Origin of the sequence: Nocardia sp. bgisy134, from assembly GCF_965341865.1 — a bacterium.
Lineage (GTDB): Bacteria > Actinomycetota > Actinomycetes > Mycobacteriales > Mycobacteriaceae > Nocardia.
The window spans coordinates 1-56217 of the sequence record NZ_CBDQZP010000030.1 but is presented as its reverse complement, the minus strand read 5'-3'; the positions used below and the strand labels follow the sequence as shown (position 1 = coordinate 56217).

The window sequence follows — 56217 nt, the reverse complement described above, 5'->3', positions numbered from 1 at the left end:
CAGCAGCCGCCGCTGATCCTCACCCGTGCTCTGCCGGGCCGAGGAGTCCGCGACGTGCGCCTGTGTGATCGCCATCGGCAGCACCAGGCTGGGGCTGCTGGTGCGGCCGAGGCGCTTCGTCTCCTCGAACAGAGCGGCCAGGCCGGGCAGCGTGTCGGCGGAGGCGGCGGCGGGCTGCGGCAGCTCGGTCACGGCGGGCGCGCCGGCTTCACCGATCTCGAATGTCCCGGAGCCATCGGAATACAGGCGCAGGTTCCATTGCGTGTGCCCGTATTCGCGTGCGTCGGGGCCGGGCCCGGTGTCGCTCTCCGGCCGGGTGTCCGCCGGAGCCATCGCGTGCAGTTCGCCACCGGCGGACAGGACCGCGTCGCACTTGCGCGACAGTTGCGCGGAAGGCGACTTGTGCCCGTTCTCGACCTTGCTCAGATGGCTGCGACTGTAGTGCACCAGCTCGGCGAGCTCGCCGAGGGTCAACCCCTGCCGGGTTCGACGTCGTCGCAGCTCTCGGCCGAATTCAGCTCGTGTCATCACTTTCCCCAGAACCACCGTCTCCGGTCGCAGAACTTCTTGCACGACAGCGTCGTTCGTCGCGCCCGCGCCGCCGCGGGCGTGCCGAAGGCGCCACCAGCAACCCTTCGGTTTCCGCGAGTGTACCGCCGGAAACCGTGCGGCATATCGAGAAAGGGCGGATGGCCGCCGCGCCGGCGTGTGGACGAATCACCCTGTGTCAGAAAGAGATCGGCCCCATATGAATACCGACTACCGAGTCAAGCATCTCGAGATATTGCAGACGATCATCGCGCGATTGAGTCAGCAGTCGTTCACTGTGCGCGGGTGGTCGGTGACCCTCGTCTCGGTGATCTTCGCGCTGCTCACCGCGCAGGCCCAGTATCGATCGGAGCTGATCCTGCCCGCGCTGGCGCCCGCGTGGATCTTCTGGGGCCTGGACGGGTACTACCTGAGCCTGGAACGCCGCTACCGGCGCCTCTTCGCCTCCGTAGCGCAGCAGTTACAGACCCCGTCGCCATCCGGCCCGCACCCGTTCGACATGATCTCCGACTCCGGCCGACCGATCCGCGACCTCGCCCGCGCGGCTGTCACCCCCAGCGTGGCGGCCATCCCGGCGGTGTTGACCGCGCTGATCATCGGGTACTGGGTATTCGTCGTCACGCGGTGAGCGAGGTTCTCCGGACTCCTGTCGTCGCGAGGCCTTCCGCAGGACGGTCGCGCGCCATAGCGTTGAAGTATGAGAGCGAAGCCGCGGTGCTTTGTCACGGCCGATGCCATCGCCCGGCTGTGGTCGGTGCGGGCGGCGGACTGGGCTGGGCCGTCGCCGGGTCGGCGCGGCCTGATGGTGGCCGCCGACCGGGAGGCGACGCGGTGTCGTATGCGTGATTTGGTCCGTGGCGGCGGTCGTCTCGTTGGGCGGAGCGTCCGATGAGCGCGCCGCGCGAGCCCGCGATCGCGGTGATCGGCGCGGGGATGTCGGGAATCTGCATGGCGATCACGTTGCTGCGCGCGGGTTTTCGCGATGTCACGATCTTCGAGAAGTCGGACCGGTTCGGCGGCACCTGGCGCGAGAACACCTATCCCGGGTTGACCTGCGATGTGCCGTCGCGGTTCTATCAGTTCCGCTTCGCGAAGAACCCCGACTGGTCGCAGTTCTTCGCGCCGGGGGCCGAGATCGAGGAGTACTTCACGCGGGTGGCGCACGAGTACGGGCTGCCGAGCATCACTCGGTTCGGCGCGGAGGTGTGCGGCGCGGAGTTCGCGAACGGGCGGTGGACGGTGACGACCGCCGAGGGCGCGCGCGAGCGCTACGACTTCGTGTTGTGCGCCACCGGCATCCTGCACCACCCCAGGACGCCGGACCTGCCCGGCCTGGACGACTTCGCGGGCGCGGCTTTCCATTCGGCGCGCTGGGATCACGGCATCGAGCTGACCGGCAAGCGCGTCGGTGTGCTCGGCACCGGCTCGACCGGTGTGCAGATCGTGACCGATCTGGCCGGAAAAGCGGGGCGGCTGACGCTGTTCCAGCGCACGGCGCAGTGGGTCGCGCCGCTGCCGAACGGCCGCTACTCCCGGCTCACTCGCGCCGCGCATCGGCGTTTCCCGGTGCTCGACGAACTCGGCTACGCGGTCACCCACCGGATCTTCGAGTTCCTCATGGGCGCGCTCATCGAGCCGGGGCCGAGGCGCGAGATGGTCGCCGGGTTCTGCCGGGCCAACCTGCGCACGGTGCGCGATCCGGCCCTGCGCGCCGCGCTGACGCCGGAGTACGAGCCGATGTGCAAGCGGCTGGTGATCTCGGGCGGCTTCTACCGCGCCGTCCAGCGTCCCGACGTGGCCGTGGTGACCAGCGCCGTTGACCACCTCGTGCCGCGCGGCGTCGTCACGGCCGACGGCCGTGTGCACGAACTGGACGTGCTGGTGCTGGCGACCGGCTTCGACGCGCACGCCTTCATGCGGCCGATGGGCATCGTCGGCGCGGACGGCCGCACCCTGGACCAGGCATGGGCGGACGGGCCGCAGGCCTTCGAAACCGTTGCGCTGCCCGGCTTTCCGAACATGTTTCTGCTCATCGGACCGCACAGCCCGGTGGGCAACTACCCGCTCACGCTGATCGCCGAGACGCAGGCCGAGCACATCCTCGGCTGGATCCGCCGCTGGTGCGCGGGCGAATTCGACACCGTCGAACCGACCGAGGCCGCTACCGAGCGCTATTACGCGCGACTGCGCGCCGCCCTGCCCAAGACGGTGTGGGCCACCGGCTGCCAGAGCTGGTATCTCGGCAAGGACGGCAAGCCGGAACTGTGGCCGTGGACCCCCGCCCGGCATCGCGCGCTGATGCAGCGCACGCCCGACCCGGCCAACTATCGGTTCGCGACCGCGCCCGGCGGGCCCCCGGCTACTGCTGGCCGGGCTTCAGCACGATGAACAGGCCGTTGGCTTCGGCGCAGAGCCGATCGCCGTCGTGCAGGGTGGCCCGGACGTAGACCTTGCGGCCGTCCCTGCGCTCGGCCCACGCGCGCAGCCGCAGCTCGGTGTTCAACGGGGTGATCGAGCGATAGTCGATGGTGAGCGAGGCGGTACGGGTCACCCCGCCCGCGTGCACGGCGGCCGCCATGCCGAGCAGGTCGTCGAAGCCGACCGCGATCTGACCGCCGTGCGCGGCCTTGTTGCCGCCGAGGTGGTACGTGCGGAAGGTGATGCGGGCCTCGACGCCGTCCCGGTCCGCCCGGTCCACCACGAAGGGCGGCAGCGTGACGTTGCCGCGGGCGGGCAGGTCGACCCGGGTCCAGGCGGGCGCCGACCACTCGTCGACGACCGCGGCGTCGAGCTTGTCGTTGAGCTCCTTGAGCACGGCGATGGTCTCCAGCGCCAGCTCGTCGGACGGCGACGAGAGCCGGGCCCGGTCCATCAGGCCGCGCACCTGTTCGATGAAGGCGCCGTAGTGCGGCCCGCCGCGGGAGATGTCGACCTCGTTGGCCGCGGCGTCGATCAACTCGGTCATCGGCCGGAACCCGCCCTCGTGGTGCTCCTGGTTCGGCAGCGGGGCGCCGGCCTGCTCTTCGTTCATGAGAACAAGTTATCGGTAGCCCGTGGGATGCTCGCGCGGCGGGGGAGGCGCCTACCGGCGGCCCCGGGCCGCGCGGGGAATCGGACACCCCTACGCTGGGTACCCGTTCACCCATCAGGTCTACCGATACACCACGCGAGCTCGGCGCGGCCGGTCCGTGACGGCCCGGCGGGCGTGCCCTCGTGAACGGCGAAAGGCGTTGCACCGATGCGTATTACGGCAGTCGTGTTCGACATGGACGGCGTGCTGATCGACTCCGAACCGGTCTGGGAGCAGGTGCGGCGCGAGTACGTCGCCGAGAAGGGCGGCCGCTGGCTACCGGATACGCAGAAGCGACTGATGGGCATGAGCACGGGGGAGTGGTCGGAATATCTCAGCGGTGAGCTCGGGGTCGGCGAGCCGCCGGAACGGGTGGCCGACGACGTCATCGAGCGGATGGCCGCGCACTACGACCGGACGGTGCCGCTGCTGCCCGGCGCCGTGTCCGCGGTGCAGCGGATGAGCGAGAACTGGCCGCTCGGGGTGGCCAGCTCCTCGCCCAGGACGCTGATCGACACCGTCCTCGGCCGCACCGGGCTGATCGAGTTCTTCGACGTGACGTTCTCCACCGAGGAGGTCGATCGCGGCAAGCCCGCGCCGGATGTGTACGTGGCGGTCGCGGGCTTCCTGCGCAAGAAGTCGACCGACTGCGCGGCCGTGGAGGACTCGAGCAACGGGCTGCGCGCCGCGCACGCCGCGGGCATGCGCGTGATCGCCGCGCCGCGTCCGGAGTATCCGCTCGACCCCGATGCCGTCGCGCTCGCCGCTCAGGTCATCGGCGGGCTCGACGAACTCACCCCCGCGCTGGTCGCGGGCGACTGAACACGCTGCTCAGCGGCGGTACGACTCGAGCAGGGCTCGGGTGGCGGCGGCCAGGTCGGCGTCCAGCCAGTCCGGCAGCGCCGGGGCGTGCGCGTGCCTGCGCAGGGCGGCGTAGGGCAGGTCGACCACCGCGCGGCTGACCGCGTCGATCTCCCGGTGCCCTTCTGTCCCGAACAGGTCGCGGGTGACGCGGCGCAGGTGGTCGATCAGCGGCGCGTTCATCCGGTCCAGCCGGGCGCGGAATTCCGCGTCGGGGCCGCCGTCGAGCAGGTCGCGCGGGCGCAGCTCGAGCAGCAGCCTGGCGTCCTCGGGCAGCTCACGGCCGAAACGGATGGCCGCGCCCGCCATGGCGACCCCGGCCTCGACGGGGTCGGGGTGGTCCGCGGCCGCCAAGGTCCGCTGCTGGAAGCGATCCAGCGCGCGAATCCACGCGGCGGTGAGCACGCCGTTGCGATTGCCGAAGCGGTGGTACAGCGTGCCGACCGGCGCGCCGCTGGCTTTGGCGATGGCCGCCACGCTGGCCGCGCGCGGTCCGTCGGCGAGCACGAGGGCGCGCGCTGCGTCGAGGATCACATCGGTGTCGTGCTTGCGGGGTGGCGCCATCTACTAGTACGTTCCTTCTATATGGAGCGATTGTCTTATATCGACGAGCATGCCAGAGAAGTCGACGCGAATCGCGACCGGACCTGGAAAGCGCTGCTTCGAGTCGTCTGCAAGGACCCGCACGACCCAGCCACCGTTCCCTCCGGATTCGTCCTGGACACCGCCGAGGAACCGGCCCGGTTCGCGATGCACGGGCAGCACTGGTTCTCCCGTTACGAGCTGATCTTCGAACTCGATGACGAGGGGCCGAGCCGGACCAGGGTGCGGGCCGTGAGCAGAGGGGATTTTCCCGGTCTGCACGGCAGGATCTATCGCGCGCTGGTGGTCGGCAGCGGCGGTCACGCGTTCGTGGTGCGGCGCATGCTCGGCCGAATCGCGGCCGCGGCATGATCAGCGGAACGGTCTGGGGCGCCACCGAAGCCGAGCGCGACGCTCCGTTGCCGTGCGACGAGCTGGAACCCCGTGGGCTGCAAGCCGATCGGGCCATCAGCATCGCCGCGTCGCCGTGCTTGGTCTACAGCTGGCTGTGTCAATTGCGGGTCGCGCCATACAGTTACGATCTGCTGGACAACTGGGGCAAGCGCAGCCCGCGTGAGCGCGACCCGCATCTCACCGAACTCGAGGTCGGTCAGCGATTCATGTCGGCCTTCGACCTGAAGTCGTTCGTCCTCGGTCGACACATCACGCTGGTCGCCGGACGGATCGCCGTGACCTACGCCGTGCGCCCGGAGGGGGCGGGCACTCGGCTCGTGGTTCGAGCGCGCTTCGGTACACCGCGAATCGTCGCCCGGCCGCTCGCCTTCGGTGACGTTTTCATGACCCGCAAGCAGTTGCTCACACTGCGTGAGCTGGCCGAGGCCGAAGCTCGCCTCGACGCCGCACGCCGCGACGGGGACTGAGCGCTCCGTGGTCTGGTGTCCGCGTCACTGGGCGAAGGTGCGAAGCGGATCGACCTTCGCGCGCGCGGTCCAGCGTCCGCGGTTGTACGCGACCTCGACGGGATGGTCGAAGGCCGCGGAGACGGTGCCGGTGGTGAGGGTGTCGCGGGCCGGGCCCGCGGCGACGGTGCGGCCCTCCGCGATGAGCAGGGCGTGCGTCGTGCTGGTCGGCAGTTCCTCGAGATGGTGGGTCACCAGGACCGACGCGACCTCGGGATGGGTGCGGTCGAGGCCGTCGATGGTCTCCAGCAGCTGTTCGCGGGCGGCCACGTCGAGACCGGTGGTCGGCTCGTCGAACAGCAGCAGCCGTGGTTCGGCGACGAGCGCGCGGGCGATCAGCGTGCGCCCGCGCTCACCCTGCGAGAGGGTCGGCCAGGTGTTGTCCCCCTTGCCTTTCAGGCCGACGGACTCGATCATGGCGTCGGCCCTGCGCAACTGCTCCGCGGTGGGTGTCCAGCGCATCGGGGTGTCGATGGTGGCGGTGAGGCCGGTGAGCACGACCTCGCGAACGGTGAGCGAATAGCGCAGCGGATGGCGCGGATTGACGTGGCCGATCGCGTGGCGCAGCGCCGCGAGTTCGACGCGCCCCATTCGCTCGCCGAAGATGCGCACCGTGCCCGAGGTGGGAAAGGTGACCGCGCCGCAGAATCCGAGCAGCGTGCTCTTACCCGCCCCGTTGGGCCCGAGCAGTGCCCAGTGTTCGCCCGCGCGCACGGTGAGCGAGATGCCGTCGATGATCTGCTTGCCGTCGCGGCGGAAGGTCACGTCGGTCAGCTCGAGCACGGGTGTGGTCACGGATGTTCCTTCCTCGGCAGTCACGAGAACGCCGCTTTCAGTGCGGTGAGATGGGCGCGGCTGAATTCGGCTGCGGCCGTGGGATTTCGGTGGGCGATGGCATCGACCAGCCGGATGTGCGCCTCGTGGTCCTCGGGTTCGGAGGGCACGGGGCGAATCTTCAGCATGTCGATCATGGCCTGACGCAGGCGGGGCAGGAAGCTGTCGAAGAGCTGGGTGAGCACGTCGTTGTGCGCCGCGACGATGACCGCGCGGTGGAACGCCATGTCGGCGTCGACGTGCTCATCGACCGGCTCGCCCCGAGCCTCGCGTGCGGCCAGGGCGCGCCGGATCGTCCGCAGGTCCGCGGGCGTGCGCCGGGCGGCGGCGAGCGCGGCGGCCTCGGCTTCGATGGCGATCCTGGCCTCGATCACCGACGCGATGGCGGCGCGGCGCAGCACCGCGTCCCACTCCTCGGTCACGTCCAGCGCGGTGACGAACACCCCCGCGCCCTGACGGCTGTCGAGCACGCCCTTGCCCGCCAGTTCGCGGATGGCCTCGCGCAGCGTCGACCGGCCGACGCCGAGCTGCGCGGCCAGCGTCGTCTCGCCGGGCAGGCGGTGTCCGAGCGGCCATTCGCCCGCGCGCACACGGGCCAGCAACAGCTCGGCCGCCTGTGCGGCGAGCGGGTGGCGGCGAACCTGCGAGACCATCCGAACCTCTCTACTTGTCTGAGGAGTTGTGTATAGTCTAGCCATCATGACGCGCATGCTTCTGCTTAGCCGCCACGGCGGGGCCTGACCGACCGGCCGCCCGCCGTGGGGCTTCGTCGTGGCCGGTCATCGCTTCGTATGCGCAGGCCGCCTCGGCCGGAAAGCAGCAGAAACCTCCATGACCACGAGCGTTTTCCCCACCATCGATACCCCCGCCGGGCCTTTCGCCGCCGGTGCGCCGGACTGGAACAGACAGCGGCATTCGCGGATGCCGTCGCACCGGTATCGCAGCGTCTACGACCGTGTGGATGTCCCACTGGCACAGCGTGATTGGCCGAACGCGCGGATCACCGCCGCGCCGCTCTGGGTCCCGGTGGACCTGCGCGACGGCAATCAGGCGCTCGCCGAGCCGATGGACCCCGACCGGAAGCGGCGCTTCTTCGAACTGCTGGTCGCTATGGGCTACAAGGAGATCGAGGTCGGCTACCCGTCGGCCTCGCAGACCGATTTCGATTTCGTACGACTGCTCGCCGACACCGATCTCGCGCCCGAGGACGTGACCATCGTCGTCTTCACTCCGGCGCGGCGCGATCTCATCGAACGCACGGTGGAGTCCGTGCGCGGCCTGCGCAACGAGGTGGTCGTGCACATGTACACGGCCACCGCTCCGACCTGGCGGGAGGTGGTGCTCGGCAAGGACCGCGACGCGCTGCGCGAGCTGATCCTGGCGGGCGGCCGCGACGTGCTCGAGTTCGCCGGTGACCTGCCTTCGGTGCGATTCGAGTTCTCGCCGGAGGTGTTCAATCTGACCGAACCCGATTTCGTGCTCGACCTGTGCGACCGCATGACGACCCTGTGGGACGCCACCCCGCAACGACCCGTCGTGCTGAACCTGCCCGCCACCGTCGAGGTGGCCACCCCGAACGTGTACGCCGACCAGATCGAGTACATGCACCGCAACCTGTCCCGCCGGGACAGCGTGATCCTCTCGGTGCATCCGCACAACGACCGCGGCACCGGCGTCGCCTGCGCCGAGCTGGCGGTGCTGGCCGGCGCCCAGCGGGTGGAGGGCTGCGTCTTCGGCAACGGGGAGCGCACCGGCAACGTCGATCTCGCGACGCTGGCGCTGAACCTGCACGCGCAGGGCGTCGATCCGATGATCGACTTCTCCGATGTGGACGAGATCGCGCGCACGGTCGAGTACTGCACCCGCATGCCCATCCACGAACGTCACCCGTACGTGGGCGCGCTCGTGCACACCGCGTTCTCCGGCACCCATCAGGACGCCATCAAGAAAGGCATGGCCGAACACCGCGCCCGCGCCGCGGCGACCGGGCGGCCGGAGCGCGAGATCGACTGGCGCGTACCGTATCTGCCGATCGACCCGGCCGACCTCGGCCGCTCCTACGACGCCGTCGTCCGCGTCAACTCCCAGTCCGGCAAAGGCGGCATCGCCTACCTGCTGCACACCGAATACGGCCTCGACCTGCCGCGGCGGTGGCAGATCGAGTTCGCCCGCCGCGTCCAAGTACACGCCGACCACACCGGACTGGAGATCACCGCGGCGGAGCTGCACGAGCTGTTCACCGCCGCGTACCTGGCGGACGCCGAATCCGCTCCGGTGGTGCTGAAGCAGTGGAACACCGGCGCCACGACCACGGACATCACGCTCACCGTCGGCGGGGAGACGTCGACCAGCGAGCACCGCGACGCTGGACCGGTCGAGGCGCTCACCGCCGCGCTGGCGGCGGCGGGCCTGCCGGTGCGGGTGCTGACCCTGACTCAGCAGACGATCGGCGCGGCAGGCGATGGCGGTGCGATCGCCTATCTGGAATACCGGGCGGGGGAGCGGACCGGCTGGTGCTGCGGTCGCGGCGACTCCGTGCTCGCGGCCTCGCTCGCGGCCCTGGTGCGGGCCGCCAACCGCATGGCATCGGCGCCCGAATAGCGGCAAAACGCCCGCCGTGTCGGCCGCACGTGCGAAGGTAATCGGCGTGGTGCGGCACGTGACAGGAAATCTCCCCGCGGAGGTGACGAGCTTCGTCGGACGTGGGGAAGAGGTCGCCGCGGCGAAACGGCTGCTGTCCACCACACGGCTGCTCACCCTGACGGGGCCCGGCGGCGTGGGCAAGACCCGGTTGTCACGGCGGGTGGGCGAGTCGGTCCGGCGGGCGTTTCCCGACGGGGTGTGGCTGGTCGAGGTGGCCCACGTCCACGACGGGAATCTGGTGGCGCTGAGCGTCGCGCAGGCGCTCGGCCTGCGCGACGACACCAGCGCTCCGCTGGCCGGGCTCGTCGAGTTCCTCGCCGACAAGAACCTGCTGATCGTCCTGGACAACTGCGAACACCTCATCGACGCCTGCGCGGCGCTGGTGAGCAGGCTGATCCCGGCCACCGAGGGCGTGCGGATCCTGGCGACCAGCCGCGAGCCGCTCGGCGTAGACGGCGAGCAGGTCATGCCGGTCGCCCCGCTGCCCGTCCCCGCGGCCGACGAGCTGACCGGGGAGATCGTCGCGGGCGAGAGCGAGGCGCTGCGCCTGCTCATCGACCGCGCGGCGGCCGCCAACCCCGAATTCCGGGTCACCGAAGCCAATCTCGGCGTCCTGGCGGCGATCTGCCGTCGGCTCGAAGGCATTCCGCTGGCGCTGGAACTGGCGGCGCTGCGGCTGCGGATGTTCACCCCCGACCAGGTGCTGGCCCGCCTCGACGACGCGATGCGGCTGCTCACCACGGGCCTGCGCACCGCACCACGCCGCCAGCAGACGCTGGAAGCCGCGATCAGCTGGAGCTACGACCTGTGTACGCCCGACGAGCAGCGGCTGTGGGAGCAGCTCGCCGTGTTCGCGGGCGGCTTCGATCTGGACGCGGCCGAGGCGGTGTGCGTGGTGGATCCGCCCGACGCGCTGGTGGACGCGCTGACCGGGCTGGTCGAGAAATCGGTGCTCGGGCACCGGCACGACAGCGACGGCAGCGGCCGCTACACCATGCTGGAGCCGCTGCGGCAGTTCGCGCTGGCCCGGCTGTCCGCCGCGGGCGACGAACGGGCCGTGCGCATCCGCCATCGCGATCACTACCACCGCATCGCCCGCCGCGGCCGCACCGCCTACTGGGGCGGCGAGGACGTCACCTGGTTCCGCGACGTCACCAGGGAGCACGCCAATATGCGTGCCGCGCTGCACTTCTCGCTGTCCGATCCGGACGGCGCTCATCGGGCGCTGGAGATCGCGACCGAACTCCGCCCGTTCTGGGAGCACTACCGGTTCCTGCTGGAGGGCTACCGCTGGCTGGTGGAGGCGATCGCAAAGGACAAGGCGCACACCGTCGATCGGGCCAGGGCGCTCGCGGCCGCCTCGGTGATCGCGGCGATGCTGTCGGACAACGCCGAGGCCACCCGTTACGCCCGCGAATGCGTCGAGCTGGCCATCGAACTCGACGCCGCCGAGGTCCTGGTGGAGGCGACGCTGCTCTCGGCGCTGCTGGCCTTCAGCGGCAACGATCCGCACCGCGCGCTGGAGATCGCGCTCACGGCGGCCGAACGCGCGGGCGAGGTCACCCACCACGGCACGGAGATGGAGAGCTTCGCCTTCGCCTACGTGTGCGCGCTCGTGCTGGAGGACGAGCGCGCCGACGCCATCGCCGAACACTTCCTGGCCAGAACCGCCGAGCACGGTTCGCATCTGCTCGGCGGGCTCGCGTATTGGGCGGTGGGCACGAATCATTGGCGCCACGGCGAACAGGACCGCGCCGCCGTCGACCTGCGGCACGCGGTCGAGCAGTTCCGGCTGTTCGACCGATGTGTCTGGACCGCTTCGGGTTTCGACGGGCTGGCCTGGGTGTCGGCCGCCGAAGGCGATCGGGTGCGGGCGGCGCGACTGATGGGCGCGGCGTCCACGGTGCGGCACGGCAGCAAGCAGCGGCTGGCGCACGCGATGACCGAGGTGGTCGGCGACAAGGTGCGCGACCAGGTGCATCGGGCGATGGGCGACAAGGAGTTTCGCGCCGCCTTCGACAGCGGCGCCGCGCTGGACACCGACGAGGCGGTGCGCTACGCGCTGGGCACCGCGCCGATCGTCGTCGAGCGTGCCCCCAAACCCGTTGCGGCCGACGCGCTCACGCGGCGGGAGAAGGACGTGGCCAAATTGGTCGCCGCCGGGTACAGCAACAAACGCGTCGCGGCCGAACTGGTGATCTCGGTGCGGACGGCGGAAAGCCACGTCGACCACATCATGACCAAACTCGGTTTCGATTCCCGGACCCAGATCGCGAGCTGGGTCGCCGAGCATCTGCGCTAGGTCCCGGCCCTGCCGGGAGGGCTGAGGAGGACGGGGTCAGCGCGGGGCCAGGATGGCCAGCTCCGTGCCGAATCCGACTGCCAGGCGCCCATCCGGCGTCACGGCGACCGCGTTCACCATCGCGGGGAACACCAGCTGCTCGCCGATCTGTTCGCCCGTCATGGCGTCCCACACGCGCACCGTGGCGTCCCAGCTCCCGGTGACAGCGATGGGGCGTCCGTCCACCGTGCCCGCGGCCACCGCGCACACCACGTCGGTGTGGCCGCGGAGAGGTTCGCCGATCAGCAGGCCCGTGGTCAGGTCTGCTGTTCGCGCTGTCATGTTGTCGCTGCCGATGACCACGATCAGGCGGCCTTCCACCGCCGCCGTGGCCACTGCCCGCACCGAGCAGTCATGGTCGATCAGGGGCTCACCGAGCTGCTTCCCCGTGGTCGCGTCCCACACGCGTACCGTTCGGTCGTCGGCGCCTGTGACGGCGACCGGCCTGCCGTCCAGCTGCCCCAACGTCACCGCGATCACCTTGTCGGCGTAGCCGCGGCGGCGGCCTGCGGGGAATCCGCCGATCGGCTCGCGGGCGGCCAGGTCCCATACCCGCAGGGGTCTGCCGCTGCGATGGCCGCCGCTGGTGACGGCCAGGAGACGGCCGTCCACCATTGCCATGGCCCGCGCGATGGTGGGTCCGTCGGGGTCGGTCAGCGGTTCGCCGAGGGGGTCACCCGTGGCAAGGTCCCACAGCCGGAGTGCGTCGTGGCCGCCGGTGACGGCGACCGGGCGGCCTTCCACCGTCCCGGCCGCCACCTTGTGCACCTCACCGGTGTGGCCGGTGAGGGGGGCGCCCATGCGCTCACCCGCGGCGAGATCCCATATGCGGGCCGTGCCGTCGCCGCTGCCGGTGACGGCGACCGACCGCCCGTCCACCGTCGCCGTCGCCATCGCGACCACGGTGCCGCTGGGCCCATCCGAGGGTTCGGCGGTCCGGCGGCGCTCCCGCAGGCTCCACGTGCGTACCGTGTGATCGGTATCGGTGACCGCACCGGCGGTGACGGCGACGGGGATACCGTCCACATCCTCCACCGTCACGGCGCCCACCTGATCGGTGTGGCCGGTCAGCGGGTCGCTGAACTGCTCGCCGGTCGTCAGGTCCCACATTCGGACCGTGGCGTCCCCGCCGCCGGTGAGGGCGACCGGGCGGCCGTTCACCATGGTTGTCGCGACGGCCCCTACCTTGTGAGAGTGGCTGGTCAGAGGATTGCCGACCTGTTCACCGGTGGTGAGATCCCACATTCTTGTCGTCTTGTCATTGCTTCCGGTGACGGCGACCGGCCGACCGTCCACCACGGCCGTCGCCACCGCCAGCACCTGATCGGTGTGGCCGGTCAGCGGATCGCCGACCTGCACTCCGGTACGCAGGTCCCATAGCCGGATCGTGGCATCCCAGCTGCCGGTGACGGCGACGGGACGGCCGTTCACCACGGCTGTCGCCACCGCCACCACCCAGTGGCTGTGGCCTGCCAACGGAACGCCGATCTGCCGTCCGGTGCCGAGGTCCCACACCCGCGCCGTGTGGTCGGTACCGCCGGTGACCGCAACGAGGCGGCCGTCCACCAGGGCCGTCGACACGGACAGCACCCAGCCGTCGTGGCCGGCCAGGGGCTCGCCGATCTGCCTGTGGCCGAACAGGTCCCACACCCGCGCCGTTCCGTCCTCGCTTCCGGTGAGGGCGACAGGGCGCTCGTTCATCGCTCCCGTCGCCACCGCTCGCACCGAACCGTCATGGCCGACCAAGGGCTCGCCGATCTGCTCGCCGGTCATCAGGTCCCACACCCGAAGTGCCCTGCTGTTGTTGCCCCCGCTCCACGACGGGCCCACGGCGACGGCACGCCCATCCACCACGGCTGTCGCCACAGACGGCACCTTCCAGCCGGTCAGGGCGTATCGAAAACGGGAATCGACCTGGCTGGCAGTGGCCCACTCCACCCCCCACCGCGCGTGTTCTCCCCCGTCCACAGGTACGGCGGTGATCATGGCGGCCAGCTCTCGGTGTCCGTACCGGGCGGCGTCCAGCGCCAGCAGTTGCCGACGCACCGCAGGCGAAGCGTCACCGTGCAGATGTGCCGATGCCCGATATACCGCCGCCACCGAGCGGGCCTGAGCGTCCGGCGCCGAATCGAGCAGCCCCCACACACGCTCGAAATCCCCACGCACCAGCAACACCGGATCCCTCCACCAGGCACCCTGCCCGACCGGCCCGGCGCCCGAATCACCGTCACGCACAACATCAGACACGATCAGCATCGTAAGTGCGCCGTGCCGGTGTGGTCAGTGTCCCGTGCGACTGTCGATGTGTTCGCGCAGCAGATCGGCATGGCCGTTGTGGCGGGCGTACTCCTCGATCATGTGCACATACACCCAGCGCAGGCTGAAGACGGCGGTGCGCAGTGGGTGCGTGAACGTGTGGTCCAGCGTGAGCGCGGCGACCGCGGCATCGGCGGCGCGCACCTCGCGGTGATGGGTGGCGAAGGCGTCCTCGGGATCGGCGTCGGCGACGTCGTCGAAATCGCCGTCCGGGTTGTCCTCCGAACAGTAGAGGTAGTCCAGCGGCGCACCGGCCGCGGCGATGCGGAACCAGCCGCGTTCCACCTCGCTCATGTGACGGACGAGGCCGAGCAGCGAGAGGCCGGACGGCGCCAGCGGGCGCGAGCGCAGCTGCTCGGCATTCAGACCGGCGCACTTCCAGAGCAAGGTCTCGCGGTGCCGATCGAGCCAGGCTTGCAGCATGGGTCGCTCGTCGGCGACGAGCGGGGTGGGTGTCCGTTCGATCTCGGGGGCGGTCCACGTCATGGGCCGAGGCTATCGTCCGGTCGGGAAGGGCGCCTTCGATTTTCGGTGCGGGCGGGCCGGTGGGCACGCCCGCACCGCGGCTTACAGCCCGTGCCGGAGGAAATCGGCGACGGCGCGTTCGAAGGCCGCCTTGCGTTCGATCTGCACCCAGTGCCCGCAGCGCCCGAACAGCCGCAGATCGACGTTCGGCAGCTGCCGCGAGGGGAGCAGGGCGCCCTCGACCGGGGTCACCCGGTCGTCACGGCCCCACAGCATCAGCACCTCGTTGCGCAGGCCGCGCAGCCGCGCCCACAGCGGAACCCGTTCGGCCAGTGCGGGATCGGCGAACGTGGCGTAGGCGTCGCGAATGGCGGCGATGGCAGCGGGTTCCGCCGCGGCGGCCAGGCGTGCGTCCACGAGCTCGTCGGTGAGGATCCGCTCGTCGAAGACCATGGTGCGCAGCCATGCCTGCACTCGCTCGCGCGTCGGGTCGGCGGTGAAGTCGAGCAGTCGCCGAATGCCTTCGGACGGTTCGGGACCCAGCACGTTCACCCCCACCCCGCCCGGCGCCATCAGCACCAGCCGGTCGACGTGCCCGGGGTGATCGAGGGCGACGAGCGTGGCCACCGCGCCGCCCATCGAATTGCCGAGCAGGTGCGCGCTCGGCAGCTCCAGGCTGTCGAGCAGGCCGATCACGGCGTCGGCGGAGATGCGAAGATAGTTGCGGTCGTAGACCTCCGGGCGCGCGCTGGCGCCGAAGCCCGGCTGGTCGAGCACCAGGCACCGGAAATGCTCGGACAGCGCCGCGAGATTGCCGCCGAAGTTGGCCCAGCCGGACACGCCGGGACCCGATCCGTGCAGCAGCACCAGCGGCGGACCCGAACCCGCCTCGTGGTAGCGAAGTTTCAGTCCGTCGACCGTCACCCAGCGGGTGGTCTCCTCCGCGGTGAGCGCCACCGTCACACCATCCGATCTTCGACGGTCAGGCCGAATTCGCCGCGGCCGAACATGGCCAGCGCGCGCTCCACGTCGTTGATCACGTGCACGCTGCCCGCGTGCGCGTCGCGCCAATGCCGTTCGATCGCATTCGGTTTGCGGATCGAGTGGCCGCCGGAGTTGTCGAAGAGCAGCTCGATCGCCTGAATTGCCCGCTCGGTGCCGCGCACCTGGTCGCGGCGGGTGCGCAGGCGCACTTCGTCCGGAATCGGCTCGCCCGCTTCGGCATAGCGCAGCTGCTCGGAGATGTTGTGCTCCATCTGCAGAATCGCGGCGTCGATCTCGGAGGCGGCGCGGGCGACCCGGACGTGAGCGAAAGCGTCCTCGGCCACCTTCTGGCCGCCGTAGGACAGCCGGACCCGTTCCCGCATCCGCTCGATATGCGCTTCGTAGGCGCCCTGGGCGGCGCCGATGATCGGCGCGGTGATGGTGTTGGAGAAGACACCCGCGAACGGAATCTTGTACAGCGGAGCGGGATTCGCCTCCTGGCCCGGCCCGCGCAGCTGCGACTGCTCGGTCGCGCTGTAGGCGCGGTGGTGCGGCACGAACGCCTTCTCGATGACGATGTCGTTGCTGCCGGTGCCGGACAGGCCGACCACGTGCCAGACGTCGTCGATGACGTAGTCCGCGCACGGCACCAAGATCGTCAGATAGTCGCTGGGCCTGCCGTTCTCGTCGGGCGCCAGCGCGCCGAGGAACGCCCACTCGGCGTGATCGCAGCCGGAGGAGAAGCTCCACCGTCCGCTCACCTCGTAGCCGCCCTCGACCGGGGTCAGGATGCCCGTCGGCGCGTAGGACGAGGAGATGAGAGTGTCGGAGTCGGCGCCCCACACCTCCTCCTGAGCCTCCAGCGGGAACAGCGCGAGCTGCCACGGGTGCACGCCGAGCACCGAGGACACCCAGCCGGTGGACGGGCACGCCGAGGCGATCGCGCGGATCACCTCGTAGAAGGCCACGGGGGAGGACTCGTCACCGCCGAACCGGGCGGGCTGCAGCATCCGGAACACGCCTGCCTCGGTCAGCTCTCGGATGCTCTGCACCGGGACCCGCCGCTGCGCGTCGGTGTCCGCGGCGCGCTCGCGGATCGCCGGAAGCAGGTCACGGACCCGATCGAGCACCTTGTTGGTCATGACGGGTGTCCTCCTGTGTTTCGTCGGGCCGGGAACCGCACGCGCGGCCCCCGCCATGGTGGTGACGCTAGGGCGGTCCACCCCGCGTCCGGTAGGTCAGTCCCGGTGATCGGAACCATGTGAGCTGGGATTTCCGGCGCTCAGCCGGCGGCGGCGCGGCCCGCGAGGCGGCCGAAGAACGTGCCGTCACCGAGGGACGTGCCGCTGATGTAGCCCTCGCCGTGCAGGCCGGAGCTGGCGCGGCCCGCGGCGAACAGCCCCGGGATCGGCGTGCCGTCGAGATCGAGCACCGCGCCGTCCACGGTGGTGTGCAGGCCGCCGAGGGTGAACACCGAGGCGCCGGTGCCGCGCCGGTCGCCGGTCTCCGCGGGCGGGCGCACCCCCGCGCGCACGTCGATGGCGGCCAGCGGAGCGGTCAGCGGACGCAGCCAGCGCGGCGCCTTGTGGAAATCGGGATCCACACCGCGCGAGGCGAATTCGTTGTACCTGGCGATGGTCGCGGCGAGCGCGCCGGGCGGGGTGCCGATCAGCTGCTCGAGCTCCTCGGCGGTCTCGGCGACGTGGGTGGGGCGCACGCCCCAGCGCTGCGGTTCCGGCACGGCCTCGTAGGCCTGTTCGTCGAGCACCACCCAGACGTCCATGTTGTCCTGCCGGAACAGGGCGGCCTGGCCGATGCGGCCCGGGTAGGTGTCCTCGTTGACGAAGCGCGCGCCGCGACCGTTGACGACCATGCCGCGGGCCGCGAATCCGGGGATCAGCGCGATGCCGACCTGTCCCGCGGACATGTGGCGCACGGCCGCGCCCGCCGCCTGCGCCATCCGGATGCCACTGCCGTCGTCGGTGCCCGCGCTGACCTTGGTGTGGTGCAGCAGGCGGGGCGCGTGGGCGGCCAGCATCCCGTCGTCGTCGACGAACCCGCCCGTGGTGAGCACGACGCCGCGCCGCGCGCGCACCGCGAACTCGCGGCCGTAGCGGCGCGCGGTGACGCCGGTGATCGTGCCGTCCTCGGCGCTGATCAGATTCGTCGCGTAGCTGTCGAATTGTGTTGTCACACCGGCGTGTTCGGCCGCCGCCGTGAGCACGTCCATGAGCAGCTTGCCGCCGAAATCGTTGGCGGCGGGCCGGTGTCCGCGCGGGGCGGGCGTCGCGAGTTCGGTGAACGGCCAGCTGTTCTCGCCGAGCCACATGAGTCCGTCGTCGGTGGGCGGCACCCAGGCGGGCGCGTCCCACAGGGTCGGCTGGAACGGCACGCCGCGCGCCACCAGCCAGTGGAAATGCTCGACGCTGTCGGCGCAGTACCGCTCGATCTTGGCCTCGTCCGCGCCGGGGCCGAGCGCGGCACGCAGGAACGCCGCCATCTGCTCGGGGGTGTCGGTGAAACCGCACGCCTGCTGGATGGGTGTGCCGCCGCCGAGGTAGATCTCGCCGCCCGACATGGCCGAGGCGCCGCCCGGCCCGCCAGAGCGCTCCAGCACCAGCACCCGCGCGCCCGCCTGGGCCGCCTCGAAAGCCGCTGCCGCTCCGGCACATCCGTAGCCGACGACCAGAACGTCGGTGTCGATGTCGTAGGCGTCGACCTCCGCCGCGGGCCGCGGCGCGACCGAGCGGCGAGCGTCCAGAGTTTCGCTCATGCCCGGGCCTCGCTGACGCTCGGCTCCGGCATGCGCGATGCGCGCCGGCACACGATTCGCTCACTGCGTTCGCTCATGCCTGCGACAGTCGCCCCTCAGCGGGCGACCCGATACCGATCATCTCGGTAGCTGATTGCCACCTCCCGCTCAGTGGGACTGAACCGGCTGGTGCGGTCGCGTACTGGCAAAGGTGTGTGAACGACGTCACGTTTGTGGTGGCGCAGTGAGGAGAGGATATCGATGCGGGTCCTGATCACCGGAATCACCGAGCCGAGCGGTCGGGCGGTGGCGCGCATGCTGTTGGCCGCCGGGCACGACGTGGCCGGCCTGGACCGCCGGTGGCACCGCTTCGTCGACCCCCGCGTGCGGTTCACCGCGGGCGATCCGGCCGACGCCGCGGCCTGCGCCGAGGCCGTCGCGGGCTGCGACACCGTCGTCCACCTGGCAGGCCCGAGCGTCGGTGCGATGGCCACGGCGGCGCGGAATGCCGGTGCGCGCGTGGTGGTTCCGGTCGTGGCGGGGGCGCGCTCGGCTGGCGTACCGGAATCCGAAGTCGCCGAACGGCTTCGGGAATCGGGCGCCGACCACCTGCTGGTGCGCACCGCGCAGGTCGCGGGACGCCGGATCGGTCACGAGACCCGCCGTGCGCTCGAACCGATCCTCGGCGCCAAGTCCGGTGGTGGTTTCCAGCTGCTGCACAGCGACGACCTGGACCGTTTCCTGGTGGTGGCGGCGACCTCGCCTCGGATCGGCGTGGTCGAGCTGGCCGCACCGGGCGTGGTGACGACCGACGAAGTGCGGGCGCTGATGCGCGCGGCCGGGGTACGTTACTCCGCCTGGGTTCCGGGCTGGTCGGCGCGCCGACCGCTGCTGAATTCCTCGGTGGCGCAGCAGGACTGGGGGTTCCGCTGCGGATGGACCGCGGCGGAGACGGCGGCCGATCTGGTGCGCGGCCTGGTCGGCCGCAAACCGTCGGGCGGTTCCTTCCGTACGCGCTGTGGTGCGATCCCGTTGCCCGCGCACGTGATTCCCTCGCGCGCCGCCACCTCCGACCGGCACCGTCTGGTCGACGTCGCCCCCGAGGGGCTGGAGGGCGAGTTCGACGACCGCGTCGACCCGCGTTACCCGGTGCATACCGCCACCAACACCTCCGAGGCGCTGCCCGGTCCGATGACGCCGCTCACCATCGACCTGCACGCGGGTGCGATCCGGCTCGCCAACGAGGCGATGGGCACCATGATCGCGCTCGACGGAATCGCTTTGGAGCACTGGACGAGCCGGGTGACCACCGTGCTCGGCCACCACATCTACATCAACGCCTCGATCGGCGTGCTGGCCGCCGAGAACATGCCGGGTTGGGACGAGGAGAGCATCCGCCGCGACGCCTACGGCAACATCCCGGACGAGATTCCGCTACAGCCGCACGGGAAGCCGCCGATGCCGACGGGCCTGGCCAGCACCGCCGCCACTTGGCGCGCCACCTCCAGGGTCATCGCCACCGCCCGTCGTTTCGTTGCGACCGCGGAACTGATCAACGCCGCCTCGCACACCGAGGCGCTGACGGCCGAACAGATCGCGGCCCTCACCGACGAGCAACTGCACGTGCGGGCGCTGCTCTGGCGCGACCGGCTGCACCAGGCATGGCAGGCGGCCTCCATCGGCGTCATGATGACCGGCGCCGCCACCGCCGTGCACGCCCGCGGCAAGAACGCGGGCGAGGTCGCGATCGACCTGAACCGGCTGGAATCGGCGAAACCGATGCTCGCGGTGGAGCGTTTGGCCGCCCTCTGCCGCGCCGATTCGGCGCTGCTGGAGATCGCGGGCACGGGAGACGTCGCGGCGGCGCGGGCCGCCTCGCCTGCCTTCGCCGCCGCACTGGAGGAGGAACTCGCCAGGATCGGCCACCGCGGCCCCGGCGAATGCGAACTGATCAATCCGACCTTCGGCGACCGTCCCGCGCTGTTGGTGACCGCTGCCGCGCGGGCCGCCCAAATGCCCGCGCCGACGCGCGAACCCGTTCCGGCGAATACGAGCCGCACGGCGCGGATGGCGGCGGGCGCGACGGTCGCCAGGGAACGGGCCCGCGACGCCGTCGTGCGGATCACGCACTGCCTGCGCATGGCGGTGCGCGAGCGCGCCGACCGGCTGATCCGAGCCGGTCTGCTGCGCGAGACCGACGACGCCTGCTACCTCAGCCTGGACGAGATCTTCTGCCTCCCCGCGGATGCGGCCGAGCGGGTGGGCCGCCGCCGCGCCGAGCGCAAACGCCTGCGGGACATCCGGATGCCCGATGTCGTTGCCGGACAGTGGGAACCGGTCGCCGACGCGGGCGCGCTGGCCGCCGACGAGAGCCTCACCGGTATCGGCGTGTGCCCCGGCGTGGTGGAAGGCACCGTGAAGCTGGTGCTCTCGCTCGACGACGACATCGAACCCGGCGACATTCTGGTCGCCTCGGTGACCGACACCGGGCACACCGCGATGTTCGCCTACGCCGCCGCCGTGGTCACCGACATCGGCGGCTCGGCCTCGCACGCCGCCATCGTGGCGCGCGAATTCGGCATCCCCTGCGTCGTGGACACCAAGACCGCCACCACCAGCCTGTCCGACGGACAGCGGGTGCGCGTGGACGGGGCCGCCGGCACCGTCACGCTGCTCGCCGACTGATCGTGAAAACCTCCGTCCCAGGATCGAAAGGAACACTCCCTGTGACCATTTCACGCGCCATGCGCGGCCTCGTCGCGGCCTCTGCCGCGGTACTCCTCGGCGTCCTGCCGGTCACCGTCGCGCCCGCTCTCGCGGGCCCGGCGGTCCCGGTCCTCGAATCGCCGGGCAAGGCCGACCGGCCGATGGGCTTGGCGCACGCGCCCAACGCCCGCGACATCGGCGGCTACCCGGCCAAGGGCGGCAGCCGCGTCGCCAGCGGTGTCGTCTACCGCACCGACGCGCTCGCCAAGCTCGACGCAGGCGAACAGCAGAAGCTGGTGGAGCTGGGCATCACTCAGGTCATCGACTTCCGCAGCCCTATCGAGGCGGGCCGCGATCCCGACAAGATCCCGTCCGGCGTGCGGCGCACCGAGCTGCCGGTGTACGACCCGGCCAACGACTTCTTCGTCATGGTCTCCCGGCTCATCCAGGCCGGTCCCGAGGAGCAGCAGCGGGTGCTGGGCGACGGCAAGGGCGCCGAGATCATGCGCACCTACTACCGCTGGTTCGTCACCGACCCGACTGCTCGCGGCCAGTTCGCCTCGGCGTTCCGCGAGATCGCGGGCGCTCAGGGCGCGGTGCTCTACCACTGCACCGCGGGTAAGGACCGCACCGGCTGGATGACCGCCATCCTCATGAGCGCCCTCGACGTCCCGAAGGGCCAGATCTACAACGACTTCCTGGAGTCCAACGACAATCTCGCCGCGGGCAACAAGGCGCTGCTCGACGCCCTCGTCCAGCAGGGCCTCGTGCAGGACCGCGCGCTCTGGGAGCCCATCGTCGGCGTGCAGCGCGACTTCCTCGACGCCGCTTTCGACCAGGTCCAGCAGTCCTACGGTTCCTTCGACCGCTTCCTGTCCGAGGGCCTCGGCATCGACGCGGCGACCCTGGACGCGGTGAAGGCGAAGCTGCTCACCAAGCACTGAGCCGCGCCCAGTTCGACAGCGCCGCCGCCCCTCGGCATGGGCGGCGGCGCTGTCGTTCACTCCGCGTCGTCGAGCAGATGGCGAGGGGCGGCCTGCCGCCACGAGTCCAGCACGATCGCCTCGAGTTCGTCCCGGTCGTCCAGCGCCGCGAGCCGCACCCGGACCCACGGATTGTTCGCCTCGTGCGCCGCGATCCAGAACTTCTCCGGCTCCGCCACCACCAGCTCGTCCCGATCGATCGCCGGGCACCGCACCGCCATCGATGTCTCGTTCTCGGGCAATGTCAGGAACAACTTCCCGGCCACCCGGAAAATCGGCATCCCCCAAGCGAACTGCTCGTTCGTCTCCGCCAACGACAAGGCATAGGCACGGACATCGTCCCCGGTGGTACTCATGTCCCGAATCCTTCCAGGCGCTACCGACGCCCGGCGGAACGGTTCGCCTTCTGGGTGCGGAGAGAAGCCGGTCGGGAGTGACGCCGCGGAGGGTGCGTAGGTCTACCGGCCGCCGGAGGCTGCCGCGGTGGATTCTCGGACGGGGTCGGCTTCGGGGGCCGCTTCGTCGGGTGCGTTCGTCGGCATTGGAGAACGAGGCTCGGACTCCGGGCTCCATACCTCCACGCCGCGTCGATCGGCGATTGTTCGAGCCATGATCTGGAACTGGCGGTATATATCGGGCGCCGAGAACTCCTTGCGGACTTCGACGATCCAGAATCCGTAACTGTTCCAGGCCGCGATCATGGTCCCGCCCCCGAACTGTTCGATGACCTCTAGGTCGAGGATGCCGGTGTTGACACCGGTGCCGAGCATCTCGAGGTAGTTGAGGTACCCGCGGACTGCGGCGTCTTTTGCCGGGTCGTTCTTGGTTTCCGCGAGGATGCGCCGAATGGATTCACGATCCCGGTCGGGTGGCAGCTCTCTTCTGTGATGTTCGCGGCGCTCGAGCGTAGTCATATAGAACTGCATGCTCGCCTCTTTGCGCTGCTGGGCCCATTCCTCTTTCCTGGTGACCTCGGCAGCGGAAGCATTGTGCACGCCCTGCCTGACCTGCATGCCGAGGAATAGCAGTGCCGCGATATTGACTATGACTGCCACAGCCGCGATGGTCGATGAAATCATTTCGAATGCCGACACCGTCAACCCCTGCGATGGACGTAGTGCTTGATTTCGCCACGCACCGTGTGACGACCCCGATCGCCGCACCGTGCCCGCGTGAACGATCCGAGTATGGACCGCGCGAACTCCGTTGTCTCGCAAGGACGACAATGGGCTTCGATCCCGTGGAATCTCGCGTCGGCACGCGGATCATCGAAGAGCCGACAGTGTACGAAACCGAAAAATAATCATCGGAGGACTCGGGGTCGAGTGCGGGCCGGGAAACGTGGCGGTTCGTCCCTGATCTCGGTACCCGTACACAGCTGTTCGGACCGGCCGGTATGGCCGGTCCGAACAGTCGGATCAATGATCGATGGCTTGCCTTATCCGACGCGCGCCGCTTCGCGAGCCAGGATGCGTTCGCGTTGTTCTTCGAACCGGATGACGTCGCGTCCGAGTTTCTCGATGTACTCGGCGAGTTCTTCGCGGCTGCGTTCGCCGCGTGCGGTGAAGTCGGTGCGGTGGAAGACGTTCCAGATGCGCAGGATCGGCATGACGACCTCGTCCAGGTGCTGCCGCAGGTCGTAGATCCCGTGCTTGACCATCAACACGCCATTGCGTCGCCAGTTCGGCATGCCGGCGCCCGGCATGGCGAAGTACTTCACGATGGGCGTCACCGACTCGATCGTCTGGTCGGGAGCGATGTCGAACGCGGCGGCCGCGACGTTGCGATAGAACATCATGTGCAGGTTCTCGTCCGCCGCGATCCGTTGCAGCAGCCGGTCGGCGATCGGGTCTTCGCAGACCCGTCCCGTGCTGCGGTGGCTGACCCGGGTGGCCAGCTCCTGGAACGTCACGTACGCGACCTGATCACACACACCGCCGAAGCCCGGCGGGGTATGCACACCGCGGGTCATGTGCACCATCCGGTCGTTCTCCAAGGCGACGGGATCGACCGCGCGGGTGCAGACGAGGTAATCGCGCATGGCGATGGAGTGGCGGTTCTCCTCGGCGGTCCAGCGGCCCACCCAGGTGCCCCACGCGCCGTCCTGCGAGAAGTTCTCGGCGATCACGCGGTGGTAGGACGGCAGGTTGTCCTCGGTGAGCAGGTTCGTGATCATCGCGACCTTGGCGACCTCCGAGAGCCGCGACTGCTCGGGATGCCAATCCTCGCCGCCCATCGCGGCGAAGTTGCGGCCCTCGTCCCAGGGCACGTAGTCGTGCGGACACCATTCCTTGGCGGTGGACAGATGCCGGTCGATATTGGTCGCGACGACCGGCTCCAGCTCCCGCAAAAGCTCTAGTTGCGTCAAGTCTCCAGACATGCAGCGCCTTTCGATTCGGTGGAAAAACCACGGAACGTACCGCTCGCTGTTCACGCATCACTGACTGTGCGACCTCGCCGCACCCACACCCTAGACCAGCGCGTTCGATTCGGCGTGCATCATCAGGTCGATTCACCTGCTGGTTGTCCGGGACTCGGCCGTCACGACGAAGGTATGCCGTCGGGCGGACGCGACGAGTCCACTGTCCGGGCGAAGTGACCCGACGGCGCCGGGGAGGACGAAGCGGACACTTCGGGCGTAGTCGTGGTCGGCTGCGCCGTGGCGAAATTCGGTGGTTCTGCGCTAGCCCTCGTTCGGAACGGGAGAAGACCTCGGTCGGTGGATGTCTGCCGGGTCAGCGATTGCCGGGCGCGGCGTCGCGACGGAATCAGGCGATCGCGCGCCGTTTACGCTCGGCGTATTCGCTTCCGCACCCAACCGGGGCGCCGAATCATGCTCTGGGCCCGCCGATTTCGATCCAGTAGCGGCACGCGGGCCCGAGATCGGTGTCCCGGATGCTCTCCAGCACGCCACCGTGCCGTTCGATCGTCTTCGCCGAGGCGATGTTGTCGGCCGCGCAGATGGCCAGTATCCGGCTCATGCCGAGCACCCGGGCTTCGTCGAGCATCCGGCCGAGCGCCCAGGTCGCGACCCCGCGGCGGCGCGCGGAGGGCCGGATGCCGTAGCCGATATGGCCCGTCCGCTCGACGACTTCGTCGGACCCGTGCCGGAGCGCGATACCGCCGAGTACCCGGTCGCCGTCGACGATCCACCGATAGACGGTGCGCACGGGGACGACCTTTGCCGGGTCCGGTGCGCCGGACAACCGCGCGACCCAGGCCGCGAACCCCTCGAGCGAGCCGACCTGGTCGGACAACCGCAGGCCGAAACCGTCCTCGTGGACACCGGGCCCCCACTCCTGGTGCGCCTCGAGCCAGGCGGCGTGCAGGCGTGTGGTGGGCGCAATCAGCTCGGGCATAGCGCGAACGATACTCAGGCGTCCGACTGTGCTCGGTAGCTTCGGGCGATGAGCGCCGAGCGCAGGTGCCACATTCCGTTGGCGGGTGCGGTGTCCAGGCCGGTCAGCTGGGCGATGCGCTCGAGACGGAGGTCGACGGTATTGGGGTGCACGTGGAGCGCGCGTGCGGTGCGTCGCCGGTCGAAGCCGTGGGCCACGTAGCAGTAGAGGGTGGTGAGCAGTTCCGGGTGTTCGTCGAGCGGGTCGAGCAGCGCGGCGAGGAATCGCGGCCCGGCCCCGGCCGGGTCAGCTGGTATTCGAGCGCCAGATCCGGGAAGCGGTGCAGCGCGCCGGTGACGCCGAGGCGTTGCGCCATGTCGAGCAGGTTGTGCGTGTGCTCGGCGCGGGCCGGGATGTCGGCGACGGGCGCGCGGACGACGACGCCGCCGCGCGTCGCCGTCGGGTGCTGCGGTATCGCGGATCGGCCGAGATCTGCCCTGCTCGAGGGCATCGGACCGGCTCAGCCGTAGAGCGCGTCCCTGGCGCGGGCGTAGCTGTCGCGGATGATGCGGCCGGTGGCGGCGTCGTCCGCGGAGACGGGGATTTCGGCGGCGGTGCGGGTCGGCCAGCGCGGGGGAGCGGCGGTGCCCGCGAGGGCCCAGGCAGCTTGGCGGGCCGCGCCGAGGGCGACGTATTCCTCGGGTTCGGGAACGGTGACCGGGTGGCCGACGATCTGCGCGGCGATCTCCCGGACGAGGGCGGAGCGGGCGGCGCCGCCGATGAGCAGGATGCGGCGTGGGCTGATGCCGGTGGCCACGAGGCGGTCGAGGGCGTCGGCCAGATTGCACAGCATGCCTTCGTAGGCGGTGCGCGCGAGGTGCCCGGGGAGCATGGTGCGCGGGCACAGGCCGTGCAAGCTGCCCGTGGCGTGCGGCAGGTTGGGGGTGCGCTCGCCGGTGAGGTACGGGAGCAGCACCAATCCGTCCGCACCCGGAGGAGCCTGGGCGGCAAGGGTTTCCAGGCCGGGAAGATCGACGCCGAGGAGTTGCGCGGCGGAGCTCAGCACTCGTGCCGCGTTGAGCGTGCAGACCAGCGGGAGGAACGCGCCGGTCGCGTCGGCGAACCCGGCGATGGCGCCGGACGGGTCGGCGCTGGGGGCGCCCGCACACGCGTAGGCGGTGCCACTGGTGCCGAGCGACAGCACGACGTCGCCGGGTTCGAGGCCCAATCCCAATGCGGCCGCGGCATTGTCGCCGGTGCCTGCCGCGACCAGCGCGCCCGTCGCGGTGCGGCCCGCGGCTTCGGCGGGCGCGAGTACCCGCGGCAGCTGCGGGGTACGTCCGCGAAAAGCCAGCGCTACCAAGTCTTCTCGGTAGCGTCCCTCGGCGGGGGACCAGTAACCGGTGCCGGAGGCGTCGCCACGGTCGGTGACGGGTTCGGCGTCGGGGCCGCGCAACCGCCAGGTCAGGTAGTCGTGGGGCAGCAGGATCCGCCGGGTACGGTCCGCCAATCGGGGTTCGTGATCGGCGAACCAGCGCAGCTTGGCGACGGTGAACGAGGCGACCGGCACGCTGCCCACCGCGTCGGCCCACCGCTGCGGGCCGCCGAGCTCGCCGACGAGTTCCTCGGCCGCCGACGCGGAGCGCGTGTCGTGCCACAGCAGCGCGTCCCGGACCGGCGCGCCGTCGGCGTCCAGCGCGACCATGCCGTGTTGCTGCGCGCCGACCGCGATCGCGTCGACCCGATCGAGCAGCCCGTCGCCCGCGGCATGGAGCGCGTCCCACCAGGCCTCGGCGGGCACCGACGTGCCGTCGGGATGCGGGGCCGTGGCTCGCTCCAGCACCGTGCCGGTCGCCGCGTCGCAGACGACGATCTTGCACGACTGGGTGGAGCTGTCCACCCCGGCCACCCGCGTCATCCGGACCGATCCGGCCGGATCTGGATCTTGCGGCCCGCCCGCGCGCGGAATGCCTCGAACGCGTCGCCGAATTCTCCGAGCGCGAAACTGTGGGTGATCATGGTGTCGGCGTCGATCACGCCTTTACCCATCAACTCCACCGCCCGCCCGAAGCTGTGCAACACCGCCATGGAGCCGACGATGGTGATCTCGTCGTTGTAGACGCGGAACGGGGAGATGGCGGCGGTCGCCGCGCCGGGCGCGACGCCGAACTGCTGATACACCCCGCCGCGCCGGACCCTGGTCACGCCGTCCTCGATCGCGGCGATCGCGCCGGTGCAGTCGATGACGACCTCCCATCCGTGCGGGCGATCGAAGTCGTCTGCGTCGGTGCCGACCGCGTCGGCGCCGAGCTTCTCGGCCACCGCCAGCCGCGCGGTATCGAGATCCACGACCGACACCGAGGCCGCGCCCGCCACCCGCGCCAACTGCAACATCAGCAGGCCCATGGTGCCCGCGCCGTAGAGCAGATAGTGCGAGCCGAGCGCGCGGGGGAGCACGTCGAAGGCGTGCACCGCGCACGACAGTGGCTCGACCAGCGCGCCGTGACTCAGCGAGACCGCGTCCGGCAGACGGTGGCAGTTGGCGGCCGGGACAGCGACGTACTCGGCCATCGCGCCGTCCACGGTGTCGCCGATCGCGCCCCAGCGCTCGCACAGATTGCCGCGGCCGATCGCGCAGTAGTGGCACGCGCCGCAGAACAGCGACGGATCCACCGCGACCCGATCACCGACCGCGACGCCGACCACCTCGTGGCCGACGGCGACCACCTCGCCCGCGAATTCGTGTCCCGGCACGATCGGATACGGCGTCGGGGGGAATTCGCCGTCCATGATGTGCGCGTCGGTGCCGCAGATGCCGACCGCGGCGACACGCACCACCACCGCGCCCGGACCCGGCGACGGGTCCGGCACGGTCTGCACGGAACAACGACCTGGCGTCTCGATGACCACCGCGCGCATCCATCTACCATGCACCCGGACCGGCGTGCGGCGGTGCATTTCGAGTATTCGCGGCCACGATCGGGCAGACTGACCCGGTGCGTGCGGACCCCAGTCGACCAGCCGGTGACCTCGATTCGACGGCGGCGCCCGCCGAACGCGGCGCCGCCGAGCAGCCGTTCCTGGAGATGGCCAGGGGGGAACGGGAGTGGATCCGGGCCCGTCGCCTGTCCGACGGCATGTACGAACTCCAGCACCGCCGCGGCGACGACCCGCGGCGCTTCGAGGTGTTCACCTCCGATCACTGCCTGGTGCGTGACGTGCTGTGCGCTTGGCTGGACGACGCGTCGGGCTGGTCGGAGGGCGTGGTGTGGTCGCCGGTCGATCCGGCGATCGAGGAGCTCGAGCGGGTGCGCAGCGAATTGTCCGGGCTGCTGGGCGGTTTGACGATGCTCGACGATCTCGGGGCGGGGTTGGACCTGGCGCTGGCGCGCGCCGACGAGCTGATGGACGGACTCGACGCCGCCGCGCCGGAGCTGCCCGGTCAGCCCTGATACCACCAGGCGGTGGTGGCGATCTCGGCGCGTTCCAGCGGAAGGTAGGTGCCCGGATCGGACCAGCCGAGCGCCTGCACGGTGACGCGCAGTTCGCTGTGGAAGCAGATCGGGTCGCGCACATGCCAGCGGTACATGCCGAACCGCTGCTCGGCCTCGTAGCACCGGTCCGGCGGAAGTACTTGGGGCAGGCCGAGATACGGCGTCGAGTAGGTCCGGTACCGGCCGTCCATGTCGAAGTTCCACGCGCCGCCGAAGTAGTCCTCGGTGCCGGTGCCGCAGATGCCCGGGTGCTCGGAGTCGCCGTCGAGGTAGAACTTCAGCTCGCCCTCGCCCCACCACCCGGGATCGCCCGGCCGGAGGGCGAGATAGGTCCCCACATAGCGGCCGCGTCCGGCGACGCCTTCGAGGATGGTGTGCACCGCCGGGCTGCCCAACGGCGCGCTGCGCCGCCACTGGGTGTGCAGGTAGCCTGCCTCCTCCGGCACGTCCTCTTCGGTGTAGGTGATCTGGTAGTACACCGGCACGGCGCGGTCGGCGCCGTTGTGCAGCGCGATCCGCGCCGTCTGCCGAAAAGGCATGGGCCAGTAGCTGTTCAGTCCGCCCGCCGGCGCCACCACCACCATCTCCGAGTTCACCAGCGCGAGCTCGTCCCAGGCGTTGCAGAAGAAGTCGCCCAGCGGCAGGCGCACGGCGGCCCGCGGCGCGTCGTCCCAGTGCATGCGCAGGGTCAGTTCGCGCAGCGCGGTGCGGTCGGTCGTCAGCCAGAAGTGCCGGATCACGCCGGGGCCCGCGATGTCGGCCAGGGTGGCGGTGGCGCCGGGCTCCAAGTGGATGGACGGCGAGACCTTCCATCCTGGGCCGAGGTGGCGAGCGGCATGAGCGCCGGTGCCCTCCGTGGCGCGGGCTCCCGCGCCGGGTGCACCGGTGGGGTTCTCGGCGCTGATCGACCGGGTACGGGCGGCGTCGAGCCGCCACAGTTCCTGTGGCGACCCGGCCGCGGTCACAGCCCCGGCCAGCCGTACTGCGCGGGCCCGCGGGCCGGTCCCGCGAGGCGCGCCGCGCCCACCGGAGCCGCGGCGACCGGCTCGGCCTGCGGCGCGGTTCCGCCCTGCGCGGCCAGTTCTCTGCGGACCTCGTCCATGTCAAGCCAGAGCACACGCTGCACGACCTCCTCCAGATCGGCGGCGGGCAGGAAACCCGGCTGGTTGAACACCAGCAGGCCCTCGCGGAAGGCCATCAGCGTCGGGAAACGGTCGACCTGGGCCGTCGCCGTCAAAGCCTCTTCGGCCTCGGTGTCGACCTTGCCGTGCACGATGTCGGGGTGCTGATCGGAGGACGCCTCGTACACGGGCGCGAAGTGGCGGCACGGCCCGCACCAGCCCGCCCACCAATCGATCAGCACGATGTGGTTGCTGCTGACGACTTGGTGAAAGTTGTGTTGGGTCAAGGTCACTGTGGGCAATGCGGGTCCTCCCTGCCGGTGTTGCCTCAAGCATCCTGGCACGACGCTCCGGGATCAGGAAGGCGGGTGTGCCCTGTGTTGTTCGGCGGCCAGGAAATGCGCGATCTGGGCGGTGGCGGTGTAGAGCTCGCGATAGCGCCGGTAGTACGGCTCGTAAGCGGCGGTGCGGGCCGGATCGGGGACGACGGTGTCGGCCACCGGATTCCACGCCGAGGTGTCCAGACCGGCCGCGGTGGCGGCGAGCATGGCGTCGCCGAGGCAGGCCCCGATCGTGTCGGCGGGTAGCTGCTGGGGCAGTCCGGTGACCTCGGAGACGATCCGCGTCCACAGTCCGCCCTTGGTGCCGCCGCCGACGGCGACCAGCCGCCTGGCCTGCCCGCCCGCCTCGGTCATCGCCTCCAGGTTGTGCCGGACGCCGTAGGCGATCGATTCCAGCGCCGCTCGGTACAGCTCGGCGCGGCCGTGGCGCAGTGTCAGTCCCGCGATCACGCCCCGGGCGTCGGGATCGAACAGCGGCGTGCGCTCGCCCGCGAAGTAGGGCAGCGCGAGCAGGCCCCGGCTGCCCGCGGGCACCGCGGCGGCCTCGGTCACCAGCTCGGTGTAGTCGCCGCCGACCAGATCGCGCAGCCATTCGGTCACCGCGCCGGAGGTGGCCATTCCCGCGGCGAGAGTGTAAGTGCCGGGCCAGGTTCCGCAGGTGCCCCAGAGGCCGGGATGCGGGACGGGCTCGGTCAGCACCTGCACCAGGAACAGGGTGGTGCCGTACATGATCATGGCGTCGCCCGGCGCGCGCACCCCGACGCTCTCGGCTTCGGCCCAGGCGTCGATGGTTCCGGTGGTCACCGGTAGGCCCGCGGGAAGTCCCGTCGCCGCCGCCGCGGTCGCGCTCACCCGCCCGACGATCTCGGTGGGCCAGGCGAGCTCGGGCAGCGTCAGCCACGGCGCCACCGCCTCGGCCCAGTCCGCTGCCCACGCCCGCTTGCGCAGATCGTAGAGCGGCACGCACTGACTGGCGGATTGGTGGTCGAGCACGTACCGGCCCGTGAGCCGGTGCACCAGAAAGGAACTCGCCATCAGCAGCAGGTCGGTGCGGGCGGCGACCTGCGGTTCGTGCCGGGCCAGCCAGCGCAGTTTGGGCCCCACCGCTTGACTCGTCAGCGGCGAGCCCGCGCGCTCCAGCACGCTGTCCGCGCCGAATTCCGCGTTCAGTTCCGCGATTTCGAGGGTGGCGCGGGTGTCGACGCCGTAGAGGATGGCCGGGCGCAGTGGATTGCCGGCGCCGTCGGCGGGCAGCAGGCACGGCCCGATGCCGGAGACCGCGAGCCCGTCGATCCCTTCGCCGTCGGCCGCCGCCACCAGATCCGCGGTGATGGCGGCGAATTCCGACCACCACACCGTCTCCGCGTCGTGCTCCACCCACCCCGGGCGTGGAGTCGAGACGGCGTGGGCGCGTTCGGATCTCGCGACGACTGTGCCGTCCGCGCGCACCAGCACACCCTTGGAAGCCGAGGTGCCGATATCGACGCCGAGGAACATCGGCTCACCGCCGTTCCGCGCGACCGCGCGTCATCGCGGATCGCCGGACGGGACGCGGGAGAACTCGTCGAGCGTGATGCCGAGCAGGTCGCAGGTCGCGCGCACCGCGGCGCGGTGGTCGCCGGGGACGGCGTGAATGTGATTGGCGCCGAAGCGGGACAGGAAATCCTCGGCGCGCGCGTCGAGCCGGGCGAACGCGTGCGGCCACTCTCTGGTGGACTGTTTCATCAGCGATGCGTTGGTCTGCTCGTCGTAGGTCTCGAAATCGCCGAGCATCAGCTGCATCCGGTAGTCGCGGTCCTTGCGGGTCAGCCGCGCCAGGGTCATCGTGCCCGGCGCGGCGAGATGGTGCACCGAGGCGCCGCCCGCGGGGAAGAAGAACACCTCCGGGTACAGGTGCACCCTGGCGAGGTTCTCCGCCGGATCGGCGCTGCGGGCGGCGAACCAGGTCGCGTGCTGGCCCGAATTGCACAGATCCCAGATGTCGCGGTCGGCGTGGTAGTGCCGGACGTCGGCGAACAGCACCGGGGTGCCCGCGAGGTGTTTGAGCAGCTGCATGGTGAGCGCGCCATCCATGTCGGCCTCGGTGGCGCAGACGTGGGTGTCCTTGGGCCCGTTCCAGTCGTAGGGGTCGTTGAGGAACGCCTCGGTGACGTCCATGGTCGCGAAATACTGGGTGAGTTCCGGCTGGCCCTTGATGCCGGAGAAGTCCAGCCGCCACTGCGCGATCAGCTCGCGCATCGCCAGATAGGAGCGGATCTGGCGCTCGAGCAGCTCCGGGGTGAGTTTGGCGCCGTCGTAGTGCACCGTGGCGTGGCGCTCCAGCCACGCCCGCGCGGCCTTCGCCTCACCGGCGTCGGCGCTCTCGGCCCGCCGCACGATCTCCCACTGGTCGATCTCCTCGACGTCGATGCCGAACAATTGCTGCCACTGATCGGTGTTCGCGACGGCGGTGTTCATGCCCATCGGCCGCCCACCGATGCGTCCGAAAGTGCTGCCGCGCAACGCCGAGACGGCCGCGGCCGCGGTGGCCCGCACCCCGATCGCCTCGATCAGCGCGGCATCCGCCGGATCGCCCCACAGCCGGGTGTGCGCGCGGCCGATCTGGTCCAGCGCGCCGCCCGCGGCGAGCATCCCCACCATGCCGGGCTGCACCGGATCGATGTTCGACAGCAACAGCAGCGGTCCGGGAATCGCGCCCGCGGCGAGCATGCTGAAGTGCGGGAACGCCCAGACCGCGTAGTGCAGCACGGTGAGATCGACGCCCGCCGCGGACACCTCGCGCGCCACCGATCCGGCCAGCGCGTTGTCGCTGATGATCTCCGTGCCGCGCACCACCTCGTGCCCCGCCGCCGTCAGGGCGTCGACGAGGCGGTCCTCGGTGGTCCGGATGAAGTCCGTGATGCCGGTGTGCACATAGTCGCGGCCGTCGGAAACACTGATCACGCCGATACGGGCCATGCCGTTACCTCCCCGCGGTGGGTGGGCGGATAGTCGACTCGTTCAACAGATACCAGGCCACCCAGCCGAATCGGCCTCTTTCGGCGAATCGGAGCCGGGATCGTCACCGAGCGGGGAGCCTGCGCGGCGCGTCTCGGTCAGCGCGGCACGGCGACGCCCGCGGGCGGCGGCGGGAACGTCAGCGGCGCGAGATGCACACCGCCCTGCCCCCATCCGGCGCTGGTGACCCACCAGCGACCCGCGTCGCGGACGACCTCGGCGGCGTGCGCGGCCACGTGGCCGATCTTGTCACCGATGCGGAAGCGAAAAGGGTTGTCGCTGCGGAAGACATCGGTGCCGACGTAGCCGGGCCGCGGACCGACGAACAGGTACCAGCGGTCTTCGTGCCGCACCACGAACGGCGACTCCGTGTTGCCCGCCTCGGTGCCGATCGTCGGATCGGCGTAGGCGATGTGCCGCTCGCCCCAGTGCCACAGGTCGGTGCCGAGCCGGTAGGCGACGACGTGATGACCGCCCGCGGGCGTGCCGGTCGCGCAGTAGTACATCGCCCACTTCTCGCCGATGCGCAGCACCATCGGATCGCGGGCGTCGTAGCCGTCGCGGAACAGCGGCCCGCCCGGCGCGCGCTCCCAGTGGGCCAGGTCGGTGGAGGTGGCCAGATTGATCGCCGCCCTGGTCCGGTCGGCGCCGCCCGCGGCGTAGTACATGAAATACGTTGCGCCGGAACGGATCACGTATGGCGCCCAGAGGTGGGTTTCGCCGTGGTAGCCGGGATCGACCCGGAGCGCGGGCTCCCGTTTGGTCCATGGACCGTGCAGGTCCGGCGCGGTGGCGTGCGCGAACTCGATCTCGTGGAACGGATCGGCGGGTTCGCGGTGGGTGATACCGAACAGGTGCCAGCCGCCGTCCCGGTCCTGGACGATCGTGTGGTCGTTGATGTACCACGGGTGTGCCTCGCCCGCGCTGGGGTCGTAGATCCTGGTGAACCGGCCCGCTCGCACCACTTCGCGCGTCGCCATATGACCATGATCCCGCCGCGCGGGCCGCGGCGGGCCGGGTTGGCCCGAGCCGCGGACCGCGCGGAACCAGCGAGCGGTCAGTTCTCGACGAGCACCCGGCGCAGATCCGCCAGCTCACGGTCACCGAGGCCGTGCGCGCGCAGCCAACCCTCCGCGCCGCCGTGGTCGGCCCGGAGCCGTTCGAGGAACGCGATCATCACATCGGGTTGCACCGCCAGGATCCCGGTGCGCACCGGGGGCAGCCCGTGATACGACGGCAGCGCGTCGAGGCGGGCGCGGACCCGCGCCATCCGCTCGCCGGACAGGGCGTAGTCCGCCGCGATCACCTCCGCGGGCACGCCGACGGCGTCCAGCAGCACCGCGGCCAGGACGCCGGTGCGGTCCTTGCCCGCGGCGCAGTGGAAGACCACCGAATGCCGATCGGTGTCGGTGATCAGCCGCACGGCGGCGAGCACGGATGCGACGCTGCCGTCGAGGAGTTCGCGGTAGAGCGACACCAGGTCGTAGTGCTTGGCGTCGGGTACGAGATCGGCGGGGGTGACGGTGGTCGCCGCCGCCTTGCGCACGGGCAGGTTGACCAGCCGGACGTCGGCGCCGGTGAGCAGGCCGTAGCCTTCCCGCTCGACCTCGTCGGGGTTGCGCAGGTCGATCAGGGTGCGCAGACCCACCCGGCCGGTCAGCAGGACCAGATCGTCCTCGGTCAGGTGCTGCGGGGTGCTGGCGCGGTACACCGCGCCGAAGCGGGTGACGCCGCCACCGGGCACGGGCAGCCCGCCGAGGTCGCGAACGTTGTCGATCTCGGCGAACTCGACCCATCGCCGCGGGGAACTGTCGGTGTGCATGGCGTCAGTGGGCCCGGCCCGCCGCGGCCTCGTCGGCGCGATTGAGCCCGCACAGGCCGATGAGATCTTCGTGCAGCTCGAACCACACGGTGTGGTAGCTGTCCATGATCGGACGCGCCACCCAGGTGTGATCGCCGCCGTCGATGCGCTCCACCGCGCGTTCGAGGCGGCCCGCGTAGCGCGACAACCGCGGCGCGATCTCGCCGATCCGGCGCACCAGCGGCGCGACCTGGCCGTGCGCGGCGCGCAGCCGGTCCAGCACCGCGGTGTCGTAGGCGATGTCGGCGTGGTCGTTGACGGTCGCGGCGTCCTTCATCTGCCAGGCGGTGATGATCTCCTTGAGTTCGGCGTTGTACACGCAGAATTCGTCGTAGGCCGCCGCGATCACGGTGGCATCCACCGTTTCGCGCTCCGCGGTGAGCAGGCGGGCGAGCTCGCCGCGGCCCTCGGGTGTGAGCCGCACGCCGACCGGGGTGGCCGCGCACAGTCCGCGGACGACGAGATCCGCACAGGCGGTCTCGGCCGCAGCGTCCGCGAGGCTGTCGGCCACGGCGTCGGGGTTGACCCGGCCCTTGATGCCGATCAGGCGGAGCAGGTCGAGGTCGGAGGCGGGGAGGTGAACGGGGGTGGCGTGCTGCTGCGTCCGGCCGTCGCGCGGGGTGGTGTGCGGCAGAGCGTGATCGGACGCAGGCGAGGTCCCTGCTGTCATTCGTCCATTCTCGGTCGAATGCGTTGCCGAAGAGGGGTTTTCGGCGTCGGCGGACCGTTCGGCGAGCAGGCCGACCAGTTCGTCAGGAGCCACCGCGGCCCAGCGGGCGAGCTGCGCCACGTCCTCGATCACGCTCTGCTCCACGGCCTTTCCGGTGATCTCGCCCAGCCACACCGCGCCCGCGCCACCGTCCACGGTGACCACGCGTCCGGCGAGCGCCGCCACCACGCCAGGGCCGCAGCCGACCACGCACGGCCTGCCCAGTTCCCGGCTCACCAGCGCGGCATGCGAAGTGGCGCCGCCGAGTTCGGTGACGATGGCCCGCGCCGCGATCATGCCGTGCAGATCGTCGGGGCTGGTGGTCGGCCGTGCGAGAACAACGTCTTCGCCTGCCGCGGCGCGGGTTTCGGCCTCGTCGGGATCGGTGACGACGACGCCGGAGGCCAGGCCGGGGCAGGCCGACTCGCCGCGGGCCAGCGGCGGCCGATCGGTCTCCGCGCCGGAGGCCGGTCGCAGCACCGTGCGCACCTGCTCGGCGTCGACGCGGCGCAGCGCCGTCGCCGGATCGATGAGCCCTTCGCTCGCCATGGCGACCGCGGCGCGCACCGCGGCGCGGGCCGAGCGCTTCGCGGGCCGCGATTGCAGCAGCCAGAGCCTGCCGGATTCCACGGTGAATTCGATGTCCTGAATGTCGCGGCCGTCGCGTTCCAGCAGGTCGGCGGCGGCGAGCAGCTGCTCGTGCACGTCGGGCATGGTGACCGCGAGCTCGTCGAGCGGGCGCGGGGTGGTGCGGCCGGAGACCACGTCCTCACCCTGACCGCCGACCAGCCATTCGCCGAACACGACGCGCTCGCCGGTGTTCGGGTTGCGGCTGAACAGCACGCCGGTGCCGGAGAGCGCGTCGAGATTGCCGAACACCATGGCCTGCACCGTCACCGCGGTGCCGAGGTCGTCGGAGACGCCGCGGCTGCGGCGATAGGTCTTGGCCCGCGCGGAATCCCAGGACCGGAAGACCGCGGCGACCGCGCCGCGCAGCTGCTCCCACGGGTCGCTCGGGACCGCGCCCTGCGGGTCGCCGAGCACGATCTCGCGGTACTGCGAGCGGAATCGGCGGTGGGTGTCCGCGGCATACCCCGGGTTGCGCGTCTCGGCGGCGAGCGCCCGCTCCACCTCGTCGTTGATGCCGAGGTTGAGGACGGTGTCCATCATGCCGGGCATGCTCACCGCGGCGCCGGAACGCACCGACACCAGCAGCGGGCGCTGGGCGTCGCCGAAGCGTCGCCCGGTGCCGCGCTCCAGCGCCGCGACGCCTGCCCGCACCTGGAGCCAGATCTCCTCGCTCAGCGCACCCCGCGCGCGGAAGTCGGCCCAGCCCTCGGTGGTGACGGCGAACGCGGGCGGCACCGGCAGGCCGAGCGCCCGCATGTGGTCGACGCTCCATGCCTTGCCGCCGATGCGGTCACGGCCCAGCGCGCAGGTGCCGTCGAGTTCGGCAACGGACGGTGCGGTGCTCTCCAGGGCGGCGCGTTCGGGTCGCTCCACGGGCTCCACTCCGATCGTCATGTCACTCCTTCGGGTTCACGTTCTCGACTCACCACCGCGGTCGGCGGGGACGCGGGCCGACGACCGGCGTGCCTGATGAACGGCACACCGGCGTGCCGGGCGAATGGCACAGCATCGACGCGCCTTTCAGCCTGCCCGTGCGCGTCGGAGGTGCGTACCCGTCGTCCCGTTCAGCAGGACGAGCGCCACTCTCGGTGAGCCGAACCCGCCGCGCGTCGTCCGCCGGCTCGGGGCGCGCGCTCCATGTAGTCCGTGCGTTCGAGCCGCTCCACCAGGAATCCGGCAGTCTGCGCGGTGTCCCGGTTCTGCTCGACGGACCCGCCTCTGCCGAGTGTCGGGCGCCCTCGGCGGGTGCGTGAGGTTTCGGTTGGAGGTCGTCAGGCCGCGGTGGCGAGATGGCGGCGCAAGTAATCCGCGGTGATCGACCGCCGATCGGCGACGAGGTCGCCCGGCGTCCCCGCGAAAACGATCTCGGCACCGTGCTTGCCGCCTCGGGCCCCAGGTCGATGACCCAGTCGGCCCGTTCGACCACCTCGAGGTCGTGCTCGATGACGATCACCGTGTTGCCGCCGTCCACCAAGCGGTCCAGCAGCGCCATCAGCGTGTCCACGTCGGCCATGTGCAGCCCGGTCGTCGGTTCGTCCAGCACGTACACCCCGCCGCGGCGGTGCAGGTGATCGGCGAGCTTCAGGCGCTGGCGTTCGCCGCCGGACAGCGAGCTGAGCGAGCGGCCGAGGGTGAGGTACCCGAGGCCGACGTCGCACAGGGCTCGCAACGGCGTCAGGATGCGGTCGCGCCCGCGCCAGAACCCCAGGGCCTCCGACGCGGTCATGTCGAGCACGTCGGCGATCGACGCCCCGCGCACCGTGTAGCCGAGCACTTCGGGGCGATACCGCCTGCCGTGGCAGACCCGGCACACCGTGGTCACCGGATCCATGCCGCCGAGCTCGCCGACCGATTCCGCGTCCGCACCGCCGAAGTCCAGCCCCTCGCGCCGCAGGCGATCCGGCCTAAGTCGTGTCCTGTAATGGGTTGGAGCTGTTTCTTTCTCGGTTGTCGAAGCTGCTGCGTGCCGCGCTGATAGCGGGGGCTGCGATCCTGGCCCAGTCGGTCAGCGCTTCGAGCGGTTCTCGGATGTCTTCGACCAGTTGCGTGGTGGCGTATTCGACGCGGGGTGGTGAGTCCGGATGGACGGTGCGGGTGACAAGTCCGTTGCGTTCCAGATCAGCGGGTACACCAGAGCTCTCGTCTCCGATTTCACGGTGATATCGGTCGATCCGCTGGGTCTGGGCGACAGTGACGCGCCCACGCGTGCCGAGGACTATCGACTGGAACGCCGAGTGGAGTCGGTGACGGCCGTTCTCGATGACGTGGGTGTCGACCGTGCCGCGTTCTGGGGATACTCGCTCGGCGCCATGACCGGGTACGCGGTCGCCTCCCACGCACCGGAGCGGTTGACGTGCCTGGTGGCGGGCGGTTTCGATCCCGTCGGCGGATTCCGGTCCGCGGTCGAGCCCACCCTCGCCGAATTGGGTCTGCCGCCGGACACCGATGCCTACCCGGTAATGGAGCAGGCCGCCGCTGCCGATCCGTACCAGGCCGCATTGATCGCGTCCGGCGTGCGAGATGCGTTCCGCGCCAATTACGCGATGTTCTCTCGTGAACCCGGCCTGCATATCGGCGTTGCCACAGCCGGGATACCGGTACTCATGTACGCCGGTACGGCCGATCCCTGGCACGAGCCGATGCGAGAATTCGCCGAGCGCACCGACGAGGCGCGCTTCTTCTCCGTCGCCGACGCCGACCACCAAGGCTGCTGGGACCGCTCCCGCGACGTGCTCCCGCCCGTGGCCGAGTTCCTGTCCAGCGCGAAATCATCCGGTGTGGGCCGCTGCTGATATGAATGATCCACGGGCACAACGTTTTCGATGTGCTTCACAGCGCGGGGTGGAAGTCGATGTCACGGTGTGTGCCGGGCGGGCGTTGTTCGGCGAGAGGGTAGAGCCAGCGGACACAGGCGTGGATCGGCTCGAGGTCGGGCAGTTCGATGGGGTGGCCGTCGTCGTCGAAGATCATGCCCAGCAAGTGGAATCGGCCGTCGGGGAGACCGAGGGCGGCGGCTTGGTCGGCGGACAGGTCGACCCGGGTGACGCTGTGGCGCGTCACCCGGAGCGCTTCGACGACGGCGGGCCGCACGGTGGTGTCGAGCGCGGTGACGACCGCGCGGAAGCGACAACCGCGCAGCCGCCACAGTTCCCACTCACCGGCGCGCACCCTGGCGGCGCGCGCGGGCAACCGATGGGGCACTTCGATTACGTAGAGTTCCCCGATTCGGACATCTTGAGCACGCACAATTCCAGCTTGCCACCGGTTGCCGCGCCCGTAACGCCCTGTTTGCTCAGTTGACCTCGTTCTTCATCTGAGCCGTGATGATTCGCTGATAGCCGGACCCGAAGAGGCGGGGGAGCAGATCGATGACGCGGGCGTCTGCGCCGACGAGGATCTTGGCCTTGTCCTTCTGGATGCCGCGCAGGATGATCTTCGCCGCGGACTCGGGGGTGGTCTTGGCGAGCCGATCGAAGTTGGCGGCCAGGGCATCGCGGTCACGGTCGCCGCCCGCGCGGGCCTTCCACGCGATCTCGGTCTTCACCATGCCCGGGTGCACACTGCTCACCCCGACCGGGTGCCCGGCGATCTTCATCTCCTGGCGCAGCGCGTCGGTGAAGCCGCGGATACCGAATTTCGTTGCGTTGTAGGCGCCTTGGCTCGGGCAGGCGGCCAGGCCGAACATACTGGAGACATTGGCGATGTGGCCGTCACCGGAGGCGATCACCTGCGGCAGGAACGCCTTGGTGCCGTGCATGACGCCCCAGAAGTTGATGTTCACGATCCATTCGAAGTCCTCCCAGCTGAGTTCCTCGACGGTGGCCGTCAGCGAGACGCCCGCGTTGTTGACCAGCAGGTTGGCCGGACCGAATTCGGCCTGCACTTCCTCCGCGTGCGCGTAGAACGCGGCGCGGTCGGTGACGTCGAGCTTGTAGGCGCGCGCCTTCGCCCCCTCCCGCTCGCACAGCGCGGCGGTCTCGCTGACATTGGCCAGGTCGCGCCCGGACAGCGCGAGACGCGCACCGTTGCGCGCCAATTCGAGCGCGAGCGCCCGCCCGATCCCCGCACCGGCGCCGGTGATGACGGCGACCTTGTCCTGGAAGTTCTTCACAGCAGTTGTCCTCGTGTCATTTGGTCGTGAAGCCGCCGTCGGCGACGAATTCCGCGCCGGTGCAGTACGCCGACTCGTCGGAGATCAGGAACAGCACTACGTTGGCCAGCTCGTCGGGCGTGGCGGCGCGGGGCAGCGGCTGATCGTGCACCATCGAGTTCGAGCGATCCGACGCGGCGGTCATCTCGGTGGCGACGACGCCGGGATGCACCGAGTTGACCCGGATTCCGTCCGCCCCGAACTCCTGCGCCGCCGCCTTGCTCATGCCGCGCACCGCCCATTTGGACGCGACGTAGCCGAGGATGTTGGAGAAGGCGATGATGCCGCCGATGGAGGAGATGTTCACGATGGAGCCGCCGCCCGCCCGGCGCATCGATGGCACAACGGCTTTCATGCCGAGGAACACGCCCACCTGGTTGACGTCGATCACCTTGCGGTAGTCCGCTTCGGCGAGCTTCTCGATCGGGTCGACGTGCACGATGCCCGCGTTGTTGACCAGGCCCCAGACGGGTCCGAAGGCCCGCTCGGCCTCGGCGACCACCGACTGCCAAGCGCTTTCGTCGGTCACGTCCAGCGGCAGGAACAGCCCCCGCTCGCCCAGTTCGGCGGCGACCGCCTTGCCCTCCTCGGCGAGCACGTCGGTGATCACCACCGACGCGCCCTGGCTCGCGAGCTTGCGCGCGAACGCCGCGCCCATGCCCCGCGCCCCGCCGGTCACGATGACCGTCTTACCGCTGACTCTGTCCATGTCGTGTCCTTTCACGCCTGGGCCTGGTCGAGATCGGCCAGGTGGTTGGCCGCGATGTAGCCGAACACCATGGCCGGGCCGATGGTGGCGCCCGCGCCCGCGTAGCTGTTGCCCATGACAGCGGCCGAATTGTTGCCCGCCGCATACAGTCCCGCGATCGGCGCACCGTCGGCGCGCAGCACCCGGGAGTGCTCGTCGGTGACCAGGCCGCCCTTGGTGCCGAGATCGCCCGGCACCATCTCCACGGCGTAGAAGGGCCCCTTGTCGATCGGCGCCAGACACGGGTTCGGCGTGACAGTGGGGTCGCCGTAGTAGCGGTCGTAGGCGGATTCGCCGCGGTGGAAGTCCTCGTCGCGCCCGGCCGCCACGAAGCCGTTGAACCGCTGGACGGTGGCGGTGAGGGCGTCGGCCGGAACGCCGATCTGCGCCGCGAGTTCGGCGAGCGTGTCGGCCTTCTTGATGATGCCCGCGTCGAAGTACTTCTGCGGAATGGGTTGCTTCGGGAAGGTGCCGAGGAACAGGTACCGGTCGCGGAAGCGCTGATCCATGATGAAATGCGCTGGCACGTGGCCGATTCCGGACGCGTTCCGCTCGTACATGGTGTGCACCACGTCGACGTAGCTGGCCGATTCGTTGGTGAACCGCTCGCCCGCGTCGTTGACCATGATGGCGCCGGGCTGCGAGCGTTCGGCCAGGCAGAAGAACGGCGGGCCGTCGGGGTTGCGCACCGAAGGGCCCCACCACGCGTCGTCCATGAGATCGAGCGCGGCGCCGACCTCTTCGCCTGCGCGGATGCCGTCGCCGACGTTCTCGGTGGCGCCGACGGTCCAGTCCGTGCTCACCGGCTCGGCGAAGAACTGCTTGCGCATCTCCAGGTTGTGCTCGAAGCCGCCCGCGGCGAGCACCACGCCGCGCCGGGCCCGCAGCACGATCGGCGCGCCGTCGCGCTCGGCGCGCACGCCGACCACCGCGCCGTCCTCGGTGAGCAACTCGGTGAGCGGCGTGTTCAGCCACACCGGCACCCCCGCGTCGCGCAGCGCCAGCCACAGCCGGGCGACGAGCGCCTTGCCGAGGCTGAGCGGCAGGCGCCCGCGCAGCTTGTTCGCGACCGCCTTGGCGCCGACCTTCATGGCCGTGCGCTTGCCCTTCCAGGTGCGCGCGATCATGTTGAGATCGTGGAAGTCGCTGACGGTGAAGGCGATTCCCTTGGGGCCGGACATCGTCGGCTGGTTGATCAGTGCCAGGTCGTCGCCGAGCAGGCGGCCGTCGACGATGGCGGGCTCGATGCTGCGCCCCTGGGCCAGGCCGCCGGGCAGTTCCGGGTGGTAGTCGGAGTAGCCGCGGTCGTAGACGAATTCCAGATGCGGGGTGCGGCCGCTCAGGTACGTCATCATCCGAGGGCCGTTGTCCAGGAAGGCGTCCTGCTTGGCCTGCGGAACCCGGTCGCCCACCACGGATTTCAGATAGACGCGGGCCAGATCGGGGCTGTCCGGCACGCCCTCGCGCACCAGCACGGGGTTGTTCGGGATCCACACCCCGCCGCCGGAGCGCGCCGTGGAACCGCCGAAGCTGCGGCTCTTCTCGATCAGCACCACCGAAAGGCCGCGGTAGGCGGCGGTGAGCGCGGCGGTCATGCCCGCCGCGCCGGAACCGACGACCACCACGTCGTAGGCGGCCTCGGTGGTCTTCTGCTGAGACATCGGTCTGCCTTTCTCGTTCAGTAGCCTGCGCCGGTGAGCATGCCGCCGTCGACGACGACCTCGGTGCCGGTGCAGTAGCCTGCGGCGTCGGAGGCCAGGAAGACCACCGCCTCGGTGACCTCCTCCGGCCTGCCCCAGCGCGGGATCGGCAGTCCGGCGAAGAACTTGTCGCCGTCCACGCCGGAGGAGGCGTTGGCGGTCATCGGCGTGGCGATGCCGCCGGGGTGCACGGAATTCACCCTGATGCCCGCCTTGCCCAGCTCGCGGGAGGCCGATTTGGTGACGCCGCGCAGCGCGAATTTGCTCGCGCTGTAGGCGGAGAGCCCCGCCGCGCCGATGAAACCCTCGACCGAGGAGATGTTGACGATGGAGCCGCCGCCCGCCGCGGTGAGCGCGGGGGCCGCGGTCTTGATGCCCAGCCAGGTGCCGGTCACGTTGACGTTCAGGATGGTGCTGAAATCGGCGAGGCTCATGTCCGCGATGCTCTGGAAGCGCAAGATGCCCGCGTTGTTCACCAGCACGTCGAGCTTGCCGAACGTCTCGGTCGCGGCGGTCACCGCCGCGGTCCAGCCGGCTTCGCTGGTCACGTCGTGGTGCACGTAGTGCGCGGCCGCGCCGAGCTCGGCCGCCAGCTGCTCGCCCTGCTCGTCGAGCACATCGCCGAACACCACCCGTGCGCCTTCGGCGACGAAGCGGCGCACGTGTTCGGCGCCCATCCCGCGCGCGCCACCGGTGATCAGCGCGACCTTGCCTTCGAGTCGACCCACTGCGGTCCTTCCTTTCTGCTGCCTCGCTTCGAAGCTAGGTCTCCGGCATCGGCGCGGGGGTGCGCAGTCTCAGCCAGCGAGACATGCACCTGACCTCCACGGCAGCATCGGAAATATTTCTACTAGGCATATTGAGAAGTGGAGGCAATGCATGAAGTTCTCGATGATCTTCGAGGCGCAGATGACCGACCCGTCGGCCGAGCACGAACGGCAGGTGCTGCGCGACTGCGTGGAGCAGGCCGTGCTCGCCGAGGAGATGGGCTTCGACACCGTCTGGGCCGTGGAGCATCACGGGTTGAAGTGGTACGCGCACATGAGCGCCCCGGAGATCTTTCTCACCTGGGTGGCCGCGCGCACCGAACGCATCAGGATCGGGCACGGCGTGGTCTGCATGCCGTTCAACTTCAACCACCCGGTGCGCGCCGCCGAACGCGCCGCCATGCTCGATGTGCTCTCCAACGGCCGGGTGAACCTGGGCGCGGGCCGCGGCGCGACCCCGCAGGAAACCTCCATGTGCGGCGTCGACCCCGACCGCACCTACCAGGAGGTCGAGGAGTCGCTGCGCATCATCGGCAAGGCCTGGCAGGACCCCGAGGGCGAATTCGAGTGGCACGGTGAGTTGCTCGACATCGACCCGCACCCGATGCTGCCGCGCCCGGTCCAGCTGCCGCACCCGCCGCTGTTCATGGCGTGCACCAAGAAGGACACCCTGAAGCTGGCCGCCGACTACGGAATCGGCGCACTGGTCCTCGGTTTCGCGGGCGTCGAGGAGATCGCCGAACTGCGCCGCACCTACGACCAGGCCATCGCCGAACGGACCGGCGAGAAGTTCGTTTCCACCGTCGTCAACGATCACTTCGCGGCGCTGTGCCCGACGATCGTGCTGGAGGATCGCGAGAGGGCGCAGCAGATCGGCGCGCGCGGCCAGCGGTTCTTCGCGCAGTCGATCAAGCACTGGTACGGCGCGGGCCCGGTGCCGGACGAGGCCGTCGACCCCAACGCCGACGAGCTGGCCGCCATCAAGCAGGCCGCCGACGACCACGTCGCCTACCTGCACGAGGCCAAGATCCCGGTGAAGACCGGCGCGACCTCGGTGTTCAACGCCGAGCACGCCTACGGCTCGCCGGAGGACGCCATCGCCTACGTCGAACGGTTGAAGGCGGCGGGCGCCGACGAGATCCTGTGCCTGATCCAGATGGGCACCGTGCCGCAGGAAGCCTGCCTGGAGACCATCCGGCACTGGGGCGAGACGGTGATTCCGCACTTCCGAGCGAGCGCAGCGAGCCGGAACGGACACTACAGCCGGAAGAACGAGGAGTGAGATGACCTCCCTCGACGGGAAAGTCGCGATCATCACGGGCGCGGCGCGCGGGCAGGGCGAGGCCGAGGCTCGGCTGTTCGTCGAGCTCGGCGCCCGCGTGGTGATCACCGACGTGCTGGCCGACGAAGGCAAGGCCGTAGCCGAATCCCTCGGCGACGCGGCGCGTTTCGTGGCGCACGACGTGAGCAGCGAAGCCGAGTGGGCGGCGGCGGTGCAGACCGCCGAACGCGATTTCGGCCGCCTCGACGTGCTGGTGAACAACGCCGCGATCTACACCACCAAGGCGCTGACCGACACCAGCGCCGAAGAGCTGGAACGGATTCTGCGGGTCAACCTGGTCGGCTCCTTCTTCGGCATCAAGGCCGTGGCCGGTCCGCTGGCCGCCGCGGGCGGCGGGTCCATCGTGAACATCTCCTCGCAGGCCGGTTTGCAGGGCCTGATGGGGCACGCCGCGTACGGCGCCTCGAAGTGGGGTCTGCGCGGACTGACGAAGACCGCGGCGCTCGAGCTCGGCCCCGCGGGCATCCGGGTGAACTCGGTGCATCCGGGTCCGATCCACACGCCGATGATCGGTCACCTCGGATTGAACACCGGTCCGGGGAGCTTCCCGGCGCTTCCGCTCGGGCGCGTCGGCCTGCCCGGCGAGGTCGCCGATCTGGTCGCCTTCCTGGCCTCGGATGCCTCGGCCTTCGTCACCGGCGCGGAACTCGCGATCGATGGCGGCCTGTCCGCCGGACAGTTCATTCCACCCGGCGCGCAGCTGCCGGGCATGGAGTAAGGAGCGGATCGTGCCGTTGAAACCCGAAGCCCGCGCCATCGTGGAGCTGGCCTCGGCCGGCTTCCCGAAGCTCGGCACCGAGGTCTTCGATGCTGCCGAGGCCCGTCGCCTGCTGGCGGCGCGGCCCGCGGCGGCGGTCGAGCCGCTCCCGGTCGGCCGGGTCGAGGAGCGGACGGTGCCGGGGCCGGACGGGGCGCCCGAGGTGCGGGTGCGGATCTACTGGCCCGTCGACGCCGGGCCCGGCCTGCCCGTGGTGGTCTTCTGCCACGGCGGCGGATTCACGATTTGTAGCCTGGACAGCCATGACCGGTTCTGCCGGACGATGACCAACGGCGTCGGTGCGATCGTGGTGTCGGTCGACTACCGCCAGGCGCCCGAGCATCGGTTCCCCGCGGCCGCCGAGGACGCCTACGCGGTGGTGCGCTGGGTCGCCGGCCACGCGGACGAGCTCGGCGGCGATCCCGCCCGAATCTCCGTGGCGGGCGACAGTTCCGGCGGCAATCTGGCCGCCGTGGCGACGCTGATGTCCCGCGACCGCGGCGGGCCCGCGCTGGCGCATCAGCTGCTGATCTACCCGATGCTGGATCCGGCCTGCGACACCGTCTCGTACCGGGACAACGCGGACGGGTACTTCACCACGGCCGCGCACCTGCGGTGGTACTGGGAGCAGTACCTCGGCGATGGCGGCGACCGGGATCACCCCTACGCCGCGCCGCCGCGCGCCGCCGACCTGTCCGGACTACCGCCCGCCCACGTCGTCACGGCGGAGTTCGATCCGCTGCGCGACGAGGGGGAGGCCTACGCCGCCCGGTTACAGGCGGCGGGTGTCCCCACCGAGACGGTTCGCTACGACGGGGAGTTTCACGGTTTCGTGAGCATGGCCGATCACCTGCCGGACGCCGAAGCGGCTGCCGCCGCGGCGTTTTCGGCCGTCCGACGAGCCTTCGGGAGCGACGAATGAGCATCGAACGGATCGGGACGATCCTGCCCACCGACGATCTGCCCGCCACCGTCGCGCTGCTCACCGCGCTGCTCGGCGTCGCGCCCACCTTCGTCGACGGCGATCGATGGGCGCAGTTCGACGTCGGGCCGTCGCGAATCATGGTGGCCGGGTCCGACCGGGAAGGGGACGCGGCCGCGCTGTCGGTCAAGGTCGCCGACCTCGACGCCACCGTCACCGCGCTGCGCGGCGCGGGCGTCGCGCTCGCGGACCCGGTCACCGGACCGCACGAGCGCCGCGCCGCGCTCGAAGCGACGCCGGGCAAGCCGTGGTCGGTCGTGCTGTACGAACCTTATGATTCTGCAAAGATTTAGGGGTGAGCGCGCCGCGAGCGAATCTCCGTCGTGAAATCGGGCGAATCGGACGGGACGCGTTGATATCGTCGCACGATGTCCGACACGCGGGACCCGCAGCTCGACGAGGAGCTGCCTGATGATCGGCAGCGGCCGTCACTCGACACGCTCGAGGTGGACGACGCCGAGCGTCCCGCCCGCGAACTGAGCGGGTGGCCCGAGCGGGTGGTCGCGGTCGCGGCCTTCGCGATCGCGATCCTCGCGGTGTGGCAGGTGTTTCGGCCGCTGCCGCAGGGGAGCCAGTACTACCTGGTGGTGTTCCTCGCGGGCACGCTGCCGCTGGTGTTCCTGGCCTATCGCTCGGGCCTGCGGCTGCTCGACCGGTCCTCCGGGCCGGGCGCGCTGGACTGGGCGCTGGCGGCGCTGGCGCTGGCGGTCTGCCTGTATCCGGTGCTGCCGTTCGACATCGGTTCCGGCGGTGGCGGATACGACGCGTTCCTGGATCGGCAGGGCTTGCTCGATCCCGTGGACGTCGCCATGGGCGCGGTGCTGCTGGTGCTGGTGCTTGAGGCCTGTCGCCGGACCACCGGGTGGGTGCTACCCGTGGTCTGCATGACGTTCCTCGCCTACGGCTACTACGGCGGACTGCTGCCGCAGCAGTGGACCATCGCGCACGCGGGACTGGACTTCGCGCAGATCGTCGACGCGCTGTACAACTCGGGCAGCGGCTTCTATGGCACCCCGCTCGACGTCGCGGCCACCTACATCGTGCTCTTCACCCTGTACGGCGCAGTGCTCGAATTCTCCGGCGCCGCGCAGTTCTTCGTCGATCTGTCGGTCGCGGCGTTCCGCCGCTCGCGCGGCGCGGCCGGGCGCACGGCGGTGGCCTCCGGCTTCCTGCTCGGCACGGTGTCCGGCTCCGGCACCGCCACGGCGGTGAGCGTGGGCGCGGTGACCTGGCCGATTCTGCGGCGCGCGGGGTATCCGCCGGAGCAGGCGGGCGGCATGCTGGCCGCCGCGGGCGTCGGCGCGATCCTGTCGCCGCCCACCCTCGGCGCGGCGGCCTTCATCGTCGCCGAGTATCTCGAGGTCTCCTATGTGACCGTGCTCGGGTGGGCGCTGATCCCGACCGTGCTCTACTACCTGGGCATCCTGCTCGCGGTGGAGATCGACGCCAGGCGGCTCGGCACGCGTCCGGTCGAGATCGGCGGCGCGTCGGCCTGGAAGTTGCTGGCCCGCTTCGGCTATCACTTCCTGTCGCTGATCGTGATCGTGGTGCTGCTGCTCCTCGACGTCAGCGCGACGCGGGCCGTCGTCTACGCCACCGCGCTGGCCTTCTCCCTGTCGTTCCTCGACGCGCGCACCCGCCGCCTGGCCCGTTCGCCGCGAGCGGTCTTCCACGCGCTCGGCAACGGCGTCCGCTCCGCGCTTCCGGTGGTCGCGGTGTGCACCGCCGCGGGCGTGATCACCGCGATGACCACCAAGACCGGGCTCGGCGCCCAATTGGCCGCGCTGCTGGTGCGATTCGCCTCGGCGCTGTCGGACAACCAGACCGTCGTGCTCGCGTGCACCGTGGCCTTCGCCGCGATCGCCCTCGCGCTGCTCGGTCTGGCGGTGCCGGTCACCGCCTCGTTCATCATCGGCTGGGCGATCATCGGGCCCGCGCTGCTCGCGCTGGAGGTGCCCGCGCCCGCGGCGGCCATGTTCGTCTTCTACTACTCGGTGCTCTCCGAGGTCACCCCGCCGACCGCACTGGCCGCGGTCGGCGCGTCGGCCGTCACCGGCGGCCGCACGGTGCCGACCATGTGGCAGGCGCTGAAGTACGCGCTGCCCGCGTTCTTGGTGCCGATCGTGTTCGTGCTCACCGAATCCGGTGAACACCTGCTCGGCACCGGCCCCGCGCTGGACGTGCTGTGGACGAGCGTCGTGGCCTGTGCAGGCGTCGCCGCCCTGGCCGCCGCGAGCGGCGGCTGGCTGCTGGGGATCGGCCCGGCCCCGGCGCCCGCGCGCGTGCTCGCCGGGGCGGGCGGACTGGCGCTGCTGTACCTGGAACCCGCCGCGCTGATCGCCGGGCTCGCCGCGCTCGCGGCCGCCGCCGGGTACACCATGCTCTCCCGAAGGAGGACGAAGTGAGAAGAGTCGCAACGATTGTCGCCGTCGCCACCGTGACGGCCGGACTGCTGGCGGGCTGCGGTGGCCGCCAGGACGCGCCGCGCACCGACGCGGGCGGCACGGTGACCTGCGAGGTGACGCGGGATTCGCGCGTCGGCATCGCGACCGGAAACGCCACCGGCGTCTACTTCGCGCTCGGCAACGCCTACGCCGAGCAGGTCGCGCAGGCCACCGGCGGCACGGTGAAGGCCACCGCGGCGGAGACCGGCGCGTCGGTGCAGAACATCCAGCAGCTGGTGGCGGGCACCTACCAGGTGGCTTTCTCGCTCGCCGACACCGCCGCCGACGCCGTGCTCGGCACGGGCAGCTTCGACGGCAAAAAGCAACCGGTGCAGGCGCTTTCGCGGCTCTACCCGAACTACACGCAGGTGATCGTGCGTACCGGGGCCGGCATCGATTCGGTCGCGGACCTGCGCGGCAAACGCGTCTCCACCGGATCGCCGAAGTCCGGCACCGAGGTCATCGCGCAGCGGGTGCTGACCGCCGCGGGCATCGACCCCGACCGCGACATCTCCGCGCAGCGGCTCGATCTCACCAAGACCGTCGACGGCATGAAAGACGGCTCGATCGACGCCATGTTCTTCTCCGGCGGCCTGCCCACCCCCGGCATCACCGACCTGTTCACCTCGGCGCGCGACAAGGTCCGCTTCCTCGACATCGCCGACCTCGCCCCACGCCTGCGCACCGTGAACCCGGTGTACGAACCGGGCACCATTCCCGCCGCCACCTACGGCTTGCCCGCCGACGCGGCGACCATCGTCGTCCCGAACGTCCTGTTGGTCCGCGACGACCTCGACGCCGACCTGGCGTGCGTGCTCACCAAGACCCTCTTCGATCGCAAACCGCAACTGGAACAGGCGAACTCGGCCGCCAAAGGCATCAGCAGGGATACCGCGCGCGAGACCACGCCGGTGCCGCTGCACCGCGGCGCCGAGCACGCGCTGACCAACTGAGCGCTCGCCGCGTCTGATCGTTCACTGTCGCTGATCCTCGCTCCGCTGATCGGTTACTGCCGCTGAGCGCTCACAGCGCCTGTCGGTCACCGCTGCTGAGTCCTCGCCGCGCCTGATCGTTCACCGGGCGTGATCGTTCACCGCGCCGCGATGGCCGCCGTCAGCGCTCGTGCGGCGGCCAGTGTCGCGGCGATGTAGTCGTCGCGCTGTGGTTTGGTCGTGCCGGTCCGCAGCGGACCGAGCTGCACTTCGAACGCCGCCGATCCGTTCGCGTCGAACACCGGCGCGGCGAGATAGCTCAGCGGTAGGTCGGCGTCGGAGTCCAGCTCGCTCCTGGTGAACGGGCGCGCGGTGAGCGCGGCCAGCTGGCGCAGCGCCCGCGCGCGCAGATTCGGTTGCAGCAGTTCGCTTCCCACGGCCGTGAGCAGATCGGCGAGCAGGTCGACCAGGCCCGCGTCGTCGGCGCGCGGCCGGAACAGCGCGACGCCGCGCTCGCGCACCAGCGTGAGCAAGGCGCTCGCGGTGCGCCGGTCCGGTTCGGCCGTGGTGGCCAGCCAGGTGTTCTGCTCGGCCGCCGAACGCCACGGCATGACCGCCGCGCCCGCCGGGAACTGGAGCGGAATCCGGTGGCCGACAGGGATTCCCGGCACCGTGCGGTCCAGTCCGTGCCGGACGTCGAGCACGGTGAGGTGATCGGGTTCGATGCGGCTCAGCGTCGCACCACAGCCCGTCTTCGCGGTCAGCTCGGTGAGAACCTCGCCGATCCCGCGCGGCAGGCGGGCCGTGGTCAGCGCGACGAGCGCGGGCCCGATGCGATAGCCGCGGTCGGGCACGCGCACCGCCCAGTCCGCGGCGTCGAGTTCGGCGAGCACCGCGGTCGCCGTGGCCCTGGCGATGCCGAGGCGTTCGGCGATGGCGGCGACGGGCAGCGGCTCCGTCGCGCTCGCCAGCAGCGACACGATCTCGACCACGCGACGGGTCGGTGGCGAGGGCGATCGGGGCGCGACTTCGTCGGGCTCGGTGTGCTGCATCGGTCTTCCCCTTGTGCCGGTCCGGTCGTCGAACTTACGATGACGAATATAGGACAATCAGTGTCGAATATTCGACATCGGATCGGAGCGCGCATGATTCTCGATCGGTTTCGCATCGACGGGCAGGTCGCCGTCGTCACCGGCGCCGGACGCGGGCTGGGCAGGGCCATCGCCCTCGCGTTCGCCGAGGCCGGTGCGGACGTGCTCGTCGCGGCCAGGACCAAGAGCCAGCTCGACGAGGTCGCCGAACAGATCGCGGCCGTGGGCAGGCGAGCCCACGTGGTGCCCGCCGACCTGAGCGACGCCGACGCGGCCGCGGGCCTGGCCGCCACGGCGGTGGACCGGTTCGGCAGGCTCGACATCGTGGTCAACAATGTCGGCGGCGCGCTGCCGTGCCCGCTGCTGGACACCACGCCCGAGGCGATGGCCGAGGCGTTCGCGTTCAACGTCGGCAACGCGCACGCCCTGGTGCGCGCCGCGGTGCCACATATCCTGGAAACCGCGGGCGGCGGTTCGATTCTCAACATCACCTCGACCATGGGCCGGTTGCCCGGCCGTGCCTTCGCCGCCTACGGCACCGCGAAAGCCGCTCTCGCGCACTACACCCGGCTTGCCGCGCTGGACCTGAACCCGCGCATCCGCGTCAACGCCATCGCACCGGGCTCGATCCGCACCTCGGCGCTCGAAGTGGTCGCGGCGAACGACGCCATGCGCACCCAGCTGGAGACCAAGACGCCGCTGCACCGCATCGGCGAACCGGAGGACATCGCCGCCGCTGCGCTCTACCTGGTGTCCCCGGCGGGCAAGTACCTCACCGGCAAGGTGCTCGAGCCCGACGGCGGCCTGATCACCCCCAACCTCGACCTCCCGATCCCGGATCTGTGACATGACCTATCGCGTAGTGCAATGGGGCACAGGCAATGTCGGCCGCCACGCGTTGGCGGGCATCATCGCCAACCCCGACCTGGAACTGACCGGTGTGTGGGTATCCGGCGCGAAGGCCGGGACGGACGCGGGAATCCTCGCCGGTCTGGACCGTGCCGTCGGCGTCGCCGCCACCAACGACGTCGACGCCGTCCTGGCCGACCGGCCCGATTGCGTCGTCTACTGCTCGATGACCGACAACCGGCTGCCCGAGGCGATCGAGGACCTGCGGATGCTGCTCGCGGCGGGCGTCAACGTGGTCGCGTGCGCGCCGGTGTTCTTCCAGTACCCGTTCGGTGTGCTGCCGGACGAGTTGCTGAAGCCGGTGCAAGAAGCTGCGGCGCAAGGTAATTCGTCGCTCTGGGTGAACGGCATCGATCCCGGTTTCGCCAACGATCTACTGCCGCTCGCGCTCGCAGGCACCTGCCTGCGCATCGATCAGCTGCGGTGCATGGAGATCGTCGACTACGCCAGCTACGACAACCGCGCGGTCATGGTCGACATCATGGGCTTCGGCAAACCGCTGGACGAGACGCCGATGCTGTTGCAGCCCGGCGTGCTCTCGCTGGCGTGGGGGAGCGTGGTGCGCCAGCTCGCCGCGGGCATCGGCGTGACGCTGGACGCGGTCACCGAGACCTACGAGCGCGTCCCCGCACCCGAATCGTTCGACATCGCCACCGGTCACATCGCCGAAGGCACCGCCGCCGCACTACGTTTCGAGGTCCGCGGCATGATCGGCGAGCGCATCGTCACGGTGCTGGAACACGTCACCCGGCTGCGCCCCGACCTGTGCCCGGACTGGCCCCAGCCCGCCCACCCCGAAGGCTCCTACCGGGTGGAAATCACCGGCGAACCTTGTTACGCCATGGATCTGGTGACCTCGAGCCCGCGCGGCGACCACAACTACGCGACGCTGCTGGCGACGGCCATGCGGATCGTGAACGCGGTGCCCGCGGTGGTTTCGGCCCCGCCGGGGATATTGACCGCACTGAACCTACCGTTGATCACGGCGCCCGCGACGAGGTCTTGATCGGCAGCGTTCCAGGGCGACCGCGCAAAGTGCTCGCGAATCAGCCGCGAGGACCTGGTGGCGTTGGGCAATGAAGTGGAAGGCTCGGAGGCTCAATCCCATAGAGCGGCACACGGTAACGGAGGTAGATCGGCACGCACGTCGTCATCGATGGTGACCATCAGCTCCGGAAAGCCCTGTGCTAGTTGATCTGCCACGTTCTGCGCCTGTTCGGCGCCAGCCTGGTAGTCCAACGTCAGGGTGCCGAATTCGATGTGGATGTGCCGAATACGCCGGGATGGGCGAGGAGTCTCAATGCTGATCACCGTGGCCTACTGGCGGAAGGCACAACTCGGCCATCTGCGATCAGAGTACGGAGTGCAGCGGCTTTGCGCTGGCATTTCTTGGCTCGACAAGCAACGTGGAATTGCATCACCGCATGGGCCTGGTCGATCGTAAAGGGCTGCCTGGGCGCCTGGTGGGTTTCAGGCGGGGTCATGGTGGCGAGTTGATGGATAGCGGGCGTCGCGTCGGGCATTGGGGAGTACCTTCCCTGCGGACAAATGGATCGGTCAAGGCGCCCGGTACCAAGGGCTTTCGCCACCTGCTCCGGCTCACCGGGGCGGGTGCGCCGACCGACGGGGTGCGGCGTCGGCTTGGTACCGGGCACCGTTCAAAAGTGCCCGTTGGTGGTTGGTACGCGGAACCGCGTGATGGTCGGATACTGTTGGCCTAACGTACGCATTTCTCCAGGTCAGGACGCAAATCGTAAGGTAAGGCAATGGTCAGAGGGCGGGCATGGACTGGCTTCGAAGCCGTAGCTCTGCAAGAAGCTATGAGGCGATCGGTTCGGGATTTCGCTGCTTCGCTAGGACTGGAGACGACAACCGTAAACAACTGGCGGACTGGCCTCAGCTCTGTAAAACCGCGTTCGAACACGCAGGCCATCCTGGACACCACGCTCGACTTCAAAGCGACACCCGAAGACCGGATACGGTTCGAACAGATCGTCGCTGAAGGGGAGGCTGCCTGGCGTATCCGGCACCAGCGTCCAGCCCGTCGGCCAACGGATGGAAGCGCGACGCCTGCAGATGACGACATGATCAGCATGCCGCGCACCAGGGACAAGGAAGCGAGTGAGTCGTCGCCCTCATATCAGGGAATCAGTGAAGAGTTGATCACCATACTCGCTCGTGTCCACAAGCTGAGCCGGTCGATCAATCCCGAGATCATTCGGCAGTTGCAAAGCATCACGTGCGAGAGCATCGCCCAGTACGAAACGGTTGATCCCTCCGAGCTTGTTCCGGCACTCGAGAAGCAGCGGGTCTGGCTCGATCAACTCATCGACGAGTGCGGTCATCCGGGACAGCGGGGTCGACTGTTCGAGATCGCATGCGAAACCTCAGGGCTGCTCGGCTATGTCGCTGTGGGGTGCGGGAATTTCTCGCTCGCCCGCGCCTATTGCCTGGAGTCCTTCCAGCTCGGCGAGCATGCGCAGGACAACACTCTCTTAGCATGGGCACGCGGCCTGCAAAGTTTCTGCGAGTACTACGCGGGACAGTACGATAGGGCGCTGCACTACGCGCAAGACGGCCTGACTCATGCTGGATCCGGGCCACAGCGTGCCCGCCTCGCGATCAATGGCGTCGCGCGGGCAATGGGAAAGCTCGGCGATATAGAGGGTGTGCATCGCGCGGTCGATCAGGCCTACGAACACTTGACGAACAGCGGTGCGCCGGAGGGGGTTCCCTCCAGCATCTCGCTCGAGAGTTACAGCTCGGCACAAGTGGCCGGCAACGCAGCCACCTCGTATCTCTCTTTGGCGATGCCGGACAAGGTCGAACAGTATGTGGAGCTTGCTTTGCCCGAGATGAATGACACGAACTCGCCGTGGGGTCGTTCGCTCGTCATGATCGACTTGGCTCGGTCGCAAGTTCTAGCGAAAGACGCTGACTTGGATTCCGCGGCGGGGATCATGCTCGACGCCCTCCACGTGTCGCCGGGTAAGCCGATGCTGCAAGTCCGCCGCCGAGGCTCCGAGTTCGTGAAAGATGCCGCGGCCAGGTGGGGAGAATCGGCACAATTGCGTGCTGTACGCGAGGCGTTGGCGAGTATGAATAGCCTTGGTGGACCCAATGAATAGTGCGGACGATGAACGGCGCGATCGTCGCGCAGGAACCCTGGGCTACTACTGGTTCATCACTTTCGAGCATGCCTCGGACCTCCACTCGCTGACCGAAGAGTGCCAACAAGCGATAGGAACTACGTACTTCTATCCCGTCTCCAGGGAGGGTCTGCATCTAACGCTGGACCGAATCTCATACAGCGGAGTGCATGCACCGAAGCAGCTTGATTTGATAGTCACCGCTGCTCGCCGCGTCGGCCAGGATCAATCACCCTTTATGATGACGATTGAGCAGCTCAGTAACCTACGTGGTGCAATCGGATTCAAGGTGTCGCCAGCCGAGCGGGTGCGAGGCCTTCGCGACGCGCTACGTTCGGCAACCTTATCTGTCTTCCCCGAGGCGCCAATAAAAGACTCGGCATCTGATCCACATGTAACGGTGGCTTACCCAGCCAGCGAAGATCTTTCGGCAATGGCTGCTGCGACGTCTGAAAGAGCAAGCACCATGATCCGCAGGGTTGACGTAAAGGTAGCGGAGGTTGTCATGGTCCTGCTCGAACGCCGCCAACACGGGTACTGGTGGAAAGCGATAGCCCGAATTCCGTTGGCGGGTTGACGAGGTGATGGAAGTCCTCGACGCCGCATGACGGCATGGGCGTGCGCCCTATTGATCGCGGTGTGGCTGCTCCGGACAGCGCCGTAGCCGGCTAGGGTGCGTCCTCAAAGTTGTTGTGGCTGATCTGCTTTGTGAGTGGTGAGGGTCTGCTTTGATGTCGCGTTGTGGTGCT

General features: G+C 69.9%; 53 protein-coding genes and 1 pseudogene (1 of these 54 only partly in view). 21 read left to right on the top strand and 33 right to left on the bottom strand.

Annotation, left to right across the window (positions count from 1 at the left end; genetic code table 11):
• On the bottom strand, positions 1-528 hold the 5' portion of the coding sequence (locus tag ACRWNM_RS34435) for a helix-turn-helix domain-containing protein (RefSeq protein WP_431972349.1). Its footprint begins 726 nt before the window's first position; the window shows 528 of its 1254 coding nt (coding positions 1-528); its start codon is at positions 526-528; its stop codon lies beyond the left edge, outside the window.
• A gap of 220 nt (positions 529-748) precedes the next feature.
• Here ACRWNM_RS34435 and ACRWNM_RS34430 point away from each other — a divergent pair, with 220 nt between their 5' ends.
• Positions 749-1177, top strand: a complete 429-nt coding sequence (locus tag ACRWNM_RS34430; protein ID WP_431972348.1) for a hypothetical protein — start codon at positions 749-751, stop codon at positions 1175-1177.
• 260 nt (positions 1178-1437) lie between these two features.
• Positions 1438-2937: a flavin-containing monooxygenase gene (locus ACRWNM_RS34425; RefSeq protein ID WP_431972347.1), complete on the top strand. Its 1500-nt coding sequence runs from the start codon at positions 1438-1440 to the stop codon at positions 2935-2937.
• On the opposite strand, the gene ACRWNM_RS34420 is transcribed toward ACRWNM_RS34425, so the two are convergent.
• Positions 2909-3580: a PaaI family thioesterase gene (locus ACRWNM_RS34420; protein WP_431972346.1), complete on the bottom strand. Its 672-nt coding sequence runs from the start codon at positions 3578-3580 to the stop codon at positions 2909-2911. The two genes, ACRWNM_RS34425 and ACRWNM_RS34420, sit on opposite strands and share 29 nt — an antisense overlap.
• Before the next feature lie 207 nt (positions 3581-3787).
• On the opposite strand from ACRWNM_RS34420, the gene ACRWNM_RS34415 reads away from it, so the two are divergent.
• The gene (locus ACRWNM_RS34415) at positions 3788-4441 is read left to right on the top strand and encodes an HAD family hydrolase (RefSeq protein ID WP_431972345.1); all 654 of its coding nucleotides are present in this window, start codon (positions 3788-3790) and stop codon (positions 4439-4441) included.
• 9 nt (positions 4442-4450) lie between these two features.
• On the opposite strand, the gene ACRWNM_RS34410 is transcribed toward ACRWNM_RS34415, so the two are convergent.
• Positions 4451-5044 carry a TetR/AcrR family transcriptional regulator gene (locus ACRWNM_RS34410; protein ID WP_431972344.1) on the bottom strand — a complete coding sequence of 198 codons (594 nt, stop codon included), beginning with the start codon at positions 5042-5044 and terminating at the stop codon, positions 4451-4453.
• Between the two features lie 21 nt (positions 5045-5065).
• On the opposite strand from ACRWNM_RS34410, the gene ACRWNM_RS34405 reads away from it, so the two are divergent.
• Positions 5066-5434, top strand: coding sequence for a hypothetical protein (locus ACRWNM_RS34405; RefSeq protein ID WP_431972343.1), 369 nt, complete (start codon positions 5066-5068; stop codon positions 5432-5434).
• Positions 5431-5943 carry a hypothetical protein gene (locus tag ACRWNM_RS34400; RefSeq protein ID WP_431972342.1) on the top strand — a complete coding sequence of 171 codons (513 nt, stop codon included), beginning with the start codon at positions 5431-5433 and terminating at the stop codon, positions 5941-5943. Before ACRWNM_RS34405 ends, ACRWNM_RS34400 begins: the two co-directional genes overlap by 4 nt.
• Positions 5944-5967: 24 nt before the next feature.
• Here the strand turns inward: ACRWNM_RS34400 and ACRWNM_RS34395 are convergent, their stop codons facing one another.
• Together ACRWNM_RS34395 and ACRWNM_RS34390 are read right to left on the bottom strand one after the other, a co-directional pair.
• Entirely contained in the window at positions 5968-6777 is an 810-nt protein-coding gene (locus ACRWNM_RS34395) for an ABC transporter ATP-binding protein (RefSeq protein ID WP_431972341.1), read from the bottom strand.
• Positions 6778-6797: 20 nt separating this feature from the next.
• Entirely contained in the window at positions 6798-7469 is a 672-nt protein-coding gene (locus ACRWNM_RS34390) for a FadR/GntR family transcriptional regulator (protein ID WP_431972340.1), read from the bottom strand.
• A gap of 268 nt (positions 7470-7737) precedes the next feature.
• Here ACRWNM_RS34390 and ACRWNM_RS34385 point away from each other — a divergent pair, with 268 nt between their 5' ends.
• Together ACRWNM_RS34385 and ACRWNM_RS34380 are read left to right on the top strand one after the other, a co-directional pair.
• Positions 7738-9417, top strand: coding sequence for a 2-isopropylmalate synthase (locus tag ACRWNM_RS34385; RefSeq protein WP_431972366.1), 1680 nt, complete (start codon positions 7738-7740; stop codon positions 9415-9417).
• Between the two features lie 58 nt (positions 9418-9475).
• On the top strand, positions 9476-11761 hold the full coding sequence (locus ACRWNM_RS34380) for a LuxR C-terminal-related transcriptional regulator (RefSeq protein ID WP_431972339.1): 2286 nt from the start codon (positions 9476-9478) through the stop codon (positions 11759-11761).
• A 36-nt stretch (positions 11762-11797) separates the two neighbouring features.
• Here the strand turns inward: ACRWNM_RS34380 and ACRWNM_RS34375 are convergent, their stop codons facing one another.
• The 5 genes from ACRWNM_RS34375 to ACRWNM_RS34355 all read right to left on the bottom strand — a co-directional run bounded on the left by ACRWNM_RS34375 (position 11798) and on the right by ACRWNM_RS34355 (position 18338).
• Positions 11798-14047 (bottom strand): WD40 repeat domain-containing protein, encoded by a 2250-nt coding sequence (locus ACRWNM_RS34375; protein ID WP_431972338.1) that lies wholly within the window; start codon positions 14045-14047, stop codon positions 11798-11800.
• Positions 14048-14080: 33 nt separating this feature from the next.
• Positions 14081-14602 (bottom strand): DinB family protein, encoded by a 522-nt coding sequence (locus ACRWNM_RS34370; protein ID WP_431972337.1) that lies wholly within the window; start codon positions 14600-14602, stop codon positions 14081-14083.
• Positions 14603-14683: 81 nt separating this feature from the next.
• Positions 14684-15538: an alpha/beta fold hydrolase gene (locus ACRWNM_RS34365; protein ID WP_431972336.1), complete on the bottom strand. Its 855-nt coding sequence runs from the start codon at positions 15536-15538 to the stop codon at positions 14684-14686.
• 2 nt (positions 15539-15540) lie between these two features.
• Entirely contained in the window at positions 15541-16707 is a 1167-nt protein-coding gene (hsaA, locus tag ACRWNM_RS34360; RefSeq protein ID WP_431972335.1) for a 3-hydroxy-9,10-secoandrosta-1,3,5(10)-triene-9,17-dione monooxygenase oxygenase subunit, read from the bottom strand.
• A gap of 140 nt (positions 16708-16847) precedes the next feature.
• Complete coding sequence (locus tag ACRWNM_RS34355) at positions 16848-18338, bottom strand: FAD-dependent oxidoreductase (RefSeq protein ID WP_431972334.1); 1491 nt, start codon at positions 18336-18338, stop codon at positions 16848-16850.
• Positions 18339-18578: 240 nt separating this feature from the next.
• On the opposite strand from ACRWNM_RS34355, the gene ACRWNM_RS34350 reads away from it, so the two are divergent.
• The gene (locus tag ACRWNM_RS34350; protein WP_431972333.1) at positions 18579-21002 is read left to right on the top strand and encodes a PEP-utilizing enzyme; all 2424 of its coding nucleotides are present in this window, start codon (positions 18579-18581) and stop codon (positions 21000-21002) included.
• A gap of 41 nt (positions 21003-21043) precedes the next feature.
• The gene (locus ACRWNM_RS34345; protein ID WP_431972332.1) at positions 21044-21967 is read left to right on the top strand and encodes a tyrosine-protein phosphatase; all 924 of its coding nucleotides are present in this window, start codon (positions 21044-21046) and stop codon (positions 21965-21967) included.
• A 56-nt stretch (positions 21968-22023) separates the two neighbouring features.
• Here the strand turns inward: ACRWNM_RS34345 and ACRWNM_RS34340 are convergent, their stop codons facing one another.
• The 7 genes from ACRWNM_RS34340 to ACRWNM_RS34310 form a co-directional block, all read right to left on the bottom strand.
• Entirely contained in the window at positions 22024-22362 is a 339-nt protein-coding gene (locus tag ACRWNM_RS34340) for an MmcQ/YjbR family DNA-binding protein (RefSeq protein WP_431972331.1), read from the bottom strand.
• 102 nt (positions 22363-22464) lie between these two features.
• Positions 22465-23100, bottom strand: a complete 636-nt coding sequence (locus ACRWNM_RS34335) for a DUF4760 domain-containing protein (RefSeq protein WP_431972330.1) — start codon at positions 23098-23100, stop codon at positions 22465-22467.
• Between the two features lie 344 nt (positions 23101-23444).
• Complete coding sequence (locus tag ACRWNM_RS34330) at positions 23445-24386, bottom strand: acyl-ACP desaturase (protein ID WP_431972329.1); 942 nt, start codon at positions 24384-24386, stop codon at positions 23445-23447.
• Between the two features lie 451 nt (positions 24387-24837).
• Entirely contained in the window at positions 24838-25365 is a 528-nt protein-coding gene (locus ACRWNM_RS34325; protein ID WP_431972328.1) for a GNAT family N-acetyltransferase, read from the bottom strand.
• A 14-nt stretch (positions 25366-25379) separates the two neighbouring features.
• Complete coding sequence (locus ACRWNM_RS34320) at positions 25380-25562, bottom strand: helix-turn-helix domain-containing protein (RefSeq protein ID WP_431972327.1); 183 nt, start codon at positions 25560-25562, stop codon at positions 25380-25382.
• 302 nt (positions 25563-25864) lie between these two features.
• The gene (gene xylB, locus ACRWNM_RS34315; RefSeq protein ID WP_431972326.1) at positions 25865-27262 is read right to left on the bottom strand and encodes a xylulokinase; all 1398 of its coding nucleotides are present in this window, start codon (positions 27260-27262) and stop codon (positions 25865-25867) included.
• The gene (locus ACRWNM_RS34310; protein ID WP_431972325.1) at positions 27259-28263 is read right to left on the bottom strand and encodes a zinc-dependent alcohol dehydrogenase family protein; all 1005 of its coding nucleotides are present in this window, start codon (positions 28261-28263) and stop codon (positions 27259-27261) included. Before ACRWNM_RS34310 ends, xylB begins: the two co-directional genes overlap by 4 nt.
• A gap of 77 nt (positions 28264-28340) precedes the next feature.
• On the opposite strand from ACRWNM_RS34310, the gene ACRWNM_RS34305 reads away from it, so the two are divergent.
• A complete protein-coding gene (locus tag ACRWNM_RS34305) occupies positions 28341-28796 on the top strand; it encodes a hypothetical protein (protein ID WP_431972324.1) in 456 nt (151 codons plus the stop codon).
• Here ACRWNM_RS34305 and ACRWNM_RS34300 read toward each other — a convergent pair.
• The 9 genes and pseudogenes from ACRWNM_RS34300 to ACRWNM_RS34260 all read right to left on the bottom strand — a co-directional run bounded on the left by ACRWNM_RS34300 (position 28787) and on the right by ACRWNM_RS34260 (position 38614).
• A complete protein-coding gene (locus ACRWNM_RS34300) occupies positions 28787-29803 on the bottom strand; it encodes a glycoside hydrolase family 172 protein (protein WP_431972323.1) in 1017 nt (338 codons plus the stop codon). The two genes, ACRWNM_RS34305 and ACRWNM_RS34300, sit on opposite strands and share 10 nt — an antisense overlap.
• Positions 29804-29907: 104 nt before the next feature.
• Positions 29908-30261, bottom strand: a pseudogene (locus tag ACRWNM_RS34295) (thioredoxin family protein); the annotation flags it as partial.
• A 54-nt stretch (positions 30262-30315) separates the two neighbouring features.
• Entirely contained in the window at positions 30316-31797 is a 1482-nt protein-coding gene (locus tag ACRWNM_RS34290; protein WP_431972322.1) for an FGGY-family carbohydrate kinase, read from the bottom strand.
• A gap of 30 nt (positions 31798-31827) precedes the next feature.
• Positions 31828-33258, bottom strand: coding sequence for an L-fucose/L-arabinose isomerase family protein (locus ACRWNM_RS34285; protein ID WP_431972321.1), 1431 nt, complete (start codon positions 33256-33258; stop codon positions 31828-31830).
• Positions 33259-33395: 137 nt separating this feature from the next.
• Positions 33396-34277 carry a glycosyl hydrolase family 32 gene (locus ACRWNM_RS34280; RefSeq protein WP_431972320.1) on the bottom strand — a complete coding sequence of 294 codons (882 nt, stop codon included), beginning with the start codon at positions 34275-34277 and terminating at the stop codon, positions 33396-33398.
• A gap of 77 nt (positions 34278-34354) precedes the next feature.
• Positions 34355-35119, bottom strand: coding sequence for a tyrosine-protein phosphatase (locus ACRWNM_RS34275; protein ID WP_431972319.1), 765 nt, complete (start codon positions 35117-35119; stop codon positions 34355-34357).
• A 4-nt stretch (positions 35120-35123) separates the two neighbouring features.
• Positions 35124-37391 (bottom strand): pyruvate, phosphate dikinase, encoded by a 2268-nt coding sequence (locus tag ACRWNM_RS34270; protein WP_431972318.1) that lies wholly within the window; start codon positions 37389-37391, stop codon positions 35124-35126.
• Positions 37392-37419: 28 nt separating this feature from the next.
• A complete protein-coding gene (locus tag ACRWNM_RS34265; RefSeq protein WP_431972317.1) occupies positions 37420-38328 on the bottom strand; it encodes an ATP-binding cassette domain-containing protein in 909 nt (302 codons plus the stop codon).
• A gap of 73 nt (positions 38329-38401) precedes the next feature.
• Complete coding sequence (locus ACRWNM_RS34260) at positions 38402-38614, bottom strand: winged helix-turn-helix transcriptional regulator (protein WP_431972365.1); 213 nt, start codon at positions 38612-38614, stop codon at positions 38402-38404.
• On the opposite strand from ACRWNM_RS34260, the gene ACRWNM_RS34255 reads away from it, so the two are divergent.
• Positions 38579-39289, top strand: a complete 711-nt coding sequence (locus ACRWNM_RS34255) for an alpha/beta fold hydrolase (RefSeq protein ID WP_431972316.1) — start codon at positions 38579-38581, stop codon at positions 39287-39289. The genes ACRWNM_RS34260 and ACRWNM_RS34255 overlap by 36 nt on opposite strands.
• A 37-nt stretch (positions 39290-39326) precedes the next feature.
• Here the strand turns inward: ACRWNM_RS34255 and ACRWNM_RS34250 are convergent, their stop codons facing one another.
• The 5 genes from ACRWNM_RS34250 to ACRWNM_RS34230 form a co-directional block, all read right to left on the bottom strand.
• Entirely contained in the window at positions 39327-39698 is a 372-nt protein-coding gene (locus ACRWNM_RS34250) for a hypothetical protein (protein WP_431972315.1), read from the bottom strand.
• 91 nt (positions 39699-39789) lie between these two features.
• A complete protein-coding gene (locus ACRWNM_RS34245) occupies positions 39790-40608 on the bottom strand; it encodes an SDR family NAD(P)-dependent oxidoreductase (protein WP_431972314.1) in 819 nt (272 codons plus the stop codon).
• A gap of 16 nt (positions 40609-40624) precedes the next feature.
• On the bottom strand, positions 40625-41356 hold the full coding sequence (locus ACRWNM_RS34240) for a glucose 1-dehydrogenase (protein WP_431972313.1): 732 nt from the start codon (positions 41354-41356) through the stop codon (positions 40625-40627).
• 11 nt (positions 41357-41367) lie between these two features.
• Positions 41368-43056 (bottom strand): 3-oxosteroid 1-dehydrogenase, encoded by a 1689-nt coding sequence (gene kstD / locus ACRWNM_RS34235; RefSeq protein ID WP_431972312.1) that lies wholly within the window; start codon positions 43054-43056, stop codon positions 41368-41370.
• A gap of 17 nt (positions 43057-43073) precedes the next feature.
• A complete protein-coding gene (locus ACRWNM_RS34230) occupies positions 43074-43823 on the bottom strand; it encodes a glucose 1-dehydrogenase (RefSeq protein ID WP_431972311.1) in 750 nt (249 codons plus the stop codon).
• A 151-nt stretch (positions 43824-43974) separates the two neighbouring features.
• Here ACRWNM_RS34230 and ACRWNM_RS34225 point away from each other — a divergent pair, with 151 nt between their 5' ends.
• From ACRWNM_RS34225 to ACRWNM_RS34200, 6 genes are all read left to right on the top strand, one after another.
• A complete protein-coding gene (locus tag ACRWNM_RS34225; protein ID WP_431972310.1) occupies positions 43975-45144 on the top strand; it encodes an LLM class flavin-dependent oxidoreductase in 1170 nt (389 codons plus the stop codon).
• Between the two features lies 1 nt (position 45145).
• Positions 45146-45922, top strand: coding sequence for a glucose 1-dehydrogenase (locus ACRWNM_RS34220; RefSeq protein ID WP_431972309.1), 777 nt, complete (start codon positions 45146-45148; stop codon positions 45920-45922).
• Positions 45923-45932: 10 nt separating this feature from the next.
• The gene (locus tag ACRWNM_RS34215; RefSeq protein ID WP_431972308.1) at positions 45933-46883 is read left to right on the top strand and encodes an alpha/beta hydrolase; all 951 of its coding nucleotides are present in this window, start codon (positions 45933-45935) and stop codon (positions 46881-46883) included.
• On the top strand, positions 46880-47236 hold the full coding sequence (locus tag ACRWNM_RS34210) for a VOC family protein (protein ID WP_431972307.1): 357 nt from the start codon (positions 46880-46882) through the stop codon (positions 47234-47236). Before ACRWNM_RS34215 ends, ACRWNM_RS34210 begins: the two co-directional genes overlap by 4 nt.
• Before the next feature lie 75 nt (positions 47237-47311).
• The gene (locus ACRWNM_RS34205) at positions 47312-49348 is read left to right on the top strand and encodes a TRAP transporter permease (protein ID WP_431972306.1); all 2037 of its coding nucleotides are present in this window, start codon (positions 47312-47314) and stop codon (positions 49346-49348) included.
• Entirely contained in the window at positions 49345-50340 is a 996-nt protein-coding gene (locus tag ACRWNM_RS34200) for a TAXI family TRAP transporter solute-binding subunit (RefSeq protein ID WP_431972305.1), read from the top strand. The genes ACRWNM_RS34205 and ACRWNM_RS34200 overlap by 4 nt, the downstream gene beginning before the upstream one ends.
• 137 nt (positions 50341-50477) lie before the next feature.
• Here ACRWNM_RS34200 and ACRWNM_RS34195 read toward each other — a convergent pair whose 3' ends face one another.
• Positions 50478-51371 carry a helix-turn-helix domain-containing protein gene (locus tag ACRWNM_RS34195; RefSeq protein WP_431972304.1) on the bottom strand — a complete coding sequence of 298 codons (894 nt, stop codon included), beginning with the start codon at positions 51369-51371 and terminating at the stop codon, positions 50478-50480.
• 93 nt (positions 51372-51464) lie between these two features.
• Here ACRWNM_RS34195 and ACRWNM_RS34190 point away from each other — a divergent pair, with 93 nt between their 5' ends.
• The gene (locus ACRWNM_RS34190) at positions 51465-52256 is read left to right on the top strand and encodes an SDR family oxidoreductase (protein WP_431972303.1); all 792 of its coding nucleotides are present in this window, start codon (positions 51465-51467) and stop codon (positions 52254-52256) included.
• Position 52257: 1 nt separating this feature from the next.
• The gene (locus ACRWNM_RS34185; protein ID WP_431972302.1) at positions 52258-53325 is read left to right on the top strand and encodes an NAD(P)H-dependent amine dehydrogenase family protein; all 1068 of its coding nucleotides are present in this window, start codon (positions 52258-52260) and stop codon (positions 53323-53325) included.
• A gap of 92 nt (positions 53326-53417) precedes the next feature.
• Here ACRWNM_RS34185 and ACRWNM_RS34180 read toward each other — a convergent pair whose 3' ends face one another.
• The gene (locus ACRWNM_RS34180) at positions 53418-53630 is read right to left on the bottom strand and encodes a hypothetical protein (RefSeq protein ID WP_431972301.1); all 213 of its coding nucleotides are present in this window, start codon (positions 53628-53630) and stop codon (positions 53418-53420) included.
• Positions 53631-54139: 509 nt separating this feature from the next.
• On the opposite strand from ACRWNM_RS34180, the gene ACRWNM_RS34175 reads away from it, so the two are divergent.
• Positions 54140-55447, top strand: coding sequence for a hypothetical protein (locus ACRWNM_RS34175; RefSeq protein ID WP_431972300.1), 1308 nt, complete (start codon positions 54140-54142; stop codon positions 55445-55447).
• Positions 55440-56045, top strand: coding sequence for a 2'-5' RNA ligase family protein (locus tag ACRWNM_RS34170; protein ID WP_431972299.1), 606 nt, complete (start codon positions 55440-55442; stop codon positions 56043-56045). Before ACRWNM_RS34175 ends, ACRWNM_RS34170 begins: the two co-directional genes overlap by 8 nt.
• The last annotated feature ends 172 nt before the right edge of the window (positions 56046-56217 follow it).

What these genes read in the sequence shown, in the direction of transcription:
- xylB (WP_431972326.1), bottom strand. Translation starts at nt 27,262, where the DNA reads ATGACGCGGGTGGCCGGGGTGGACAGCTCCACCCAGTCGTGCAAGATC.
- ACRWNM_RS34210 (WP_431972307.1), top strand. Translation starts at nt 46,880, where the DNA reads ATGAGCATCGAACGGATCGGGACGATCCTGCCCACCGACGATCTGCCC.
- ACRWNM_RS34185 (WP_431972302.1), top strand. Translation starts at nt 52,258, where the DNA reads ATGACCTATCGCGTAGTGCAATGGGGCACAGGCAATGTCGGCCGCCAC.
- ACRWNM_RS34310 (WP_431972325.1), bottom strand. Translation starts at nt 28,263, where the DNA reads ATGCGCGCGGTGGTCATCGAGACGCCAGGTCGTTGTTCCGTGCAGACC.
- ACRWNM_RS34385 (WP_431972366.1), top strand. Translation starts at nt 7,738, where the DNA reads ATGCCGTCGCACCGGTATCGCAGCGTCTACGACCGTGTGGATGTCCCA.
- ACRWNM_RS34390 (WP_431972340.1), bottom strand. Translation starts at nt 7,469, where the DNA reads ATGGTCTCGCAGGTTCGCCGCCACCCGCTCGCCGCACAGGCGGCCGAG.
- ACRWNM_RS34340 (WP_431972331.1), bottom strand. Translation starts at nt 22,362, where the DNA reads ATGAGTACCACCGGGGACGATGTCCGTGCCTATGCCTTGTCGTTGGCG.
- ACRWNM_RS34400 (WP_431972342.1), top strand. Translation starts at nt 5,431, where the DNA reads ATGATCAGCGGAACGGTCTGGGGCGCCACCGAAGCCGAGCGCGACGCT.
- ACRWNM_RS34355 (WP_431972334.1), bottom strand. Translation starts at nt 18,338, where the DNA reads ATGAGCGAAACTCTGGACGCTCGCCGCTCGGTCGCGCCGCGGCCCGCG.
- ACRWNM_RS34410 (WP_431972344.1), bottom strand. Translation starts at nt 5,044, where the DNA reads ATGGCGCCACCCCGCAAGCACGACACCGATGTGATCCTCGACGCAGCG.
- ACRWNM_RS34325 (WP_431972328.1), bottom strand. Translation starts at nt 25,365, where the DNA reads ATGCCCGAGCTGATTGCGCCCACCACACGCCTGCACGCCGCCTGGCTC.
- ACRWNM_RS34330 (WP_431972329.1), bottom strand. Translation starts at nt 24,386, where the DNA reads ATGTCTGGAGACTTGACGCAACTAGAGCTTTTGCGGGAGCTGGAGCCG.
- ACRWNM_RS34265 (WP_431972317.1), bottom strand. Translation starts at nt 38,328, where the DNA reads ATGGATCCGGTGACCACGGTGTGCCGGGTCTGCCACGGCAGGCGGTAT.
- ACRWNM_RS34420 (WP_431972346.1), bottom strand. Translation starts at nt 3,580, where the DNA reads ATGAACGAAGAGCAGGCCGGCGCCCCGCTGCCGAACCAGGAGCACCAC.
- ACRWNM_RS34220 (WP_431972309.1), top strand. Translation starts at nt 45,146, where the DNA reads ATGACCTCCCTCGACGGGAAAGTCGCGATCATCACGGGCGCGGCGCGC.
- ACRWNM_RS34370 (WP_431972337.1), bottom strand. Translation starts at nt 14,602, where the DNA reads ATGACGTGGACCGCCCCCGAGATCGAACGGACACCCACCCCGCTCGTC.
- ACRWNM_RS34430 (WP_431972348.1), top strand. Translation starts at nt 749, where the DNA reads ATGAATACCGACTACCGAGTCAAGCATCTCGAGATATTGCAGACGATC.
- ACRWNM_RS34240 (WP_431972313.1), bottom strand. Translation starts at nt 41,356, where the DNA reads ATGGACAGAGTCAGCGGTAAGACGGTCATCGTGACCGGCGGGGCGCGG.
- ACRWNM_RS34275 (WP_431972319.1), bottom strand. Translation starts at nt 35,119, where the DNA reads ATGCACACCGACAGTTCCCCGCGGCGATGGGTCGAGTTCGCCGAGATC.
- ACRWNM_RS34290 (WP_431972322.1), bottom strand. Translation starts at nt 31,797, where the DNA reads ATGTTCCTCGGCGTCGATATCGGCACCTCGGCTTCCAAGGGTGTGCTG.
- ACRWNM_RS34205 (WP_431972306.1), top strand. Translation starts at nt 47,312, where the DNA reads ATGTCCGACACGCGGGACCCGCAGCTCGACGAGGAGCTGCCTGATGAT.
- ACRWNM_RS34225 (WP_431972310.1), top strand. Translation starts at nt 43,975, where the DNA reads ATGAAGTTCTCGATGATCTTCGAGGCGCAGATGACCGACCCGTCGGCC.
- ACRWNM_RS34415 (WP_431972345.1), top strand. Translation starts at nt 3,788, where the DNA reads ATGCGTATTACGGCAGTCGTGTTCGACATGGACGGCGTGCTGATCGAC.
- ACRWNM_RS34190 (WP_431972303.1), top strand. Translation starts at nt 51,465, where the DNA reads ATGATTCTCGATCGGTTTCGCATCGACGGGCAGGTCGCCGTCGTCACC.
- ACRWNM_RS34195 (WP_431972304.1), bottom strand. Translation starts at nt 51,371, where the DNA reads ATGCAGCACACCGAGCCCGACGAAGTCGCGCCCCGATCGCCCTCGCCA.
- ACRWNM_RS34425 (WP_431972347.1), top strand. Translation starts at nt 1,438, where the DNA reads ATGAGCGCGCCGCGCGAGCCCGCGATCGCGGTGATCGGCGCGGGGATG.
- ACRWNM_RS34170 (WP_431972299.1), top strand. Translation starts at nt 55,440, where the DNA reads ATGAATAGTGCGGACGATGAACGGCGCGATCGTCGCGCAGGAACCCTG.
- ACRWNM_RS34285 (WP_431972321.1), bottom strand. Translation starts at nt 33,258, where the DNA reads ATGGCCCGTATCGGCGTGATCAGTGTTTCCGACGGCCGCGACTATGTG.
- ACRWNM_RS34350 (WP_431972333.1), top strand. Translation starts at nt 18,579, where the DNA reads ATGCGGGTCCTGATCACCGGAATCACCGAGCCGAGCGGTCGGGCGGTG.
- hsaA (WP_431972335.1), bottom strand. Translation starts at nt 16,707, where the DNA reads ATGACCAACAAGGTGCTCGATCGGGTCCGTGACCTGCTTCCGGCGATC.
- ACRWNM_RS34175 (WP_431972300.1), top strand. Translation starts at nt 54,140, where the DNA reads ATGAGGCGATCGGTTCGGGATTTCGCTGCTTCGCTAGGACTGGAGACG.
- ACRWNM_RS34270 (WP_431972318.1), bottom strand. Translation starts at nt 37,391, where the DNA reads ATGACGATCGGAGTGGAGCCCGTGGAGCGACCCGAACGCGCCGCCCTG.
- ACRWNM_RS34280 (WP_431972320.1), bottom strand. Translation starts at nt 34,277, where the DNA reads ATGGCGACGCGCGAAGTGGTGCGAGCGGGCCGGTTCACCAGGATCTAC.
- kstD (WP_431972312.1), bottom strand. Translation starts at nt 43,056, where the DNA reads ATGTCTCAGCAGAAGACCACCGAGGCCGCCTACGACGTGGTGGTCGTC.
- ACRWNM_RS34405 (WP_431972343.1), top strand. Translation starts at nt 5,066, where the DNA reads ATGGAGCGATTGTCTTATATCGACGAGCATGCCAGAGAAGTCGACGCG.
- ACRWNM_RS34255 (WP_431972316.1), top strand. Translation starts at nt 38,579, where the DNA reads ATGGACGGTGCGGGTGACAAGTCCGTTGCGTTCCAGATCAGCGGGTAC.